The following is a 57,671-nucleotide window of genomic DNA, read 5'->3' as shown; positions in this document are numbered from 1 at the left end:
TACGATGAAGTCCCGAATGTTATTCACTTCGTGTTCGGTCTGTTGATTGAACTCATCAATGTCGCTTTGCTCGATCTGGTTGTAAGGCAGCATTTGCAGCAGTCTTACAATGCTGCGCTGGATTAAATGAATACTGGTGGACTCGAGGGGCTCAATAAACCCAGAGGATAATCCGATTGCCACACAGTTCTTATGCCAGTGTTTGCGACGTTGCCCGGTTTTAAATTTAATCAGGCGGGGTTCTGTCAAACAGTCGCCTGTGACACTTGCCAGTAAGCGCGCTTTGGCCTCATCGTCGGATACGTATTTACTGCAGTAAACCACGCCGTTACCAACCCGGTTTTGCAGGGGTATTTTCCACTGCCAGCCCCATTCATGAGCAATAGAACGAGTATAAGGAATTGGCTCTTCTACGGATGTGGTCTGCACCGCCAATGCTGAGTCGCAGGGCAAAATATGCGTCCAGTCGTCATACCCTACATGCAAAGCCTGTTCAATCAGCAGTGCACGAAAGCCGGTGCAATCGATAAAAAGGTCACCTTCAATTATCTGACCCGATTGCAGTTGTAAGGCAGTAATATTGCCGCTGTCCTGACACTTGTGCACTTTGTCGATTTTGCCTTCAACCCGCTTAACACCGTGCATTTCTGCAATTTTGCGCAAAAAGCCTGCGTAGCGAGTCGCATCCAGATGATAGGCATAATTGATGCTGTGATTATTCAATAACGCGAATTTGTTCTGCTGCGCGGCAATCAATTCTGGGCAATAATCGCCGTATTCTGCAGCAATGCCTAATTGCTGGCCTTTCATCCAGAAGTGTTGAAATCCGGCTGCCCAGCAATCCTTGCCTGTTGTGCCAAATGAGTGAATATAGTCCTCGTCAACATTGCGCCAATTTTCAAAAGAGATCCCTAATTTAAATGTGGCATTGGTCGCGGCCATAAATTCCTGCTCATTAATATTCAGCAGTTTATGCAAGGTCAATAGCGGTGGAATGGTTGCTTCGCCAACGCCTACGGTACCAATTTCGTCCGACTCGACCAGGGTAATATCTAAGGTTTTGCCCAGTAATTTTCCGAATGACGCGGCGGCCATCCAGCCTGCGGTACCCCCGCCGGCAATTATGATTCGTTTTATGGTGTGCATGGTCATAGTGGCATCACTCTAGCGATTAAATTTATTTAACAGATCGGCACGTAAGCGTCGTGCGGTTGTTTCATCTATCTCACCCACTGCGCCTCTGTTGTGCTCAGGGATATGGGCAAAGGTATCGTCCGCGCGGTTAAACACAAAATGCTCAAACATCGCCTGCCATGCTAGCCGTTGATGTGCTGGCAACTGCCCAACGGAAAGCAAACAATGGCGTAAGGCATCAAATGGATTGCCTAAGAAATGTGGCGTACTGCGCCACCAAAAATTCACTAAGCCGTTTACCGGCGCAAGGCTTTCCACCTGATGCCACCACATGCTGGGAATATACAGCGCATCGCCGGGTTCAAGTTCAACGGTGATGGCGTGTTCCAGGGCGGTTTTATATCGTGGAAAACGCGTGAAATCTGGATTTCTGGCATCGACCAGGCTGATCGGTTGACCTGCAGGGGTGAACTCCAGCGGCCCAATATAAAGATTGCTGACCTGCTCTGGTGGAAACAGGGTAAACCGTCGACGGCCGGCAATCACAATTGCCAGATTATCCGGGAAGTCGAAGTGCGCAGCCACATGGCTTTGGTTACCAACCCACAAACTTACCAGCGGATGCAATGATGCCAAAGGCAGCGGATTAGCCTGACTAAATGCCGGAAACCAACGGCTGAGCATGGTAGAGCCCATATACAGCGTGTCATTGGCTTCCTTTGGATTCAGAAGTTGCGCAGTGAATTCGGCAAACGAGGCATGCTCGGGACTAAAATTGAACCCCGTCATATCATCGTTATAAAAGATCCGGCCATCCGCGCTGGCATCAGCGCGGTACAAGGTAATCGGTAGACCGGCGTCGTAACTACACAGGGTCGCAATAAAATCGGCATCTGACTCACGAGCCTGTTGAATCACAGGCCAGTCATTGGCCAAATTACGCCATACAACAGGACGATCACCTGCCACGTCAGCCGGCGTTAAAGACGCCAGCGTTGTACCTGTAATCTCTCTGATGGCGGACTTTTGTGTCATGCCTGAGCCTGACGATTTTTCATTGCAAGCAGATTAGAAAATTGCGCCTGCGACGCCAACATCATATAAATTGGCTCTAAATGGCCGGCCGCACTCAACTCGCCCAGTGCCGCCCCATCGAGGCCATTTAGTTTATCTTCGTTAATGGTATAAAACCCGAGCAACTGATGTTTTTGGCCGTTATTCAGCGAGACATCTAATGAGAAAGACTCAATTAATTCATGCTTGAGTAAGGCTTCGATAAAGGCTTTGTTCATGCTGATGCCATGATGCAAGGTGTCGAGCAAGTTAATCACTTTTTCCAGCAACGGAGCATGACCACCTAATTCCAGAAATAATGGCTCACCCTCATCCTTGCTGATCCGTGGGTGATCCACGTTGATGTGCACAGTTTGTTGACCATTATTCTGACCAATTAAAAATGGGCCTCGCTGTTGATACAAAGGCACGTAGCCCGCTGCCCATTGATCTCCATGTAAAAACAGATTTTCTCTGTCGCTGAATCCAAATAGCGCAACGGGGTAAAACTCTCCCGTTTGTGGGTTTTTATGAAACACCAACGGATAAACGCTTTGTGCATGACGAAATTCAGGTAACACAACCAGTGACAGCATGACCGCATCACCGTAGGCTGCGCCTGGATGCGTGATCACTTTCAGATCTTTATGGTCGACATTATTCAAAGCTTGGATTGTGGCGTTGTTCATAAGCATCCTAAATTTTTTGAAGTCCATAAGCGGCGATTTTTTCAATCAGCTCGCGATGAGAAGGTAGTTGTCGGGCCAGGTTAGCGGATTGCTGTCGCACCTGACTAAATTCCTGCATGGCTCGCTCGGCGTAACGCGCAATCGAGGCTTTAGGTGGCAGATGGGATTGGCCTCCCATGCCGTAATAAATATATTGGTAGCTTGCGGCCGGAAACATTTCTTCCGCCATTGGAAAGTCATAACGGCTAGGGCACTGGGTTTGCCACAATGCTAGTAATGCCTGTAAAGATTCTGGCTGACTACTCGCCGCGCGATTGTCTCGCCAGTAATCGCTGTCGTCCCGTGACGATAGTACATAGTGCAGTTTTAAAAATTCAATAATGCGTTGCCAGCGATACGTAAACGTCTGATTGTAACGTTGGCTGACGGTTTTCATACTGTGGCTATCAAACGGCAGTTGCTCAGCGATAAAGCTGGCCGCCAATTCGATTAATACCAGTGCTGACGCTTCTAATGGTTCGATAAATCCGGCTGACAATCCCACAGCGACACAGTTATGGTGCCAGAACACCTCGCGGTAACCAGGAACAATCGGAATTTCTCTCACCCGGCTGTCGGCAGGCAAGCCGCCCAAATAGCGGTCAAGGGTCTGCATGGCTTCGTCTGAACTCGAATGTGCAGAGGAATATACGTAGCCCACACCACGCCGGGTTTGCAGGCCAATATCCCAAATCCAGCCCGCGGTTTGTGCCGTTGATAAGGTCGCGCTGGCGATGGGCGTATCGTCAGCAGCGTAGGGCACCTGTACTGCCAATGCGTTATCATTGAAAAGTACATGATCTTGCTTGTGCAGTTTAATGCCGTAATGTTTTTCGATCAGTAACGCGGCAAAACCGCTGCAGTCGATAAATAATTCGCCGCAGACGGCACCATTTTTTTCGGTCATCACCTGTTGAATGACGTCGTCTTTATCACCAACAACATCCGTTACGTTATCAACAATATGACGCACGCCAAGTTGTGTTACGCAGTGTTGTTTGAGCAATGAGACAAACTTGCCGGCATCGAGGTGATAGCCGTAGTTCTGCACAAAGGCGTATTGTGGCGTACTGATGTTTTTGGGGCCACGTCCAGCTTCGATCATTGCCGGTTGCGTGCTCATTGCGAACGCAAAAGGTACTTGCTCAGCAAACGGCAGCCAATGGGGTGCCAGATCAAACTGATTGCTGGCCTGCGGCGCAGTAAACGGGTGGTGATAACGGTCTTGCGGCGAGTTATTGCGCCATTGACGGAATAATGAGCCTTGTTTAAACGTGGCGTTACAGTGTTGGATCAGAGCATTTTCGCTGAGGCCAATTCGTTCCAGCGTTGCACGCATGGATGGCCAGGTGCCTTCGCCAACGCCTATGGTAGGCACATCGGACGATTCAATCAGCGTAATGTTGATATCAGGGGTGTGTTTGAATTCTGACGCAAGCACACCAGCCGTCAACCAACCAGCAGATCCACCACCGACAATGACAATTTGGCTTTGCATACTACGCATAACTCAAACTCAGAAAAAGAAGTAGCCACATACGTGGCTACTTTGTACCACACTTGGCGAGATTAGAAAGTGTATCTCGCGCCAATGTTGAAGCGACGGCCTGTTTGCGTCAGGTTGTTGAGCTGCAATGAATTACGCTCATGACTGCGAACATACTCGTCGGTCAGGTTAATACCTTCGATAAAGAACGACAGATTCTCTGAATACTCATAGCTGGCGTTCATATCCCACTGTGCGTAATCTCCAACGGCGATCGGGTTTTGCAAGCCTAACGCGTTCACGGTTGACGCCAGGAAGGTATCACGCGTGTTGTACGCTAAACGAACCTGAATACCGTCTTTATCATAGAAACCGATCAGGTTAGCCGAGTCGCTTAATCCCAACACAGCGAATTGCTCGCCACGGCTGGTATTATCGTATGCCGCATCGCTGTCAACCACTGTCATGTTGGCAATTACGCCGAAGCCAGTGTCACCGAAGATGTGCTGAACGGCTAATTCCCATCCATCGATCACGTAGTCGTCGGAGTTAACCGGAACAGTAATGTCGAAAGTGGCAACCGCATCATCACCGGCTACGCCGAGGATAAAGCCATTGGCATCTACCGTCTCAGGATAGTTATCGATGATGTATTGACGGATTTCAGTGTTACCTACCGCACCATTTGCAACAGCCTCAGCATAACGTGAGCCTTGCGCTGGGTGAGGCAGACTGAACGTCTGTTCTTCAACTGTGGTGTAACCAATCCAGTTAGAAGTATCTTTACGGAAGTAACCAGCAGACAGGTAGCTACCTTCGGCGTAATACCACTCAAATGATACGTCAAAGTTATTTGACTCAAGTGGTTTCAGACCCGGGTTACCACGTGCACCGGTACCGCCATCAATACGAACCAGCGAGTTGATAGTTTGGCCACCCTGAATCGCAGAGTAAGACGGACGAGCAATTGTCTTGCTGTATGAAGCACGGAGTTTCATATCGTCAGTCAGATCAATGCTGAAATCGATGCTTGGCAGCAAGTTGCTATAGTCGCCTTTGAGCTCAGTAAACTCTTGATCACCTGTTGCAACCAGATTGAACTCATTGTCACCTGCCCAGGCAATATTGCTGTAGGTAGGTACTAAAGCACGAGAAACTACGTCTGTTTGCTCATAACGCAGACCTGCTGACAGGTTCCACATCATGTCGCCAGCTTCACCTTCCATGTTGACCTGTACATAGGCAGACGTGGAGTCTTCTGTAGTACGACGGTCTGTTGTCATGTTAGATGAGGCACAGAATGAAGTGCCACAATCACCTACTGAGCCTAATGCACCGTAAGTAGAGTCGGCAATGGCGCGTAACTGATCGAAATCCCATCTGAAGAATTCTTCGAGCATTCCCGGAGCATTCGCTCCAGCGACATCAAATTTGTCGCTGATGGTATCCAGTGTGAAGGCATCCAGCGGAATGTCGCCCGCGTCACCTAAACCACCCCAGTTGTCCTGTTGCACGTTAGAGAATGCAGAGCGGTTTTTCACTTCTACATTACCTACGCCGAAGTCGATACTGGTTACGATCCCTTCGTCAAATGCATAGTTACCTTTCAATTGGTACTGAGAGACGTCACTGCGCATCTGGCTGTTACGGAATGAGCTACCAGTAATACGCATATCAGCAGCCTGAATACCGTTGAAACCATCCGGATAGGTGATTTCCAGTACAGGCAGCGGCGTATCAAAGTAGGCAGTGGTTACCGCACGTACCCAGGTCGCAGTACCCATGGTGTTGTTGCTGCCATATGGGCTGTCCGGGCTGGAAGTGGCAGATGAATCATGCACGTCCAGTTCCAGTTTCAGGTTGTCGTTAACCTTATAAGCTGCATTAAAGCCTAATGATTTGTTTTCGTTAACGGTAGAGTAGTTACCTGCACCCATTGCCAAATCGCCAGGGGCGCCAAAGGCTTCAGAGTAAACTAATGGAGCGACAACCGGACCATCAGAGAATACACCAGTCGATGGACCGAAGTTGAACCAGGCAGACACGTCATTGTAACGGTCATTTACTTCGTTTTTGGCGTAGGTGTAATCCAGGGTAGTACGCAGCGCATCATTTGGTTGATATTGCAGCGTCAACTGACCATTGGTACGTACACGTTTAACTTCGTGGAATGCATAGCCCAGGCTTTGTGGTACAGAATATACATCCGTTGTAGCCGGGTAATTCTGATACGCATTTTCGCCATCCGGGATTAAACCACCCCAGTCAGCATTGCCGCCACCCCAGTCGTAACCATTGATGTTACCCGGGAAAGTACGCCATCCACCTACGTTAGCCTGTGCGTTGCCGCTTTGGCGCTCCTGGTAAGAGCCTGATAACGCCACACCGAATGTGTCGTCAGCAAAGGTGTTGCTGTATAAACCAGAGAATTCCGGGGTGATGCTATCGCCTTCGTCAGAAGACTGGTCAATAACACCCTTAACACCAAAGGTAGCTTTCATACCCGGATCGTTTAATGGCTTGGTCGTAACGATATTAACCGTTGCACCCATACCACCGGTAGATACGTCAGAGCGACCGGTTTTGAATACTTCAACGCCGGCAATGCCTTCTGAAGCGATGTTGGCAAAATCATATGAACGCGATGAAGACGCGTTGGTCGCTTCCAGTGAAGAAGCTGGCATATGGCGGCCGTTCAGTGTAACCAGGTTGTAGTCTGGGCCCAAACCGCGAACGGTAATCCGGCTACCTTCACCATTTGAACGGTCGATAGATACACCGGTGATACGTTGCAGTGACTCAGCCAGGTTAGTATCTGGGAACTTACCCATGTCTTCTGCAGTGATGGCATCCACGATCCCTTGAGATTCGCGTTTTATGTCCATCGCTTTGATCAAACTGCCTTTAATACCTTTTACGGAGATCACCTCAATGGCTGTATCTTTTTTCTCCGCATTCTCTTGCTCTTGCGCAAAAGCCTGAGCACTCAGCATGCTGGTAGCGCCGAGAATCAGCGACATACTTGTTGCAAGTGGTTTGCGTTTAAACATAAATGTTTTCATCAGTGTGTTCTCCCCGAACGGCCGCCTGAAATTGTTATGATTTATGTGGTGAAAGCGCTTACATTTGTTTGACAAAACAAACGCTCGAAATGAAAGCGCTTACACCAATCTATGAGATCTCATCAAGAACATCAACTATTAATTACAATTGTTACATTTATTTAACTTAAATTTGTCTGGATTAATTACCTGTAATCTACATGTTCACTTGTGCGATGAGGATTGGTGCAATCCACGTGTTGGTTAATTCAGAAGCGAAAAAATTTATTCTTACGACGAAAGAGTTGTTAACACTTTGTACCTTTTATGAACAATTTGTTGTTGTTTTGGTGGTGAAACGCTAGCTTTGTGTAAGCGCTTACATTATGATGAGGTTCAACTGTAAGCGCTTACAGAAAAATTGTGCATGCTGGCTATACTGGTTTGCGCAGACGATTTAACGTATCGGGGCTGAAAGAATGAAACACGCAGCAACTCAACTTTCCCGTATTTTTGCCACACTTTCGACGGCAACTTTACTGGGCTGTGGCGGGGGAGCCACAACAAATACTAACCTGGAGATTGTTAATCCCGCTGAGCCGGTATCAGACTGGCAATTAGTGTGGAGTGACGAGTTTGATGGGACTAGCATTGATGCCAAGAAATGGACACATGAAGTCAATTGCGCTGGTGGCGGTAATAACGAATCCCAGTGCTATACCGACAGCGCGGATAATTCATTTATCGCCAACGGTACGTTAAACATCGTTGCGTTACCTGCCGAGGAAGGCGCGGAAAAACCGTACACCTCTGCGCGTTTGCAAACACGCTATAAAGCCGATTTTCAATATGGCCGTATCGAAATGCGCGCCAAATTGCCCTCAGGACAGGGCAGTTGGCCGGCGTTTTGGATGATGCCTACCGACGAATTGTACGGTGGTTGGCCGAAGTCGGGTGAAATCGACATCATGGAAGCGGTAAACCTTAAAGCCTATGCAGCAGATTTAGATGCGCCTGAAACCCGCATATACGGCACGCTGCACTATGGCTCTGGTCCAGATGCACAGGGTCATAAAATTACCGGAAAGGCTTACACACCGGCTACCAACCCAGCTGATGATTTCCATACCTATGCAATCGAATGGCAGGAAGGGGAAATCCGTTGGTATATGGATGGCTACCTTTATGCGACTCAGCGTCAATCTGAAGTGCGTTACAACAGCAAAGGTGAAGCAAGCGGATTGGCACACCGTGGCTGGTTTGCAGAATATTTTGACCAGGCTTCAGGTGAATTAACCACACATTGGGACAGCGCGCCGTTTGATCAGGATTTCTACCTGATCCTGAATTTGGCAGTTGGCGGGGACTGGCCAATTAATGTCAACGAAACTGGTATTGACGCGGACGCATTTGCGCAAGGTCAGTCGTTTGAAATCGATTATGTTCGTGTATACGAATGTTCAGTCGATCCGATGACGGGTAAAGGCTGTGAAACGATTCGTCCGGGCTATGCAAGTTATGATGATGCATTGCTGGAAGGCGCTGCGCCTATCCCGTCTCCGCCTTCAGTCGGTGGCGCTACCAATCTGACCATCTTTGACGGTGCGGTGAATCCAAGCTGGCCTGCATGGGATTGTTGCGGTGGTTCTACGCCTGCACTGGTAACTGATGCCGAGCAGGGTGAAGTGGTTGAGTTTTCCATTGGCGGTGCACCTACCGTAATGGGCTTTATTAGCCGCTCTGCCTTTATCACCGACCCGGAAGCTCAGCCTGCGCCATTTGATGGCTCTGGTATGTTGGAAAAGGGCAGTATCAAATTTGATATGAAGGTGGTGAGTGCTCCGAATGATCCATCATCAGTGTGGAAGTTCAAAGTAGAAAGTTCTGAAGGCGCAACCGCAGTTGAATTGGATTTATCTGCTGGCTACGTCGGCCCATCCGCCAAGGGTGCAGTCATGCCGGAAACAGGCGTGTGGGAACATTATGAGTTCTCATTACAAATGTTAGCCGATGCAGGTTTAGATGTGTCAGCCATTGACGTCATCATGATTTTCCCTGCCTGGGGAACGGGTGATGGTGCGGTCTACCGTGTGGCCAATGTTGCAATCTCGCAGGAATCACCGTCGCTGGTTCTGTTTGAAGATGGCATGAACCCAGACTGGCCAATGTGGGATTGTTGTGGTGGTTCAACGCCGGTTGAAGCGCAGGATGACGAAGCACATGGCTTGACGGCAGAATTCAGCATCGGTGCAAACCCAACGGTTATGGGTTTCATTACCCGTCCGGACAACGGTGGTGGCAACAAGCCATTTGATGCAACCAGCATCATTGAAAACGGTGTAATCCAGTTTGAAATGCGCGCAGTAAGCTTGCCGAATAATGCCGCCGCGCCGTGGTTCTTTAAAGTGGAATCAGACAACGCAGCAAGCGCAGTTGAACTGCCGTTAACGGCCAGCGTTGAAGGGCATTCTCCAGTGGCTGGTGAATGGCAAACTTACACATTCAAACTGACAGACCTGATAGCTGCGGGCCTGGATGTGACTGCCATTGACGTCATCATGGTATTCCCGGGCTGGGGTCAAGGTGAAGGTGCGGTGTACCGTATTGATAACGCCAAAATCTATGAAACGGCACCCAGCTTTACGCTGTTCGACGAGGCTGCGCGTGACGGGTGGGTAATTTGGGACTGCTGTGGTGGCTCAACACCTGCAATCGTTGCCGCCGATGAAGCACATGGTAACGTCGCGGAATTTGCTATCGGTGCTGCGCCAACTGTAATGGGCATTATTACCCGTTCAGCGGTTGGCGGTGGTGATGCGCCGATTGATGCAACCGCTCTGCTTGACGGTGGTGTGGTGCGTTTCGACATGAAAGTAGTTAGCGCGCCAAACAATGCAAGTGCTCCGTGGCTGCTGAAGATTGAATCAGATGGCGGTGCAACCGCGGTTGAAGTAAATCTGAATACCAGTGCAGAAGGCGCCGATCCTGTTACAGGTGAATGGCAGACGTACACCTTCTCTCTGTCTGCTCTGGCGGCAGCTGGTCTGGATGTAACGGCGATCGACGTCATCATGGTGTTCCCTGCTTGGGGCACCGGCGAAGGCGCTGTGTATCAAATCGATAACATGGCAATCGCGCCGTTCTAATTCGGCTGTGTAAACAGGTGCGGGGGCCTGGCCCTCGCAAACGTAAACAGATTTGAGAGATAAGTAGGCAGTCATGAACACTAAAATTTTTACTAAAACCCGACTGGCCGCATCACTGGCGGTATTAATGGGTACTCTGCCGGCAAGTGCACAAGAAGCACCGGCAGAAACTGCACAGGGCCAAGAGGCCGAAGTAATTGAAGTACGCGGTATTCGCGGAAGTTTAATTCGCTCACAAGATTTAAAACGTGAATCCTCTGGTATCGTCGATGCGATTTCAGCGGAAGAATTGGGTAAATTCCCAGACACCAACCTGGCGGAATCATTGCAACGCATTACGGGTGTAACCATTAGCCGTGCAAACGGCGAAGGTAGCCAGATCACGGTGCGAGGTTTTGGTCCGGAATTCAATCTGGTCACACTAAATGGCCGTCAGATGCCAGGCACAGGTTTTACCCGTTCGTATAACCTGGAAAACCTGTCGTCTGAAGGTGTTTCTACGCTGGAGTTACAAAAAACTGCCCGCGCTGAGAACCCCAGCGGTGGGTTAGGTGCGACGGTGAACATTATCACTTCGCGCCCTCTGCAAAAGCCTGGTCAACAATACTCTTTCTCTGCGAAAGGTATTTTTGACACATCTAATGAAGCAGGGGAGGATGTGACGCCTGAGTTCGCCGGTGTATACAGCAACACCTTTAATGATGACAAGATGGGCGTGAGTGTATCGTTCTCACATCAGGAGCGTTCTTTCCGTCGCGAAGAAGCAAACATTCAGGGCTGGGTACTGCAGGAAAATGATGATCTGCCAGATTTAGACCCATCCATGGTGATCGATAACCGCAGTAAAATTACCAATGCGGCATTCTTCCCTAAAGACATGAACTACAGCATCAACGACGTTGAGCGCGAGCGTACCAATGCGCAGGTGACGTTCCAGTATCGTCCGGTTGACAATGTGACCGCTACGCTGGATTACACGACATCGGATTCAACGACCGGAACCAATACGTTTGGCTGGGGGATCTGGAATAACTTCGGTGCCAACATTAACTCTTACGAGTTAGATGAAAATGGTACCGCATTGTACGCCGATATCAGTGGTGATGACGGCAGTTTTACTGCAAGCCGCGGCACCACCGACGTCAAAGCACGCTCAGTCGGTTTGAATCTGGTTTGGGAAGTAAACGACGATTGGAAAGTGTCGTTGGATTATCATGACTCCAGCAATGAAATCGACAATGGCAAGGACAAAGGGTTAGGTAGTGCCGGTCAGGTTATTCTCGGTTCTAACCAGTTAGAGTCAAAAGTATACGATTTCCGCAGCGGTGATATTCCGAGCTTCTTTGTTAACTGGAATAACGGTACTAATGAATTAATGGCGAGTGAGATTGATTCGAACTTTAGCCAGTTTATTCGTTCTCCTGGCCGTGCTGAGATTCAACAGCTACAAATCGACTCTACCTGGTATAACAACAGCTTTGATATACCGTTAATTCGTGTTGATTTTGGTGTGGCGCGCACTGAACAAACCCTTAGTGGTTATAACGCGTGGAGTGGTCTGCGTGGTGGTCCTGGGTTCAGCCCGTCATTCACAGAAATTTTCCCAGACAGCATGTTTGTCCGTCATGATACCGATGGATTGCTGGATGCGTTTGATGGCGAAATCAATCCTGGCTATTACTACACGTTCAGCTTTGACGAAGCGGTTGCGCGTCAGCTGTACTATTTGACAGCCGATGTGATGGGCGGTAACGAATATTCTATCGACCCTTTCTACAGTGGTGCACCTTCGCAAAGTTTGGTGGAAGAAACGACCGATTCATTCTATGTGCAATCGGAGTGGGAATTCTCGCTTAAAGACCGCCTAGTGCAAGTTAACGCGGGTCTGCGCTATGAAGAAACCACTGTTCCAAGCTCTGCGGAAGTACGTGTACCGGTTCAAGTTAAGTGGGTAGCTGCGTCTGAGTGGATTACAGAATTCCAGCCGGATCTGGTATTGCAAGACTTTACCGGTAAGTATGACATCCTGCTGCCTATGTTCGACGTTAAAGTGGATTTGACCGATGACGTGGTTGCACGTTTCTCTTGGGGTAAATCCATTACTCGCGCACCAATTGGTTTGCTGCAGGGGGGCCGTTCATTCAGCGGCAGTCCTAAGCTAGGTTCACGCACCGTATCGGAAGGCAATACGTCACTGTTGCCTTATGAGTCAACCAACCTGGATTTGAGCTTCGAGTGGTATTACGACGAAGCGAGCTACGCAGCGATTGGTTTGTTCCGTAAGTCGGTGAAAAACTATATCGATACGCAAGCGGCAGAAGAAACCTTCGATGGCCTTTACGATATCTACAAAGGTCCGCGTTGGAACGAAGCTGCTGCGGCTATCGAAGCTGATGGCGGTCAGGCAACGGATACGGCGATTTATGATTACCTCATCGCAAATGGGTATGGTAACGCCAGCAATGAAATTCTGCCGACTTCTGGCGATCCATTGATTACCTGGCTGGTTAGTAAACCACGCAACCTGAATGACAGTAAGACAGTAGAAGGTGTGGAATTAGCAGTACAACATTCTTTCGGTGATACCGGGTTTGGTGTAGGTGTGAACGCCACACTGGTTAGCGGTGATGTGGAATATGATCCTTATGATTTAAACCCACAGAACCCGCTGGTTGGTATCAGTGATTCTGCCAACTTCCAGACGTTTTATGAGAAGGATGGTCTGTCAGTTAAGGTAACGTACGCATGGCGTTCCGATTACGTTGTAGGTATGGGTCAGTCACAAGGCTCTGCGGATAATCCAGCAACGCAATTTGATACCTTTGGCCAGTGGGACATGAGCGTCAACTATGACGTTGATGAAAACCTGACGGTATTCTTCGAAGGCGTGAACATCAATAACGAAACCGAGCGTGGCTATGGTCGTTTTGAAGAGCAATTCTTGTTTGCTCGTCAGTATGGTCCGCGTTACGTGCTGGGTGCGCGTTACACCTTTCACTAAGTAATTCGTTGAGTGAAAACAAAAGGCCGCATTAAGCGGCCTTTTTTATATGCAGGCACGATATCCAGTTTGGCGCAAAGACCGCTGGGAGCGTCAGGCGTTATTTGAGATCAATGCGTTTGTTGGCAAAACCGATAAAAATCCCTCGTATAGCAATCACTTACGGGATCTGTTAAAAATGCGGAAGGAGAAAAACGAGCGACGCACCAGCAGAAAAAGGAGCGAATCGCTCTCTATTAAATTGTTATGTGACTTGAGGAATAGCGGCATGGATAGCCTGTACACCATACTTTTCTTTTCAATATTTATCAGTACAAGTGCACTTCCTTGTTGGGCGATCCTTTCTTTTCCAAACTATTGGATAGGTAAATTTCCTCAAGTTCCTGCGAAAAGGCTAACAGTTTTGTGTGTGGCAATTTCTTTAGCTTTTGCCTATTCGATAAATTTCGAGTTAGATGCTGGCATAATTACTGGCATTATTTACCTAGTTTTTTCTACTTCAATTTTGGCTGTATTGATTCTTATCGCTTTAGTAATCAAACTTACTTTCGCAAAAGAAAGTAATCTTTGACAAAGTCACATAATAAGTTAAATCATCGGAAATCCATTCGCTACGCTCGTGTTTTCCGCTGTTTAAAGCGTAATGAGGATCAAAAGAGTGTTAGACGACATCAAAAATGCATTTAATTTTGCGTTTGACAAGCTCAGCCCCATTTTGGTTGGATGGACAATCGGCTTATATTTCTTAGGCACTTTTTCATCACCTGACAACGGGCAAATAGCAAATTTTGATCGCTTAATAAGTCTATGTTTAATATGTTTTAGTTTGGCCTTTTTATTTAAGTTTTTTCATTTGCGCAGATCCTCATAACAAGGCTATTTAACACGTGGGTCAAGCCGTACTGGACTCGCAACAAGTTGCTCGCTGTTTATGGCGGCGTTAGGTGTTAGAAGAAATGAGCATAGTTTTAATAGTTTTTTCAATCTTTATATCTGCGGGCTTAGCTGTTTATTATTACTATCGCTTAATTGTCAGCATTTATGGTTCTATCTTTTTTAGCGAAGGTTTCACCGACTTTATACAAGTTGTAGTTTTAAACACAGAAAACAGTTTGAGCACACAACAATTAAAACTTCGGAATACTGCTTCGGCTTGGCTTTTAGTACTTTCAGTTTTGTTGTTCTTGTCGAGTTTTGTAAGCAACTGATAGCATGCAAACAAGGATTGTTTAACGTGCCGCCTAATAAAAAAATTTAGCCACTCACTTCGTTCGCTGGGAGGAATACACGTGAGCTGCTTCGCATTTTAACCTACATGTTACTGCCCCTCGGTGGGGTGATAAGTCTTTGGAACCTTTAGCTCTTCGATGATCAAATTTCTAAAAAGCACTTATTTAATACTGTCTGGAATCTCATTCGTTCTGGTGTGTGGCGTCTTGGTTCTTTTTATTTTTGCCTACACGCCAGTAGGGATGTCATATAGTCCAAATCCGGTATTTACACTCAATCACGGCAACATCACAACCGAGCAAAACTTTGAGGTTGTTTACAGTCAACAATCACCGCCCGTTCTGAATGGGGATCATCTAGATTATTACTGTATCCAGCTGGAAAAATTTGAGTTCCAATCCCCAACAGAAAATGAGTGGATCTTTGGTAAAGAAAGTAACCCTTTATTCAGTGAAGCCAGAGAGCAGACTTCGCGTATGGCCGACATAGCCAATTGCTTTGATGGGGAAACGAACGCGGAATCAGACAATGTTGCGTCAAAAATATGGTCAATCAATGTGAGGAGAAATCATATAGAGGGGGCGGTTGTAATAATGTTCCATAAACCAACTCATCGCTTGTTATACGTAAGCTTTCAGACTTAGCCAATCGCTCTAATCGCTCTAATCGCTCGCAAGCAAGTAATAGGCTCAATCATTTTCTCCCACTCGTGCAGCAACTCACCGCTTAACATCCCAGATTGGTCATCGCGCCCAGCTGCGCATATGAAACCTGGCGAACACGTCGTCAGCGTTTTTGAGAGTGGGTGCCAGTGCGGGGAATAAGTTGCAATAGCGCGTTTACGAACTGCGGATAGCCACAAAAAAACGGAGGCTATACCTCCGTTTGCATAATGCATTTTTACGTCTTGTGTACGTTAGGGGGCTTTAACGCCTTTGACGTGTCTGGCATTGGGGTCGCGGGCTTCGCAGCCTGCGCCGGTATCAGGTTCGACACTGCATTGATACACCCGCACAAAGTCCACTTGCATGTTTTGTGGCAGGGCATCGGGATTGAGACCTTTTTCATTGACGGCTTCTGGCCAGCCTCCGCCGATAGCCAGATTGAGGATCAGATGGAAAGGTTGGTCAAATGGCGCGTTGTGGCCATTATCCTGCCAGCGGTTGTCTGTTTTGGTTTGACTAAACCAACCGTCTGCGGTTTGTGTGGCATAGTGATAATCGTCCACGTAGAAACGAATTTCTCCCGCTTGCCACTCTACAGCGTAGGTATAGAAATCGTCGGCGGGACTCTTGCCATCAGGCAACAAAAAGCCTGAACCTGTGTAGACGTTCTCGGGCCAGTGCCGTCCATAATGCAAGGTGCCGTGGACGCGCATTTCGCGCTCACCAGGCGGGGCACCCACTTCGTCCGATTGGGTATGCAGGTTGACCGCTTCCATGATGTCAATTTCACCGGATACCGGCCAGGAACCATAGACCCAATCAGTCGGAAGCATCCAGATAGCAGGCCAGACACCCTGTCCAGTTGGCAGTTTGGCACGGATCTCGAATCGCCCATAACGCCAGTCCCCTTTACCTTTGGTACGTAAACGGGCGCTGGTGTAGGGGAGGGTGCGCGTACCGGCTGTGAGGTAGTCATCCGCATCATCATTCGCGGCGGGGCCGCTGAAGTCTTCCCGCTGAGCATGGATAGTGAGCAGGCCATCTTTTACAAAACTGTTTACTGGGCGCGCGGTATAACACTGTTGCTCGTTATTGCCGCCACCAAAGCAGTTTTGCTCGAATGACCATTTGTTCAGGTCAATTTGCTCACCATCGAATTCGTCCTGCCAGACTAGCTGCCAGTTTGGACTTTTGGTGATAGGGGTAAGTTGTTCTGCCCTGACCGCGCGCTTGTCGCTGGCGTCGGCGAAATTTGAAGGTACCGTCTGGCAGGCAGCTAATAAGGTGCTGCCCGCCAGGGTAACCAGGGAGGTGCTTAATTTTGACATTGCATTGTGGCGTTGGCCGCTTCACCCGGAATCAGGCGAATATCAGCCAGGCCGATCTCCAGTGGTTGCTGACTACTTAAGTCAAACGGTACGACCAGGCGTTTTAGATCAATGCCATTTTGTGCAAAGCACTTGAGGTCGATGCTATAGCTCTGCCAGCTATTGGCCGGCAATGCGGCCAGCGTCGCGCTGATGTCTAATTTAGCATCACAGCTACCAGCGGCATCGCCTTCTCCTTCACAGTTCATACCCAGCAATACCGGGCCGCTGATCGGTGACTGCACATTGACGTTAAAGGTCAGGGCGCTTTGCGCGGTCAGCAGGGCGCTCAGATCTTCACGGAAGAAACTTTTGCTGGCAAAGCGGATACCGGCTTGTTCGCCACCGGCAAAGCTCAGCTTGCGCGCATCTTCCTGAATTTCCTTATCGATTGTACGGTACTTCAACGCGCCGATGCTGTGGGTGTTGGCATTGACACTCAGGCGCTCCGCGCCGGAATACAGCCAGATTTCCCAAGGCTTTTGCACTGTACCAGTCAGGATATCCACGGCTTTTTGCGCGGTTTCTCCCTCAAGATTATCTTCAGACAGCGCGTTGCTGAGCGTGCTTGGTGCCGTATAGGTCAAACCAAAACCAATCGGCAGCAATGGTGCGTAATCTTTATCGCCCATATTCACGATTTGAGTCGGTGTGGCTGGCCAGGAGAAGGGCAACGTACCTTTAAAATCGGCCTGACCAAACAGTACATCGGCTACCGCGGCGCCTTCGGAACCGGGTAGCCAGGCGGCAACAAACGCATCAGAGGCGTTCAGCTCCGGGTTCACCCACATCGGGCGGCCACTTAAAAACACTGAAACCACTTTAATGCCTTCGGCTTGCAGTTTTTTAAGCAATGCCAGATCGGTTTTTTCACCACGTTGATATTCCAGCGTTTCGCGATCGCCATGGCCTTCGGCATAGGGTTCTTCGCCGAATACCACAATGGCCACATCGGGTTTATCTGTATAGCTACCATCCACTGACAGCTCTACGCTGCCACCGCCTTGTTCAACCTGTGATTTGATGCCGGCAAAAATAGAACTGCCGCCAGGGAAGTCCTCATTGGTGTTGTTAGTGCCTTGCCAGGTTATCGTCCAGCCGCCTGATTGTTTGCCGATATTATCGGCCCCGTCACCGGCTACTAATACCTTGGCAGACGCCGATAGTGGCAGGGTCTGTGCGTTGTTTTTCAACAGCACTAATGACTCGCGCACTGCCTGCTGGGCAATTGCGCGGTGTTCTGGGTGACCAATCAACGATTGTTTACCGGCCAGCGGGCGCTGTGCCGGGCTGGGCTTGTCAAACAGGCCTGCACGCACTTTGACGCGCAGAATACGGCGCACCGCATCGTCGATACGGCTCATTGGGATGGTACCGTCCTGCACCTGAGCAAGGGTGTTGTGATACAGGGCTTTCCAGTCGCCTGGTACCATAAAGATATCCAGACCAGCATTGATAGACTCAGGACAGCTTTGGTTGCTGCAACCTTTTACCTGGCCGTGACCATTCCAGTCACCAACGACAAAGCCGTCGAAGCCCATGCGCTCTTTTAATACGTCGGTTAACAGGTATTTATGGCCGTGTAATTTGTCACCATGCCAACTGTTAAATGACGCCATTACAGATTGGGCACCGGCGCTTAATCCGCCGACATAGCCCTGGGCATGGATATCAAACAATTGTTGCTCAGTAGCGATATTATCGCCCTGATCGTCACCGCCAACGGTGCCACCATCACCAATAAAGTGTTTTACCGTACTGATTACGCGCTGGTCGCTGAGGAAATCGCCGTCAGCATGGCCCTGTAAGCCGCGCACGACTGCCGCGGCGTATTCACGTACAATCGCCGGATTTTCTGAATAGCTTTCATAGGTACGACCCCAGCGATCGTCCTGCACCACCGCTACGGTCGGGGCAAATACCCAGTCGATACCGGTGGCCATCACTTCTTTTGCCGTGGTGTGGGCGATCTTTTCCATTAACTCCGGGTTATTTGCCGCACCCAGACCAATGTTGTGGGGAAACAGCGTGGCACCAATCACATTGTTGTGACCATGTACCGCATCTGTTCCCCACATGGTTGGAATCGTTGAGCCATCGACCGAATCGTCTATAGACGCCTGATAGAGCTCTTCTGCCAGAGCGATCCAGTCTTGCGGAGTGGCGTGTTTATTATTGCCCGGGAACGCGCCCCCACCATTTAGATATGAACCGAAACCATAGGTGCGCATATCGTCGACGCTGATATCGCGGATTTCTGGCTGAATCATCTGTGCGATTTTTTGCTCCAGCGTCATGTTCGCCATAATGGCGTCGACTTTGGCTTCTACTGCTGGGTCGGCTTTGACTGCGATATCCAGTTTAGGCCAGATAGCGGCGACATCGGTTTTAACCGCAGCCGTTGTATCGGCTGGTTGAGGAGAACAGGCGGTCAACAGACTCAGTGCAACCGCGCTGGCAATCAGTGACTTTTGCATGCATTACCCCTCAATTTGTGCTGGTTTGCAGCCACGCACACCGAAGTGCGCAATGTACAGATAACAAACGGCCGGCAGGATAAAGGACAACGTCAGACCAAAGTTGTCCGCCAGCATGCCCTGGAACAGCGGGATAATCGCACCGCCGACGATAGCCAGACACAAAATGCCTGAGCCTTGTGCTGTGTGTTTACCCAACCCGCGCAGGGCCAGGCTGAAGATTGTCGGGAACATGACAGAGTTACACAGTCCTACAGCCAGAATCGCCCACATGGCCACCGCACCGTCAGACAGCACAGATACCGCAATCAGCACTACCGCCATAATCGCGTTAAAGGCCAATACTTTTCCGCCGTGGATTTTTTGCATAATCACCGCACCGATGAAACGACCTACCATGGCACCGCCCCAGTAGTAAGCGATAAACTTCGCCGCGGTCGCTTCGGTCATACCCATCACACTTGGCTCAGCCAGGTAATTAACCAGCGTACTGCCAATCGCCACCTCTGCACCTACATAGACGAAGATACCGATGGCCCCCAACACCAAATGACGATAGTGCCAGGCTTTGCCTGTGATAACGCCTTCAGACGCATCGGCTGCATCATGATTGTGCAATGCCGGTAATTTCAGTACCGCAAAAATAACGGCCAGACCCAACAGCGCAGCGGCCAGGATCAGGTATGGTAACTGGACGGCTGACGAGTCACTGGCTGGCGTATGCTCGCCACCGGCAAAAATCAGCATCGAGCCGAAAAAGGGTGCTACGGTCGTACCGAACGAGTTGAATGCCTGCGTCATGGTCAGGCGTGATGGCGCGGTATCCGGGTCGCCCAGTGCGCTCACGTAAGGGTTGGCGGAAACCTGTAAAATCGTAATGCCTGAGGCCAGTACAAACAGTGCCAGCAGGAATAACGCATAAATATGCGTGCTGGCAGCAGGGTAGAACATCAAACAGCCCACACACGCAATGCTCAGCCCCACCACGATGCCTTTCTGGTAGCCGATTTTACCGACCAAAAAGCCAGCAGGCACCGACACAATAAAATACGCACTAAAGAAACAGAACTGGATTAACATCGCCTGGGTGTAATTCAGCTCAAAGGCGCCTTTCAGGTAAGGGATCAGGATATCATTCAGGCAGGTAATGAAGCCCCACATGAAAAATAAGGTAGTTAATGAAATCAGTGCGAAGCGGTAATTGCTGCCGCTGTTATTGGTGCTGGAAAGCGTTTGTGTTGGTGTTGAAATCGCCACGCGTTCACTCCTGGTTGACCTTTTGAAGTTAAGCGCTTACATTAACAATATGTAAGCGCTTTCATTTGTTTGATGATTACATGTAAAAGTTGCAAATTCAATTAAAAACTACGCAACGAAATGATCACAATTGCTAGCCATCGGTCACACCACAAAATGAATGGAATTATGCAAAAAATAAGCTTGCCGCCAGCATCCCGCATGCTGCAACCAGACTTCATCTACGGTGTGGCCACATCTTCGTTTCAGATTGAAGGGGCCAAAGATTCCCGGCTGCCTTGTATCTGGGATACTTTCTGCCAGCAACCGGGTGCCATTGCAGATAACTCAAATGGTGATATCGCCTGTGAGCACGTGGCGCGCTGGCAGCAGGATGTTGAGTTAATTGCCTCATTGGGCGTAGATGCCTACCGCTTGTCCATAGCGTGGCCGCGGGTAATGCACCAGGATGGTTCGTTGAACGAAGATGGACTTAACTTTTATGTGCAATTGATTGATGCCCTGACAGTAAAAGGCATTAAGGTGTTCGTCACCTTCTATCACTGGGACTTACCGCAATATCTGGAAGATCAGGGCGGGTGGTTAAATCGTCAGACTGCGTTTGCGTTTCGCGATTATGTTGAAGCCGTGGCTAAAGTGCTGGGTGACAAAGTTTACAGCTATGCCACGTTGAATGAGCCGTTTTGCTCCGGTTACCTGGGCTACGAGATAGGCGTACATGCACCGGGATTGACCGGCCGCAAAAACGGGCGTCAGGCGATACATAACTTATTGTTGGCGCATGGTCTGGCAATGCAGGTGTTACGCGAGCACTGTCCATCGAGCCAAAATGGCGTTGTGCTGAATTTCTCAACCAGTTATCCACTGGATGACTCACCAGAAAATCAGCGTGCTGCGCGCATCGCCGATGAATACATGAACTGGTGGTATCTGCACCCGCTGCTAAATGGTTGCTACCCACCTGTGATGGATTTGCTGGCAGAGGATGAGCGCCCGGATATTGAAGACGGGGATATGCAGATCATCGCCGCGTCGCTGGACTATCTCGGCATCAACTTCTACACCCGGCATGTTTTCAAAGCCACCGACGATGGTTGGTTTGAGCAGGTGATGCCTGAGAATGTGCCTCTGACGGATATGGGCTGGGAGATTTATCCTCAGTCATTTACCGATTTGTTAGTGCAATTGCAGCGCGAATACCCCAATCTGCCGCCAATCTACATCACCGAAAACGGTGCGGCGATGCCGGATAAATTAGTAGATGGGATGGTCAACGACGAGGATCGCATCGGTTATTTTCATGGCCATCTAAATGCGATCCATGCGGCAATCGAACAGGGTGTTCGTGTCGATGGTTATTTTGCCTGGAGCCTGATGGATAATTTTGAGTGGGCGCTGGGTTATGAGAAACGTTTCGGCATTGTGTACGTCGATTATCAAACCCAACAACGCACCATCAAGAATAGCGGGTTAGCCCTACGCGATTTATTTAATAGTAGAGCGAACGCCCGATAATCGGTAAATTGGTGCCCACAAAGGACATAATAACTAAAACAATGGCCACCATATACGAAGTATCAAAAGCTGCCGGGGTGTCGCTGGCAACCGTGTCACGAGTGATGAACGGTAACAGTAAAGTCAGTGAGCGCACCCGTAATAAAGTCTTAAAAGCGATGGATGAGCTGGGCTATCGGCCCAATGCTATCGCGCAATCTCTGGCTTCTAACCGGACCAACAGCGTCGGTTTGTTGGTGTCTGAACTGCACGGTTCATTCTTCGGCGACCTGATGAGTACAGTAGAAAAAGAACTGCGCGCTGACGGCAAACACGTGATTATTACCGCGGGTCACAGCGACGAAGCGCGGGAAAAAGAAGCCATCGAGTTTTTGAAAAGTCGCCGCTGCGATGCACTTATTCTGCATGCAGAAGCGGTCTGTGATGATTATCTGCGTGAATTAAACGAGTCGGGCGTGAGTCTCGTATTGGTTAACCGTATGGTGCCCGGCATGGAGCAGCAGTGCTTCGTGCTGGATAACGAAGCGGGCGGTTATTTGGCGACTAAAGCTGCCATAGACGCAGGTCATCGGGATATCGGTTACATCAGCGGGCCGCAAAGTAAAGAAGATGCCAGACAGCGTCTTGCCGGGCATGTGCGGGCGCTACGTGAAGCTGGCTTAAACACTGAAAACGCACTCGTTTACCAGGGGGATTATCACGAAAGTGAAGGTGCTAACGGCTTTAAGCAGTTGTGGCAACAACATCCGGGATTTTCTGCATTGATTTGTGCCAACGATGAAATGGCCTCCGGTGCCATGACAGCTGCGCGGGAAGAGGGGATTAATGTTCCCGAACAGCTATCAGTTGTGGGCTTCGATGATGTCTTATTTGCCCGTTACTTACACCCACGCTTAACCACCGTAGATAACCCGGTGTCGGCGATGGGCTTAATGGCGGCGCGTTGGGTATTACATAACGTATACAAGAAAAAGCTCTCCGGAGTGATAAAAAATGTCTTTTTACCCGAGCTGATTAGCCGGGATTCGCTGGGAACGCACCTATGAAAACCTTATCACCTGCGCTTATTTACACCCTGATTGTCTCACTCGGGGGATTTATCTTTGGTTTTGATGCGTCGGTGATATCCGGAACAGTTGGCTTTGTAAGCCGTGAATTTGATCTGACTACCTGGCAACAGGGCATGGTCGTCAGTGCACCTACACTGGGCGGCATTCTGGCCATGTTGGTGGCAGGGGCGATCAGTGACGCCATCGGACGACGTAAAACCCTGATTATCATTGCGTTGTTATATGTGTTTTCAGCCCTTGCCTCAGCGTTAGCATCCAGCTTTGAAATGCTGGTATTAGCCCGTTTTATTGGTGGATTAGCATTCTGCTCGCTGATGATTGCGCCAATTTATATTGCTGAAATCAGTGCCCCTGAACAACGTGGCCGAATGGTGTCGATTAATCAGCTTAATATTGTGTTTGGCTTTTCCGTCTCTTATTTCAGCAATTACTTCTTATTGCAGTGCAGTCAATCGGGTGCAGAGTGGGTCAGTAATATCGCGTTAGATACACAGACTTGGCGCTGGATGCTGGGGCTGGAACTCATCCCGGCGATCGCCTGGTTTGTATTGCTGTTCCGCATCCCTCGCAGTCCGCGTTGGTTGATGATGACCAATCAAACAGAAGAAGCGCGCAAGGTATTGGCGACCGATTTGGCGGAGTCTGAAGTTGAAGAAAAGCTCTCAACCATTCGCCATTCACTGGACGGACAAACCCCGCCCTTGTCAGAGCGCATTCGTGCGCTGGGGGCCAAATCTATGCGCTGGCCGTTATTTATTGGCTTAATTCTGGCGGTAGCGCAGCAGGCCACCGGGATAAATGTGATCTTTTTCTACGCCCCAACGATTTTTGAACAAAGTGGTGTGGGCACTAACGCGGCCTTTGTTCAGGCCACCTGGATAGGTGTGGTCAACGTGATATTTACCCTGGTCGCCATGTACATTATTGACCGGGGAGGGCGTAAGCCACTGTTAGTGATTGGCCTAAGTGGCATTGTCCTGAGTATGGCGCTGTGTGCTTACGGGTTTAAACAGGCAACCTATCAGCTATCTGAAGCGGCTATCACTGAATTTGTGCAGGCCAACCCAGGTGTAGAACCAGAGCATTTTGCCGCGATGCAGACACAGGTGTATGGGTCAGATATTGAATTTAAGCAGGCATTGCAGATGCATTTAGGTGAGGCTGCCGCGAAAACTCACGAGGGTGAATTGTTGCGTCTGGCAGGAAAGATGAATGCAACCCTGATCCTGATTGGCATTACCGCCTTTGTAGCGTCCTTTGCCATGTCGCTTGGGCCGGTAATGTGGGTAATGTTCTCTGAAATATTCCCCAACCATGTGCGCGGTGTGGCTATTTCGCTGGTTAGCGTGATTAACGGCCTGGTCAGCTTTCTTACCCAACTGGTGTTCCCCTGGGAGCTGGCTAATCTGGGCGCGGCTTACACCTTTGCCGTATTTGGGTTGTTTGCCTTGGTCGGACTGATTTTTGTTTTACGTTATTTGCCGGAAACCAAAGGGCGTACATTAGAAGAGATGCAGCAGGCCTTTAAGTAATTCAATTTGGTTGTTTTTTGACCTTGTTGCGCGGCAAGAGTATAAAGGAAGTATAGAAAAATCCGATAGTTAGTTAAGTAACTGAAAGAGGCGCCCCATGAACAATGATCTATTGTTTCCCATCCTGCCGCGCGAGGGGCGCAGCAATCCTGTGGCTGATGAGCATAAAGTCGAGCAGGTCAGCAAAGAAGCGCGCATCCGCGAAGTAAAAGATGATGAGAAAAATCTCACCGCTGAACAGCGCGAGCAGCGGGAAAAGCAGCAGCAACAAAAACAGCAAACCACGCCTAAACAGCCGGAAACCAGCAAAGAAGATGAAATCGATGCGCGGCCTGGCCATTTGGATATCTACGTCTAGTCTTTTCAGTTTCCGTTTCGGGAGACGACATTTCTATGTTTGAGTTACAGCCAGATGATATTTCTCTAGTTAGCCGCGGTCAGTTATTAGCCGTGATTCAGGCTCAGGCCGAGATCCTGATTAAAGGGCTGAATGAGCAGCAGGTCATGGATAAAATGGCATTGCTGGCGGAGGAGTTGACTCATGCGGCCGGCGCTGTGGTCGAGCTAATTGACGGAGATGACATGGTCTACCAGGCTGCCACCGGGGTCGCCCGTCAGCAGTTGGGGATGCATATTCGCGCCATCAACAGCTTGTCGGGGCTGTGCGTGCGTGAGAACAAAGTCCTTAACTGTGAGGATGTCAGTCAGGATCCTCGCGTCAATAAAGAGGCCTGTGACAAAATAGGGATCCAATCGATGCTGGTATGCCCATTGAGATTTGATGGTGAGTTATTGGGCGTCCTTAAGGTCTTTTCGCCACACAAATACTCGTTTGATGATATTGATGAGCAGATATTGGATTTAGCCGCGCGCATTATTGCGGTGTCTATGCATGCGGCGCAATTAGGTGAAAATTAAGCTTTCTGGCTGGCCAGATATTTATCCAGCGCATTGGCAAATTGCTGTTTATCCCTATCGGTAAGTGGCGGTGGTCCGCCGGTGTGTACACCGCTACTGCGCATGGTATCCATAAAATCCCGCATATTAAGCCGTGAACGTATGGTATCGGTGCGGTACATCTCTCCTCTGGGATGCAAAGCATGCGCGCCTTTTTCCATTACCTCGGCAGCCAGCGGGATATCCTGAGTAATTACTAAATCCCCTGCTGCGACCCGCGACACTATTTCATCATCTGCTTTATCGAATCCTGACTCGACCACCAAACTCTGAATTAGTTTGGATGCCGGTGTACGGATATATTGGTTTGCAACCAGGAACATCGGGGTTTGGGTGCGCTGGGCCGCCCTAAACAATATTTCCCGAATCGATACCGGACAGGCATCGGCGTCAACCCAAATGGTCATGAATTTACCTCGATAGCCTGTTGCAGGCCTTGTTCTGTTTCAATAATCAGCGAGCGTGGCTGAAAACTTTCTGCGCTGGCTTCCTTCAGCGCCTGAGCGAATTTTTCCGGATGTTGCTCGTTCAGCAGGCTGCCTGGCTGCAGGTTAAGATAAATCTGGTCGTAGCGGCGCACTTCAGTTTCGCTGATACGTCGATAAATGTGTGAACGATTGAGTTCATTGGTGTGACTTAACCCTGCACTGGCGATAATTTCCATCGCCGCCTTGACGGTTTTGCGCTGAAAGTTCGCCACCCGCTGAGCCTTATCGCCAACCACCAGACCTTTGGCCAGTGACGCTTTTTGCGTGGCAATACCGGTAGGACATTCGTTGGTATTGCACACCAGTGACTGCACACAGCCCAGCGCTACCATCATGCCGCGCGCACTGTTACACAGATCTGCGCCAAGTGCCAGATTGCGCACCAGATGAAATCCGGTAAAAACCTTGCCACTGGCAATGATTCTGACGTCTTTACGTAAATCAAATCCTACTAAGGCATCACTTACGAACGCGAGTGCTTCATGCAGCGGCATGCCTACTGAATTGGAGTACTCCAGCGGGGCCGCGCCGGTGCCACCTTCACCGCCATCTACGGTAATAAAGTCCGGCACAATGCCGGTTTCCCGCATGGCTTTACACAACGCGATAAACTCACTGGTGCGACCGATACACAATTTAAAGCCCACTGGTTTGCCACCACTCAAACTGCGTAGCCGGGCAATAAAATGCATCATTTCAAGCGGCGTGGAGAACGCACTGTGGCCTGGTGGCGAGTTAACCTGCGTATGGGGCTCAACCAGACGAATACGGGCGATTTCAGCGGTATTTTTATCCGCCGGTAAAATCCCGCCATGACCGGGTTTGGCGCCTTGCGATAACTTGAGTTCAATCATTTTGATTTGCGGTTTTTGTGCAGTGGCAGCAAAGTGTTCGTGATCAAACTCGCCTTTGTCATTGCGGCAGCCAAAATAACCGGTACCGATTTGCCAGACTAAATCCCCGCCGTGTTCGAGATGATAAGGGCTAACGCTGCCTTCGCCGGTATTGTGATAAAAGTTGCCCAGTTTGGCGCCTTTATTCAACGCACGAATGGCATTGTTACTCAGTGCACCAAAACTCATGGCTGAAACATTAAAAATACTGGCTTCATAGGGCTGAGTGCACTGTTTATTACCAATCTTTACTCTTGCCGGCGACTCATGAGCCTCAAAATGTTTGGCGGCGATGGAGTGGCCGATCCACTCATAGCCCACCCGTCGCACATCCAGTTTGGTGCCATAAGGCGAAGAGTCGGTATTGTTTTTGGCACGCTGATAGATAAGCGAGCGATACATGCGATTGATCGGCGCGCCACTGGTATCCGATTCAAAAAAGTACTGACGCAGAAACGGACGCATGGCTTCCATCATCCAGCGGCCGCGCGCGAACAAAGGAAAATTGCGCCACAGAGTATGGCGGGTTTGCACCATATCGTGCACGCCCACTAAAAACAGCCAGCCCCAGATCACAAATAACCAGCTCATCGATGGCCAGCGCCATGCCAACAGCCCGAGCAGGGTGGCAAACAATGCAAAAACGATAAAAAACAGGTGTCGCATGGGGATTCCTTTTAGCAAACCTGTGTTCATCCTGCATAAAAGCGCGCGAGATGTCGAGGATGCTGCATCAGTGATGACGTGTCCGTCTGTATCGACTAAGTGACTGAATACGTATGTATTTGGCGGTGGAAAGTCGTGGCGGCGGAGTGCTTCGGGTAATATTTTGCCTTTAACATGTTGATAACATCCTGTACGTTTTTAGCGCGTCACAGTCAGGGAACAAGAATAATGCATAACAACAAACCGCAACTGGGTTTCTGGCAAATCTGGAATATGTGTTTTGGCTTTCTCGGTATTCAATTCGGCTTTGCGCTACAAAACGCCAATGTCAGCCGGATCTTCGAGACTCTGGGAGCTGATTACAACAATCTGGCCATCTTGTGGGTTGCTGCGCCGGTTACCGGCTTAATTGTTCAACCTATCATTGGATATCTGAGTGATAACACCTGGACCCGTTTGGGACGCCGTCGCCCTTATTTCCTGATGGGAGCGGTGTTAGCTTGTACTGCCCTGTTTATTATGCCCCATAGCCCAACGCTATGGATTGCGGCGGGTATGTTGTGGATTTTAGATGCCTCCATCAATATTTCCATGGAGCCTACCCGGGCCTTTGTCGGTGATATGTTACCGAAAAATCAGCGGGGCACCGGCTACGCCATGCAGAGCTTTTTTATCGGCGTCGCCTCTGTTATCGCCTCAGCGTTACCATGGATGATGGCCAACTGGTTCGACATCAGTAATACCGCGCCGGCTGGGATGATCCCGGATTCGGTGAAGTTCTCGTTTTATTTTGGTGGCATCGCGTTTTTAGGCGCCATTATCTGGACTGTGGTGACCACTCCGGAATACAGCCCTGAGCAACAAGCCGAATTTGAAAAAGCCGAACTGGCCCAAGCCGGTAGTGAAGAGGTGATGTATCACAGCGAAACGCGCAGTGCGAAGACTTATTTCCAATGGGGCGGCGTGAGCACTCTGATTGGCTTGGTTGCTGGTGGCTACATACATCAAAACATCGCTACGCTGGATAAAAATCTGTATATCCTCGCAGGTATCTTTTTACTGTTTGGTCTGCTGCAACTGGTCGCCGGTTGGTTAACCACACAAGCGAAAACCAATAACGGTTTTGTGACTGTGATGGGGGATTTATTCGCCATGCCGGCGGCGATGCGCCAGTTGGCGTTTGTACAGTTTTTCTCGTGGTTCCCGTTTTTTGCCATGTGGACCTATATGACTGCTGCGGTGACGTCATATCACTTTGGTACCGGCGATCCTACCTCCTCTTTATATGCCGAAGGCGCGGATTGGGTCGGTATCTTATTTTCCACTTATAACGGTGTGACCGTGATTGCGGCATTGATTATTCCACTACTGGTTAAACGCATTGGCCTGAAAACTACCCACATGGTTAACCTGGTACTAGGTGGCCTTGGCTTTATTTCCTTCGTGCTGATCCGTGACCCGGATTATCTGGTGCTGCCTATGATTGGTGTTGGGTTTGCCTGGGCATCTATCTTGTCGCTGCCCTATGCAATTCTGTCCAACGTATTGCCGACCCGCAAAATGGGCGTGTTTATGGGGATTTTTAACTATTTCATCGTGTTACCACAGATTCTGGCGGCCAGTGTGTTAGGTTTTCTGGTCAGTAAAATCTTCGATAATCAACCAGTCTTTGCACTGGTTGTGGGCGGTGCCAGTATGTTGCTCGCCGGGGCGCTGGCTCTGCGGGTTCAACAACCAAAGGATGTTGCATAATGATGAAACCAGTTTTTAAAACGCTGACGGCGGCTGCGGTGTTGGCGGCGTTACAAGGCTGTCAGCAAACGCCACCTGAGCAAACTCAGTCGAATCATACGCCGGTAGAAATCGTGGGCACTACCCATCCTTTTGCCGCTGAGTCTATTTACTTTGTGATGACTGACCGGTTTGTAGATGGTGATCCCAGCAATAACTATCCAAACCAAGGGGGCGAACACCCCACCTATCAGCTGCCGTTAAACGGCCCCGATGGCCAGATGGCGTATGTAGGTTACATGGGTGGCGATTTCAAAGGTATAGCCAATAATGCCGATTATATTCGCGATTTAGGATTCACTGCGGTGTGGTTGTCGCCGGTAGTGGATAACCCGGATGAGGCGTTCGCCGGTGGTGAGCCCATTGAATTTGCTGGCGCATTCAAAGATGGCGGTAAAACAGGTTATCACGGCTATTGGGCGTCTAACTTTTATAAAGAAGACGAGCATTGGGTTTCTGCCGATATGGATTTTAAAGCGCTGGATGCAGCTTTGGATGCCAAAGGGTTGAAAACCGTGTTGGATATCGTCGCAAACCATGGTTCACCGTCATTCAGCATGCCGGTTGATCAGCCTAAGTTTGGTGAAATTTATGATGCAGAGGGCAAGTTGGTGGCGGATCATCAGAACTTGCCACCATCGCAATTGGATGAGGCAAACCCGTTACATCAGTTTTTCCGTCATGAGCCGGATATTCTGCAATTATCCAATCTGGATGACCGTTCACCTAAAGTGCGCGATTACCTGATTAACTCTTATCTGCATTGGTTGGCTCAGGGCGCCGATGCCATTCGTATTGACACTATTAAGCATGTGCCCCACGCATTCTGGAAAGAAATGAGTGACAGGGTGCGTGCCGAGTATCCGAACTTATTTATGTTCGGGGAAAGTTACGATTACAAACCGGAGTTTATCGCCCAGCACACCTTGCCTGAAAATGGCGCCATTTCTGTGCTGGATTTCCCGGGGCAAAAGGCGATAAGTGAAGTATTTAGTCAGCAGGATAGCGACTTTGCCCGCTTACAGGATTACCTGTTTTTAAGCGACGCGCCGTATGCCAATGTCTATGAACTGACGACCTTTTATGATAACCATGATATGCCACGCATGAATGCCAGCGATGAGGGCTTTATCGATGCGCACAACTGGTTATTTACCAGTCGGGGTATTCCGGTGGTGTACATGGGCTCGGAAATGGGCTTTATGCGTGGCACAGCCGAGCATACCGGCAATCGTAATTATCTGGGTCAGTCCGGGTTAGCGATGGCCCGGCAAAGCCCGATTTTTGAGCCGTTAAAGCGCATCGCTAACGTGCGTAAACAGGTTGCGGCGTTACAGCGTGGTGTGCAGGTGAATCTGGATTTCAGTGGCAATACCGCGGCGTTTTACCGGGTGTTGCAATATCAGGGACAGCACCAGATTGCCTTAGTTTTGCTTAACAAAGGTGATAAAGCGGCGGAGTTTACGATCACCGACATGCTGCAACCGGGTGTGTGGACAAATCAGATGACGGATAAAGTCCAGTCAGTATCCCGTGCGTTGACCGATACCGTGCCCGCTCATGGCGTTTCGGTATGGGTGGTCAATACTCCGGTGACGCAACCGGCTCTGCTACAACAAATAGCGCGTCAGATGCAGTAATATCTCAGACACAATTTGAAACACAAACACCACCAGGAATCGCAGCCTTGTGGTGTTTTTTTTTATTTGAACTGATATTTTTGTCGATTCGCCGCAACTTGTTGATGTTGTCGGCCTCCAATTACATAGAACGATAAAAATCAGAAGTTACCTTATGAAACCAGGAAAAATCGCCCTACTTGTTGCAGCGGCTAGCTGTACCTTATCTGCCTCGGCAAATCAGCCGGAAAATTACGTACATGCCGACAGTCTGGATACTGTACGTACACATCACTTATTGCGGCTCAGCGCGAAAAAAGACAATGGCGTGCGTTTCGCAGTTCGTCCTGAATTGATGGTCGGTGACAGTCGCTATGTCAGAAGCCGTGCAGCGACCCATTTACAGCGCATTCTTTCGAATCAAGGCATGACTTATGGTGGTCAGTTTTCGTTAAAACACCTGCAAAATGCACCGGGAAAACCTGTTGTCGCCACTTATAAGCAAACACTGGATAACATTGATATAGCGGGTCAGCACATCACCTTGCTGATGAACCAGTCGCTGGAATTGCTCGCAACCAGTGGTGAGGCGCTGAACTTACCGAAGAGCTCACAGGGGTTTCAACTGAGCGATGTGCAGGTTGTCGGCAAGGCTTTGCAAGATCTTAAGCTGGACTCGCAGACCCTACAGCCTGACGGGAGTCAGGGGGCATATCGTTTAGTGACAGTTGAGGGATTGAGTCAACCCGTCCGGGTTAAGTCTGTATGGTATCCGCTGAAGAAAAAACTCGAGCCAGCGTATCAATTAGAGGTGCTGTACCACGATGTGCAAACCCGACAACTGGAGGGCGTAAAATATACCATCAGTGCGGTAGATGGCACGATTCTACTGCGTAAAAACCTGTCAAACCGGATTGCCCACAGCTACCGGACATTTGCAGATGTGGCTTATCCGCATATCCCGTTCGATAGTCCCGCCGGGAGTGATTTGAGTCCGCTACCAGGCAATGAGTTTTTCGATTTGTCCACTACGGAACAGGGCGTTTTTGTTGAGCCGGAGATTGCCCAATCGCTTATTAATCTGGAAGCTGGGCCGATCACTAACCCTTCGCAACATCCCTGGATAAGTGATGCAGCGAGTCAGTCATCCCATTGCTATTCATTGCCTGTGGGGCAACATGGGACGTGCGGCAATAATGTCGTAGCCTATGTGGATCTCGGCGCTGATGGATACGATGTTGCCGACGGTGATGTGTTAGTCAGTACCAGTCAAAATGGTGAGTTTGATTATGTTTTCTCGGCGGATACGTCCAGTACCAGCACGGAAAATCAGGCTGCCGCTGTGGTTAACCTTTTTTACACCATCAACTGGATGCATGACTGGTTTTATGAAGCCGGTTTTGACGAAGCGTCAGGCAATGCGCAAATTTCTAATTATGCCCGCGGCGGCTTAGAAGGTGACCCTATTCTTGCTGAGGCACAGGATCGTACCGATGTGGAAGACGGTATCATTCAGGAAAATAACGCCAATATGCTCACCCCATCTGATGGCGGTAAACCGCGCATGCAAATGTATTTGTGGGACGGGATTATTAGCTCCACATTTTCACTTAGCGGCGTGACAGGCCTTACTGATCCGGAGCATCTCAACAGTTCATTTGGTCTGGAAAGTTTTGATATCACGGGTTCATTAGTGCAGGCAGAAGATGCAGCCACTGGCACTCGCTATGACGCTTGTGAAACCCTGACAAATGCCGCTGCGCTATCGGGCAAGATCGCATTGGTTGAGCGTGGAAGTTGTTTGTTTACCGAAAAGGCCCAGAAAGTTAAAGCGGCTGGTGCCATTGGCATGGTGGCGTACAACAACGAAGATGCGGGCCCGATTGTCATGGGGGGGGATGATGCTGTCGACATTCCTGCCGTTATGGTTAGCCGTTCCGATGGACTTGCCATTCGCCAGGCCGCACAAAATGGCACGGTGTCGGCCCATCTGACCCGGGAAGAAAATAAACGTGACGGCACATTGGACAACAGTATCGTCATCCATGAATGGGCGCACTATCTGAGTAATCGTCTGGTAAATGATGGTGACGGTTTGTATAACCAACAAGGCGGTTCAATGGGCGAGGGTTGGAGTGATTTTGTTGCTCTGATGACGCTGGTGCGCGAAGGTGATGACATTGATGGGATTTATCCGACCGGCGCTTACGCCGTAGTTGGGCAGAATTTGGGTTATGGCCTTGAGAGAGATGATGCCAATCGCCTGGCCTATTCTTATGGTCTGCGTCGTTTACCATACAGTGCCGATTTTGCGGTCAATGCCCTGACATTTAAACACATTGAAGAGGGCATCGCCCTACCTGCGGGCAATAAGCCGCAATACGGCAGCAATGGCAATGGTAATTCAGAGGTGCACGCTTCGGGTGAAGTATGGGCCGTGACCTTATGGCAGGGTTTTGTTGCACTGGTAAACGAATATGGTTTAAACGCTGCCCAGCAACGGATGAAAGATTATCTGGTAGCGGGTTTAAAACTGACTCCGGCAATTCCAACGTTTACTGAAGCCCGTGACGCTATGCTAATGGCAGCTAAATCTGTTAGCGAATTGGATTATCAACTGCTGGCCGAGGCGTTTGCGTCGCGCGGGATGGGCGTCACAGCACAAAGCCCGGATCGCTTTGATGACCTGCATACAGGCGTAGTGGAAGACTTTGATGCTTTCGCGGTAGCGCTGCAACCGACACAGGTAGACATTGATTACAGCACCTCCGCCTGCGATGCCGATATGTCGCTGGATATTGGCGAGACGGCGACGCTGTCAGTGACGCTGAAAAACATCGGTAATCTGGATTACAGTGGCTTACAGCTGACATTGGAGCCAATAGATGGGCTGAGTTATCCGGATGGTGCCAGCGTTTCAATCCCTGTGATTGCATCCGGTAGTGCGACCACAGTTAGTGTGCCGGTTACGCTGGACGCGATGCAAAGCGCGGAACAAACAACCCAGACAATACGTTACAGCTTAAGTGGTGACCCGCAACTCAAATCTATTGACGGTCCTGAGTTGGTGGTCAGTATTAATGTGGATGTGGTGCAACAGGCAGCGCAACCAGACTGGCGTGATCGTGCTGCAACATTAATAGATTGGCAGACACAGAGCACTTATGCGGACGAGCTGTCCACCGCATTGTGGCATCTTACCGACACGACAATCGATGGCGTAACGTATGCGAGTTGGGTGGCGTCGGACATACCCGCACAAGGCTCTCAGTCCCTGACCAGTCCAGTGATGAATGTTGCGGCAAACGGAGCGTTTAGTTTTTCGTTCTGGCACAAGTACGACTTTGAGGCTACCACGGATGAAAATGGTGAGGTGACAGTCGCCTATGATGCAGGGATGTTGCAGGTTCGCACGGATAACGGTGCTTGGCAGACCGTTGCGCAAGCCGGAGGCAGTTTGGACCTTGGTTATCTGAGTCTGGCGGTCGAGGATGGCGCACCGGTTGTTGGCGGAAATCTCGCCTATTCCGGCAGTCAGGAATGGGTAAAAGAGACATTACGTTTCCCTGCTGGCGTTGTGAATGGAAAGGAAATCCAAATTCGTTTTGTTATCGGAACTGACTCGTACGTTGGTGATAAAGGTTGGACTATCGCTGAGCCGCAAGTGACAGGGCTTGCGGAGGGGACCTTCAGCACATCTGTGTTGGATAATGAATCTTGTGGATTTGTGGCACCACAAATCACCATCAGTGGCCCGCAGCGGGTCGATGAGAAAACCGCATCGGGCGAGCCTTCAGTGATCACCCTCAATGCCAATGTTGTCGATACTGATAGCAGTGATTTTACATACCACTGGAGTTTTAGTGGTGCATTAGATGTGCAAGGAACCAGTGATCAGGCGTCAGTAAACATATTGGCACCGGATGTCGCAGGAGAGTACGTCTTTACCGCGATGGTAGAGGTATCTGATGGGCAATTTGTGGTTACAGAATCCTATGAAGTAACTGTGGTTGGCGGTAATGAAGCGCCGACGATTACGTCTACCAGTACCTCTAAAACGGTGACATCAGGCAGTACGACTACGCTGTTAGCGGATATTTATGATCCCAATGGTGATGCGATGACCGTGCAATGGACGCAAATTTCAGGTCCAACAGCGGTGCTGACTAAACAAAGCGAGACTAATTTGAAGGTTACTGCGCCGACTGTAACGCAGCGGTCTACGGTAACCATTCAAGCCGTGGTTAGTGATGGTCAACTGCAAAGTAGTCCTCTGACGTTCACCGTTAATGTGAACCCAAGAGTCACAACGACACCGTCATCATCTGGTGGCGGTGGTGGCATCGGAGCAGGGTTAGTTTTGTTAGTGGCGGCAGGTATTATTGGCCGTCGACGAAAGACTCATTAACGAACGAATAAAAAAGGCTCCTTATTGGAGCCTTTTTTATTTGGGAAAACAATCAGCAGAGCTAATTACAAGCTGCTTAGCAAGCGCATTACCTCATCGCTGGCTTGTTCCATACGGGTAAAATGTTGCACCGCTGCGTGGAAGTCACCATTTGCGGCGGCCCGTAAACCATCAATACCCTGTTGATGAACTTGTTTATGCGGCTCATCAAGCTTTTTGAACGCATTATTACTGCCAAATTTTGTTTTACCTTCACCGTGACACCACCGGCCGAGACGGCAATCGCTATGACTGGTAAATTCTTCCGGGCGCATATTATTTTTACCCAGCGCAGTTTCGTACACTTTAGCTTTCCACACCACATGGTCGAGCTTAACTAAATCCACGAAACCCTGATTAACCGAGCCGCTGATCAGTGCCTGCATGTTACCAAATGCAGAAGATACGGCCTTGTACGTTTGTCCCAGTTCTTCAATGCCCTGAGAAAGTTCAGCATTGGCTTCCTGCAGAGAATTCACCGATGCCACACTGGTATCGGTACCTACTTTAATTTTTTGCACAAGCCCGCCGACTTCCTCGGCTGACTCATTGGTATTGGTGGCCAGCGCACGTACCTCATCGGCAACGACCGAGAAGCCTCGGCCGGCTTCACCTGCGCGTGCCGCTTCGATGGCTGCGTTTAGTGCCAGCAGGTTGGTTTGGTCGGAAATTTTCGAGATGGTATTAACGAATGTGTAAATGCTGTCCGCGATGTCTTTAAGTGAAGAAATACTCACCGACATACCTTGCATATCTGCGGTAACGCCCTGAATGCCTGAAGTGATACGGCTTAATGATGAGGCGCTCTTACTGAACGTTTGGTTCACGGTATCGATATCAGCCGCTTCTCTCTGTAAATGCTCATATCCTTGTTGTGTAGCGCTGCGGATCGCTTCAATTTGGTTAAGGCTGGTAAGCAGAGAGTCGACCAACATCCTGCGCATATCCGGCGCTTTTAGTTGGCTAAGTTTCTGTTCCAACTCACTGATATGCTCAAGTGCTGCATTTTTTTCACCGGATTCGGTGGCAAGCTGCTTCTTGGTGGCTTCTAGTTGCTTTTCTAATTGTTCAAATCGGGATTTGCTTACAAACATGGGACATACCAGGTAGTGTGGATTTCAATCTGCCTGCATACGCGAATAAAACGTGGCAAGCACCTTTACACGGATTAATCATGTATAACACAAAGTGCGTAAAAGGTTTATCGACAAAAAAAGTAAAAAATAAATGAAATCGACCGAAATATTTAACAGAATCAAGTGCCTTTTGAGCGAATCTGTTTTCACTACACTATGCTTTAGCCTGTGAAAATGAGGTTGGCCCGCCGGAGGCGGGCACTAAAGGAAAACGGATGTTGAGTTTGTTGTTCAGGAATACTGCATGTTTTCAGTCTTAATCTGTGATGATTCTCTGGTTGCCCGCAAACAGGTAGCGAAATGTCTGCCCGATGACTGGGATGTGAGTATTCATTTCGCTAAACATGGTGAAGATGCCTTGGAGCAAATTCGCGCCGGCAAAGGCCAGTTGTTGTTACTTGATCTGAATATGCCGGTGTTGGATGGGTATGAAACCTTAAAACATATTCAGGAAGAGGCGCTGCCTACGCGTACCATTGTCATCTCCGGAGATATTCAGCCCAAAGCGCATAACCGTGTACTAGAGCTGGGCGCGCTGGATTTTATTCAAAAGCCGGTTAATGCAGAAACTCTGCAGTCATTGCTGTCCAAATTTGATATCTACACCAAAACAGATGAGCCGAAAAAGCAGTTAGATGGTTTAGATCCGCAAATCCGGGATTGTTATCAGGAAATCAGTAACATCGCGATGGGGCAGGCAGGTGATCACTTAGCCCGGATGCTTAATGTATTTGTGGAGTTGCCGATCCCCAATGTCAATCTGATTGAAGTGTCTGAATTACACATGATGCTGACGGATATCGAGGAGAAAGAATCGGTGTCCGGTATTTGTCAGGGCTTTGTAGGTCCGGGTGTTAGTGGCGAGGCGCTGTTTATCCTCAGTGATAGCGGGGTGGGCGAACTGGCACAGATTCTTGGCATTGAAGGCGACATCGATGACAAGACACAGCTCGAAGTGATGATGGATGCCGCCAATATTCTGATTGGTACCTGCTTAAATGGGTTGGCTGAACAGTTAGACATGCATTTCAGTCAGGGACATCCGGTCATTCTTGGTCAGCATTACAATATTCGCGATCTGATCAATACCAATAAGGCCCGCTGGCGACGCACGCTGGCTATTGAGCTAAGTTACGGGTTGGAGGGCTTCAGTGTTCACTGTGATTTATTACTATTCATCACGGAAGAGTCTATGAAGATTATGAACGCCAAACTGGCGCACTTTATGGAGGATCTGGCATGAACGAAGAAATGCAGGAATTCCACTGGATGATGACTCTGTTGCAAAACGTCGATGTCGGGCTGGTGGTGCTAAATCGGGATTATCAGGTCAAAGTCTGGAATGGTTTTATGGAAAGTCATTCGGGTTTACTGCCATCTCATGTGCGCGATAAATCCATTTTTGAATTATTTCCCGAAATCAATGAAGACTGGTTCCGGCGCAAATGCTGGCCCGTATTTGATCTTAAAAGCCGCGCCTTTATTGTGTGGGAACAAACCACCTATCTTATTCGGTTTCCTAATTACCGTCCGATCACCGGCAGCGAAGAAGTCATGTACCAAAACATCGTATTGTCGCCGATTGTTAGCCCCACAGGGGAAGTCGATGCCATCTGTATGATGATTTACGATGTGACCGATGTCGCGGCAGGCAAAAAAGCACTGGAGTCTGCGCAGGTTGCACTCAATGAGACATTGGAACTGCAAGAATAATCTTCAGGCTTGGTTGTTGCTGACGATATAGATACAGGGTTTCAAACGGATAATCTGACGATATGCGCGTAGTTTGGGTATTTTTGTTATCTTCATTTATGCTGGTTAGTGGTTGTGGCGGAAGCCTGCAAGCCGACAGTAATGATACCAATCAACCCCAGTCACCGCTGGCAAACGTTATCGCTCCAGATGATTTCTCAGTTAACGAGAGAACCAGTGTTGCGTTGACGGCTCGTGGTCGCGGTCAAACAACGACGCTCACCTATCGCTGGCAAGTGACGCCAACCCTGACAATTAATCATGCCGATACCAGTGTGGCGGATGCCAGTTTTCAGGCGCCTTTAGTGGTAAGCCCCAGTGCCTACCGTTTTACCGTGACGGTTACCGATGGCAATGGCAACACAGCGTCAGATGATGTGCTGGTAACTATTGTGCCAGTCAACGAGCCGCCGATCGCAGCGATTGAGGCAAATCAAATAGATGGCTTTGCTCAAAATACCTATCCGGCAGGAGAAACGATTATTCTGGATGCCAGCAGCAGTGTCGATGCTGACCCTCCAACCGGATTAGATCCCATTGCCAGTTACGACTGGCAGCAAACCAGTGGCCCGGATGTCACTCAGGGGGTGAGCCTGAGCAGTGATGTGCTGGAATTTACCGCGCCGGTACAGGACCCAGCTTCGACCCTGACGTTTTTGTTAACCGTGACCGATCAGGAAGGCGCGCAGGACACCACGGAGATCAGCCTGAACGTGTATGCCGCCAGTGACACCTTGCCTACGGTGTCAGCCGGCCAAACGCAGCAGGTACAAAGCGGCGATGTTATTTTTCTGACTGGCAGCGCTACATCAGTGAATCCTAACGCTTTTCCATTGAGTTACCAGTGGCTAAATGACTCGCAGCTGCGGCCGCAAATAATCAATGATATTGCCAGCCAGACCTATGCGATTGCGCCGACAGTCAGCAGCACCGATTCTGCCACGTTTACCCTCGAGGTGACCGATATATTGGGTAATCAGGTTGACGACAGTGTGGATGTGGTCGTTACGCCCGCGCCCATTGCGCGATTGAATGACACCGGCGTGACGATTCGCACCGATAATGACGGTTCGTTTACCGTGCCGGTCAGCACCTTTCCTGGTCAGGATGCGGATAATGGCCGGGACTCTGCGGCACAGAACGGTTTGCTGGCTAAGGCCGGGCGTGGGGATCGGGGCTTTGATTACACCCGCATTGACATGCTCGGTGATGAAACAGACGTCACCGGAGGCGTGACCCGCTGTGTGCGGGATAACCTGACGGGCTTGATTTGGGAAGTGAAACAAGCCGGCGATGCAGTGCAGGATAATGCTGCAAGCTACACCTGGTTTCAGACTGCAAATACCGGGGGATACGAGGGCGTCGCCAATGGCAGTGCCGCCAGTTGCGGCATCAGTACCTGTGATACCAGTAGTTACATTACGGCGGTTAATGCCATGGGCCTGTGTGGCGCTTACGATTGGCGCTTACCCACAGTGGCAGAACTGCTGAGTATCGTGCATTACGGACGAACGCTGCCGCCACTGATTGACCAAAACTATTTCCCTAACGCGATAAACAGCACCACAGTTCCTCAGTGGTACTGGACCAGCGTCTCCAGTGCCGAAGGGAGTTTAGGTACCGCGCAAAACGCCTGGGCGGTGGATTTTAATAGCGGCAACGATAATTTTTTACCCAAGGCCAGTGCGGCTTATATTCGTTTAGTTCGGGGAGGGCGCCAATAATGCGTGGCGTAATCATGCTGTGTGTAGCGCTGTTCAGTCCGCTCGGTCTGGCCATTACCTGTTTTGATGAAATAGATGAAACCACCCCGACTAATCGATTTATTCAGTACGACAATGGTACGGTGCGGGATAACGTCACTCAGTTGGTGTGGATGCGTTGTGCAGTTGGACAGAGTTGGGATGCGACCAATGAACAGTGTAGTGGCGATCCGACCAAATACACCTGGCAGGGCGCGCTGCAATATGCCCATGGTTTGATTTATGCGGATGCCAGAGGGTGGCGGTTACCGAATATCAAGGAATTGGCCTCCCTGGTGGAGCGTCAGTGCGCCCGCCCCTCGATTAATATTGAGGTGTTCGATAATACCGCGGCGGACGATTACTGGAGCAGTACGCCGTCATTAATCGAGCTGGACGCGGCGTGGGTGGTAGCGTTTGATAGTGGCAGTAATGCGCTCAAGGACAAGCAGTTGGCTACTTACATTCGTTTAGTACGTATTGCGAATTAACCTGTTTTTCTCCCCCCTGATCTGGCGGTGCTTGTCAGTGCCGCTTTGTTTAGTGTAAAACCCCTGTAAATTCATCCGAAGACTGTGTGACGTGCGAAATACTCGTTGGTTTTTACTGCTAGGTGTCCTGATAAGCGGCGGTGCGCGCGCCGATTTTTCCTGCTCGGCGGATTTTGAGATGGGCGTGTTGGTGGCGGACAATCATATCCGAGTGATGCAGGATGGTCGAACCCGTTATCAGATTAATCCTAATGGCCAGTTAATTGTGGATGGCCGATTGGTGGAATTACCGGCCCGGGAAGCACAAATGCTGCAACAGTTTGAAGGCGGATTACGTTACACCATTCCCAAGATGGTGACGCTGGCCAGCGAAGGCATTGAGCTGGCGATTGAGACGGTGCAGCATGTGTATCAGAACCTGGTGGGCGAAAGCTCAAGTAACTACGAGCGCATGCAAGCAGCACTCGAGCGAGTGCGCGAGAAAGTCATGACTAAATATGTACGCGCAGGGGATAATTTTTTTATCGGGCCACGCAGTGTGGAAAATGTCGATGAACTGATGGAAGCCGAGATCGAGCTTGAACTGGAACATGCGTTTAACACCACCATTGGCGGCCTGCTGTCGGCCATCGGCGGCTTGAGTCGGGGTGATGGGGATAACGAAGGCTTCAGTAGTTTCGATACCATGGGGGCTGAAATTGAGCGTCAGGTGGGGCCGCAGGCACAAATCCTGCGAAAAAAAGCCCGTTGGTTTTGTGGCAAGCTACAGCGTCTGGACTCAGTAGAAGAGGCGCTGCGGGTAGCAATTCCTGCGCTGGCGCCGTTTAATATGATCACTACCGGGGATGATTCAATCCCCAGCTCAGACAAGGGTTTCTAGCAGATTATTCAGATAGCGCCGACCCAGTTCACTGACCTGCCAGCTGTCTGTATCCTCAAGTAACAAGCCTGAATCCACCGCTTTGGCGATTTTATCCGCTAAGCCAAACTGACTCAGTTTCAATCCGGTAAAGGCCGCGTAATCCTGTTTTGGGCAGGGTTCAGTCAGGCGCAGGCGGTTCATCATAAATTCAAAGGGCAAATCATCTGCGCCAATATGCCATTGCTCGTCAATGTAGGGGCGGGCCAGATCCATATAGCCTTTGGGATGTTTGACCTTGACGGTACGAAAAATTTGGCCTTTTTCAGGCAAGGTTATCTTGCCGTGCGCGCCGCAACCAATGCCCAGATAATCGCCGAATCGCCAGTAGTTGAGATTATGCTGACATTGCATGCCAGCTTGGCTGTAAGCCGAAATTTCATATTGCTGATAGCCTGCGGCAGTCAGTTTATCGTGCCCCTGCTGCTGAATATCCCACAACACCTCATCTTCTGGCAGGCGCGGGGGTTTACTGGCGAATTGGGTATTGGGTTCTATGGTCAGCTGATACCAGCTCAGATGAGGTGGGTGCTGGGCGATGGCCAGATCCAAATCAGACATGGCATCAGTCAGCGATTGTTCCGGTAAACCGTGCATCAAATCCAGATTAAAGCTGCGTAAACCCGCCGCGCGGGCAAAGCCGGCTGCGTTTAATGCTTGAGTACTGTCGTGAATACGACCAAGGCGCTTCAGTTTATCTCCCTGAAAACTTTGCACGCCAATGGATATACGATTGACGCCAGCGGCCACAAACCCCGGGAAACGGTCGGTTTCCAGCGTGCCTGGGTTGGCTTCCAGGGTAATTTCTGCATCGGGAGCAAGGTTCACTCGTTGGGCTACGCCATGCAGCAGGGTAGCAATACCCTCTGCACTGAACAGGCTCGGCGTGCCACCACCAATAAAAATACTGTGTACGTGACGATTACCCACCAACGACACGTCATTGGCCAAATCATCCAGCAAATGGGCAATGTAGGCTTTCTCCGGTAAATCGGCCTTTTGTCCGTGAGAATTGAAGTCGCAATAGGGGCATTTCTGTACACACCAGGGGATGTGAATATACAGGGACAGCGGCGGCGCGATCATACTGACTCGGCTTGTAGCAGGCTAACGAGTTGCTGAAGCGCTTGTCCCCTATGGCTTAGCTGGTTCTTTACCGGCTTTTCCAGTTGCGCAGCCGTTTTGTTGTGGCCCGGCACCCAAAACACCGGATCATAACCAAAGCCGCCGTCGCCCTGACGAGCGCTCAGGATCTCCCCGTGCCACTGGCCCTGACAGATAATCGGCAGTGGATCGTCTGCATGGCGCAGGTAAACCAACACACAGACAAATTTCGCGCTGCGTTTGCCAGACTCAATCCCCTGTAATGCCTGCAGTAACTTATCAATATTGTTGCTGTCGTTGCTGGGCAAACCGGCATAGCGGGCCGAGTAAATGCCCGGCGCACCACCTAATGCGTCCACTACCAGTCCAGAGTCGTCAGCTATACAGGGCAATCCGGTAATGCGAGCAGCATGTCGGGCTTTAATAATGGCGTTTTCTACAAAGGTGCTGCCGGTTTCTTCCACATCGTCTACCTGCCACTGGCTTTGTGGGCTGACGTTCAAGCCAAGTGGCGCGAGCAAATCGCTTAACTCGTTGACTTTACCCTGATTGCCGGTAGCCAATACGATATGTTGTGTCATGCAGGATCCTGTAAAATTCAATCGTTATTCAGTGGCCTGACTGAGCAGGCGTGTGCGCGGCGGATAATAGCAAATATCCAGCTTGCCTTCGCCTTTGTAATAAAAAAATGGATTGTCGCGAGTGCGTGCCGATTGCAGCCGCTTTTGCACTGACTCACCATTACTGCGTTCTACCTCAATGAGCAGTATGTCGGTGTCTGCCAGTTTATCGCCCAACTTAGCGCTAATGATCTTACCGCGTTTGCCAGGGTCATCGATGACGCCACCGTTAGCAAGTTCACCGCGTGGCAACGCCTGTAACAATGGCATACCCCAGATAACCCGGCCAAATACGCTCATATTGCGATCCAAATGCCTCGGGGCCTGACCAATTACCACATAAAAATCGCTGGCACCTGAGTTAAGCTCAGTACTCCGTGCCATGGCTACAGTGCCCGGGCAATGTGTCAGCCAATGTTCATTGCTTTGTTGGTCGCGCGCCGCAGGGAAGCCCTGCCAATAACCGGTTTCATCTGCGAAAAAAGCGGGCTTTTGCTCTACCTGCAACAAGTTGGTGTCTGACACAACGGCCACCTCTGCTTTGAGTGGCTGATTAAAATCAGACGTGCGGGTTTCACTCACATCGCCGGCCTGTGCCACAAACCCGTCTATGACCCGATAGAAATCCAGACCATCATAAAACCCGCTGTCGACCAGGTTTTTGAATTGTTTAACATGGTTAGGTGCGGCAAATGGCGCTAATTCAATGATTACCGGCCCTTGTTCTAATTGCAGATACACCAGATTATCAGCAGGTGGTGTGTACCAGTCATTGTCATTAGCCAGCACGTGACCACTGAGCAGGCTAAGTAACAGGAAAACTTTTTTCATGGGGATCCTTTTTTATTGTTGCCTAAGTTTGAGTAGGGTAGATTAGCATCGTTGTTCACCAGAATAGGAAGCGCAAGGTGTTGAAGTCAAAAGGTTTTACCCTGATCGAGTTGATCGTGGTTATCGTAATTTTGGGTATTCTGGCGGTGGTCGCCGCGCCTAAGTTTGTAGACATCAGTAGTGATGCGCGCACCGCCAGTTTTAAGGCAGTCGGTGCCGCCTTCAGGGATGGGGTGAATCAGGTGCATTACAAATGGCTAATCAGCGGTAATAATCAGGCGCAACTAAATTTTATTGCCATTAGCGATCCCGTTGCAGGTGGCGATTTAAGCGTTAATGCAGCAGGCTATCCCGCCGACACCCGAGGTGTCAGTCTTACATTAAATAGTGAAGCCGATTGCATCGATGTATGGCGCGCGGTGTTAGACAGCGGGGATTTTAAGGTTGAAGGTGATCAATCAGCGCAGGTCGAAGCAACCTATAACGGCGCCAATAATTGCACCTACACGCTGGTCGCGAATAATTTGCTGACGGTGGATTATGACTCAAATTCTGGCCAGGTGAGCATTAACTTCTAAGCTCACCCGGCGCAGGAATTACTTTTTCGGAGCCGTTTTCTTAACGGCTTTTTTTGCGCCTTTTTTCTTGGCTTTTTTCTTCTTAACCGAGGCTTTAGCTTCTTTGTGCTTAGGGCGCAGGCTGTCAATGACGCGACGCTTAAGCTTTTGCTCAGTGTATCGCTCGATTTTACCCAGAATATCCACATCATGGGCTTCAACCAGTGAAATCGCCGTACCTTTGTTACCAGCCCGGCCAGTACGACCAATGCGGTGTACATACACGTCGGCGGTGCGCGGCATATCGTAGTTAATTACATGGCTGATATTGGCTACATCAATACCCCGCGCCGCAACGTCCGTGGCAAGCAGAATATTGATGCGTCCTTGCTTGAACGCTTCGATGGCGGCCAGACGCTTGTCCTGCGGCATCTCGCCCTGCAGGAAACAATAGCGGATCTGGTCTGAGTCCAGCTTTGAACGCAGTTCCATCAGACGGTCACGGGTCTTCACGAACACAATCCCTACCTCGACCTGCTCAGTCAGAATGTGTTTGAGTAACTGGTATTTGTGTTCAGCGTCGTCAGCCAGATGGATCCACTGATGGATTTTGCCTTGTTCTTTGCGGCTAGGATTGGCTTCCAGTAGCACGGGCTCATTCAGCAGTTCCTCGGCAAAACGCTTGATGCCGCGGCCTTCCAGCGTGGCAGAGAACAGCATGCTTTGTTTACGCCAGCGCGCTTCTGCGGAAATCTGGTTCACAATAGGTGAGAAACCCATATCCAGCATGCGATCCGCTTCATCCAGAATCAGCATTTCGATATTACGGCAATCGAATAATTCTTTTTCGATATGCTCAAACAAACGGCCTGGGGTGGCGACCAGAATGTCCGGTTGGCTCTCAATGGTATCTCTGTCTGTGCCGTAGTTGATGCCGCCAGTGATTACGCCACAGACCAGATCGGTATGGCGGGTGATGGCTTGGGCTTGTTCATATACCTGCACCGCCAGTTCGCGGGTGGGGGTTAAGATCAATACTCGCGCTGAGCCAGGCTCCATACGAGGAAAATCCAGCAGGAACTGACACGCGGGCAGCAAAAATGCCGCGGTCTTACCGGTACCCGTGGGGGCAGAGGCCAGAATATCTTTACCTTCCATCGCGGCTGGAATGGTGAGCTGCTGGATACTGGTGGGAGTTTTGTAGCCCATTTCGGCCACGGCCTGACACAGGCTTTCGTCTAGTTCGAGTTGATCAAACATCATAATATTAACTAATTGAAATTGGCCGCAATTATAGAGGAAGCCGCGACGCTTCGCAGTAAAAAGCGTCTAATGATGGGTTTGTTGCCAGCTGTGCTTAAAGTCGTTCAACGCGGCGATACGGGCAATATCCAGTTGCTCGCGAATCTGTTTGCCCTGATAACCAGCGTCAATAATGCTTTTTACCTCAACTGCGCTGGCTATATTAAACGCCTGCCGGACGTAATCAGCCTGCAAATACGGGGTAGACTCAAATCCGCTACGGCCACGGGCATCGGCACGGCAGGCAGTGAGGAAATCGTCGAAGCGTTGTGGTTTACGCCAGGCATCGGCACTGTCGAATAAATTCAGCAGGGTGGCGGGGCGTAATTCGAATGCACGATGCACATGGCTGTGATATTCGCTGACCAGCAGCGCCAGATCACGGCATTCGTTTGGTGCGCGGATGCGCTCGCACAAATCGCGAATGGCCTGCAACCCGAGGGTTTCGTGACCACGGTGGGACGGCCAGCGCTGCGCGGGAGTCAGGCCTTTACCCACATCATGCACCAGTGCAGCGAAACGTACGCTGAGCTTGTCGCTCAGCTGACAGGCCTGCTCTAACACCATCAGAGTGTGCACTCCTGTGTCGATTTCCGGATGCCACATGGCAGGATTGGGCACGCCCCATAATCTATCCAGCTCCATAAACCAGTATTCCAACGCGTCACAGCGGTGGAGTACATCAAAGTAGATATGTGGGTCGTGTTCGCCCAGAGCACGGGCGGTCTCCTGCCATACCCGCTCCGGGCTGAGCGTATTGAGTTCACCATGTTGAGCGATATCACTCATTAAGTTGATCGTTTCGCCGGCGATGCGAAAACCCAGATGATGAAAACGGGCAGCGAAGCGTGCGACGCGCAGAACCCGTAATGGATCCTCGCTAAAGGCGGGAGAAACATGACGCAGAATTTTGTCCTGCAGATCACGCAAACCGCCGTAAGGGTCGATAATTTTGCCGGTTTCATCCTCTGCCATGGCATTGATTGTCAGATCCCTGCGCAGTAAATCTAATTCGAGGGTGACGTCTTTGGAGGTGTCGCAACTAAAACCGGTATATCCGGTGCCAGTTTTACGCTCGGTGCGAGCAAGGGCATATTCTTCGTTACTTTGGGGATGTAAAAAAACCGGGAAGTCTTTTCCTACCTGAATAAAGCCCTGTTCCAGCATTTGCTCAGAAGAGGCACCCACAACTACCCAGTCTTTATCCTTAACGGGCAAATGAAGTAACTTATCGCGAACTGCGCCGCCGACCAGATAAATTTGCATGCCATACCCTATTCACAACGATAGGGTCATTGTGACTTAATTTTCTTTGGGGATAAATGTTTGTGGTTCTGCCTGCTTAACATGCACTGGCTTCTTGAGAATTTTCCAGGGAGCCAGTAACCATACGAAAAATAGCAGGGCACACACAGTAATCGCGCTGGTCAGTTCAGCCAAACAGGTCATGATGACCCAAAACGTATTGGTAGGGAGCAGAAAAAAGCCCGCTAAACAGACGGCGAGGACGATCAATACAAGTCTTAACATTCCTTGTTCCTTCTTGAGTTAATCTGGTTAAAAAATGCCCAAATGGTAATTTTGGGTGGCGAATTATAAGGCTATTAGATTTTGATGTCGAATTTATGTAATGCCTGCGACATTTTCATGACAGTAAATGCGCTTTGACTTCCGCATCCACACCGGATAGTTTGGCGTTATTCACCAGTAACGTAGCCGTGTTTGTGTATTTAAGTTATTTCGGGCTGACCGATAACCCTTTTTCCATCGCACCTAATCCGGATTTTTTGTATATGAGTCCACGCCACAAAGAGGCGTTGGCGCATTTGAATTTTGGCTTAAGAGAAACCGGTGGCTTTGTCATGCTGACCGGTGAGGTGGGGACGGGCAAAACCACCGTATCTCGCAAATTGCTGCAGCAATTACCCGCTAATACCCAGGTGGCGATGATTCTCAATCCAACGTTGAGCGCAATGGAATTACTCGCCACGGTATGTGATGAACTTAAAATTCGTTACGTGGTGAAAAAGGCCAGTCTGAAATACTTTACTGACCTAATCCTTAAAAAGCTGGCGAGCAACCACAGTAATTCTATCAATACTGTGCTGATCATTGATGAAGCGCAGCACCTTCAGCCTGAAGTGCTGGAGCAGTTGCGTCTGTTAACCAATCTGGAAACCGACCGTGAAAAACTGCTGAAAGTGGTATTGATTGGTCAGCCAGAATTACAGCTATTGCTAAAGCGTAATGAATTACGTCAGTTAGCCCAGCGTATCACTGCGCGGTATCACCTGATGCCGTTGGATAAGGCTGAGGTACGCGACTATATCGGCCACCGATTGGGCGTGGTACACGGTCATGCCGGGATTTTCAGTCCCCAGGCCATCATCCTTGCCTATGAAATTTCCGCTGGGATCCCGAGAGTGATGAATCTGTTGTGCGACCGCGCACTAACACTGGCGTTTCCCCGCCAGGAACGGCAGGTCAGCCAGCGGGTATTTAACGCCGCCGCGAATCAGGTATTGGGGCCCGATGTGGTTGAGCAGCGTCTTGCCAAACATCGCAGCGCAATGGGCAAAGTAGCGTTTTTCGGTGCGTTGTTGGCCGGATTTATGGCAGGGCAGTGGTATGCATAAAGTCAGCATTGATGCGTTGCAGCCTGGTATGGTGATAATTGCGATCAGCCAACAACAGGGGCCGGTAGCGATTAAGAAATCAGGTCTAGTCACCAGTGTGGATATGGTTAATGGTCTGCGTGAAATGGGCGTAACAGAGGTAGAAATCGACCCGGAACAAACCGTTGAGATCGATGGCGCGCCAGTGTTGTCACCTAACCATAAGCTGGTGAGTCGGCAGCACCATGTACAGCACACCCAGTCCGAGCAATTTAACCGCAGCTTATTTTTGCCTTCCATTGCCGACATCCCCTCTCAGTGGCAGGAAGCATGGAACGAAACCAAATTCTACGCCCTGCGCATTGGCAGTGGGTTGCTGGTCGGTGCGGCACTGGCGGTCGTGTCACAGTTTATCTTGCGGGGTGACTGGCCAAACCGTGCGTTGCCGATAACGCAGGAGGCGGAACAAGCGGAATCGCAGTTATCGGCACTCAGCGACTCAGCGCAGGGCACAGACGAGAAAACCGCAGTGCCAGCACAGACAACGGGTGAACAAACTGGCGGGCCGGTTGCGTCTGCCAGCGAAACCAATGAAGAATCCCCTATTGTGTCGTCTCCGCCGGCAGAGACAGCTACACAGTCCGAAGTTCAGAGCTCCGCAGCTGAGCAACAAGCTCAAGGCAATGACATGGCGGATGAGGTGGATCCAGAGCTGCTGGCACGCTTCAACGAAGCTGTCAAAGCGGTCAGTGATGAACCGGCGGATAATACCGTGCCGACTGCTCCTGCTGCCAACACGGTACCCAGAGTGGATCAGTTACCTGCCTGGATCTTAACCGCGTTGCCCCGCATGCAGTTTTCTACCCACATGTACGCATCCGACCCTGAGGGCCGCTGGGTGCGGGTTAATGGCGTAGAATTACACGAGGGTGAATGGCTGACCGACAAGCTACAACTGCTGGAGATCACGCCGCAAAAGGTGATTATGAGTTATCAGGGCAATCGCTTTAGCCTCAATGCCCTGACGGACTGGTAACTAACCGCGGATAAATTTCATGAGTCCGGCCGTACCATCTTTGTTTTCCATGGCATCGATAATGTGTACATCCGGCTCACGCATCAGGTTTATTACATGGGGAGGAACATCCCGCTTTTTCTCCGTATCGAAAATCACCATCACCATAGGGCGATCCGGATGGTCGGGTATTTGCCGGAATACTACCCCTATCAGATTATTGGACAGCTTGACCATGCTGCCAGTGGGGTAACTGCCCATATGAGAGACAAACAGTGAGACCAGAGACTGATCCAGTGTCTCTTTTTCTTCCTCGCGCATAATCCTGAACGCCTCTGAGTTATTAAATCCATTTCTGAAGGGACGACTGGTGGTTAGGGCGTCGAATGTGTCTACCACTGCGACCAGTCTCGCCCCCAGTGACACCTGTTCACCGCGTAAACCGCCCGGATAACCACTGCCATCTAAGCGTTCATGATGCTGGCGGATTAAATTGATCCCCAGTTCGGTGACACAATCCGATTGTTCGGCAAGCTCGACCGCCCACTCCACGTGCTGTCGCATTTGGCGGGCTTCTTTGTCGTTAAGTTCCCCAAATTTATGGGTTAGTAACAAAGGCAGGCGAGCCATACCAATGTCCATAATCATCGCGCCTAAGCCGTATTGGTAAATATCATCCCGTGATAGCTTCAATTTTTTAGCCAGCACAGTGGTCAGAATGACGCAATTCACCGAGTGATCGAGAATATATTGCTCGGCTTGTTTGAGCTGGGCAATGACACACATGGCATCGGGTGAGTCGAATACCGCATCAACAATCTGACCGGATAATTCGCCGACCAGATTAACGTCGATGGTTTTTTGCGCGGCGATACGCTCTAAAAAGATAGAATGACGCTCTTTGACCTGCTCATATACTTCCATAGCGGCTTGCATTTGCGACTGGAAGTCAGCGATATCTTCCTCGTTAGGTTGAAATAACACGTCGTCCGGAGTTTGGTGCACACTACGGGACAGATCGATTTCAACCGCTAACACACCATTGCTGCGCATCTGTTCGATATCATCGCCACTACGGATCATGCCGGGCGAAGCCAGTTTAATCGGCTTTACGTGATCCGTAATGCGGGTAACAAACATTCCTTTTACCAGATGATCAATCTGCACATCTTGCAGCATGTTTACTCAAACCCCTAAGTAACCTCAGTTTATTCGCCTGTAACTATTGGAAATTGCAGCCTGTTGGTCAAGTACAGGCTGCAAAAAAGAGTAAATATTATCCGGTGTTAGCGCCAAACTGGCAGGGCGTGTTCATAACCTTCAATCGCGGCGATTTCTTCCAGCGTTTGGCCAATCGCATCCAGCCCTTTAAGCAACGTGTTTTTGTGGGCAGGGTCTATTTCAAAGTTAAAGTGGAGCGGGCCGCAGGTGACACGTTGCGCCACCAGATCAATTTGCAATTGGGTCTGCGGGGACGCTGCCAGATAGGAAAATAACTGGTCAATTTCATTCACACTCAACGCCACAGGCAGCAATTGGTTGTTGATACAATTGCCGTAAAAAATGTCGGCAAAGCTGCTGGCCAGCACCGCTTTAAAGCCATAGTCAGTTAACGCCCAGGGCGCGTGTTCCCGCGACGAGCCACAACCAAAATTCTGCCGGGTTAACAAAACAGAGGCACCCTGGTACTCGGGACGATTGAGTACAAAGTCAGGATTAAGCTGTTGCTCGTTGGCATCCAGATAGCGCCAGTCATGGAAAAGATGTTTACCATAACCACTGCGGCTGACTGACGTCAGAAACTGCTTGGGAATAATCTGATCGGTATCCACATTGGCCATATCTAAAGGTACAGCGATTCCGCTGTGCTGAGTAAATCCACTCATGAGTGACTCCCGTTTAACGTTCTGACGTCAACAAAATGTCCGTGCAGCGCAGCCGCAGCAGCCATTGCCGGGCTGACTAAATGGGTGCGGGCTCCGCGCCCCTGACGGCCTTCGAAGTTCCGGTTACTGGTGGATGCACAGCGATCGCCCGGGCCGAGGATATCATCATTCATGCCTAGACACATGGAACAGCCCGGTAAGCGCCATTCGAATCCGGCTTGCAGGAAAATTTGATCTAACCCTTCCGCTTCGGCCTGCTGTTTCACTTCGTTGGAACCCGGCACTACAATCGCAGTTACGCTGCTGGCGACGCGGCCACGTTTGGCGATGTCTGCTGCGGCGCGCAAATCTTCGATGCGGCTGTTGGTGCAGGAGCCAATAAACACGTGGCTGACCGCTACATCGGTGAGATGCTGCCCCGGGGTTAAGCCCATATAAGTGAGCGCTTTTTGACAGGAGGTTTGTTCTACCTCGTCGCTGAAATCCTGTGGTGCGGGCACAGGTGTTGTTACTGAACTCACCTGACCTGGATTGGTGCCCCAGGTGACCTGAGGGGCAATATCTGCCGCGTCTAAGCGGACGATGGAATCGAAATGAGCGTCGGCATCGCTGGGTAAACTCTGCCACCATTCAAGTGCCTGTTGCCAGCTATGGCCTTGAGGGGCAAATTCACGTCCTTGCAGGTACGCGAATGTGACGGCATCAGGAGCAATCATGCCTGCCTTGGCACCGGCTTCGATGCTCATATTGCAGATGGTCATGCGCGCTTCCATGGACAAGCCTTCAATGGCACTGCCGGCGTATTCAATGACGTGGCCAGTGGCGCCGGCGTGACCGATTTTGCCGATAATTGCGAGGATAATGTCTTTGGCGGTAACGCCCAGACCCAGCTCGCCGTTGACCTCGATTTTCATGCTCTTCGGTTTGACCTGTTTCAAGGTTTGAGTGGCCAGCACGTGCTCAACCTGAGAGGTACCGATACCGAACGCCAATGCGCCAAATGCACCATGGGTGGCCGTGTGAGAATCACCACACACCACTGTCATTCCGGGCAGAATCAAGCCGCGCTCCGGGCCAATAACATGCACGATGCCTTGTTTCTGATGGCCAACCGGATAAAGCGAGATACCATGTGCTTCGCAGTTTTGCATCAGGGTGCGCAGTTGCAGGGCATTGGTGGGGCCACAGGCATCCAGCGCCAGTGAGCGAGTAGAAATACTATGGTCCATGGTCGCAAACGTGCGATCCGGGCGACGTACCTTGCGACCTTTGTCGTTCAAGCCGGCAAAGGCCTGTGGTGACGTTACTTCATGAATCAAATGCCGATCGATATACAACAGACAATCATCGCCGTTTTGGCTGACGATATGGGCATCCCAGACTTTATCAAATAAGCTTTTTCCCATGGGTTACAGCTCCAAAATATGATGACATACCGCGTCACCGACGTCGGCAGTGGATTTCGCCAGATGGCGCTCGGCGGGGGCGAGTAATTCTGCGGTCAGTACGCCACTGGCCAGGGTTGCCAGCACGGCCTGTTCAATCGCATCCGCCGCCTCCTGTTGGTTAAGGCTGTAGCGTAGCAACATCGCCGCAGATAAAATTTGTGCCAGTGGATTGGCGAGGCCTTTACCTGCGATATCCGGTGCACTGCCGCCGGCCGGTTCATATAACCCGAACCCGTCGGCATTGATGCTGGCAGATGGTAATAACCCCATCGAACCGGTGATCATGGCGCATTCGTCACTGATAATGTCGCCAAACAGGTTGGAACACAGCAATACATCGAATTGGTTCGGGTAGCGAATGAGTTGCATAGTTGCGTTGTCTATATAGATATGTTCCAGCGTCACATCCGGATAATCTTTGCTAACCTCTTCAGTCACTTCACGCCATAAACGGCTGCACACCAGGACATTGGCTTTGTCTACGGAGGTGACTTTTTTGCCACGCAAACGCGCCGCTTCGAATGCAGCAACCGCAATTCGGCGAATTTCACGACGGCTATAACGCATGGTATCGAAGGCGTATTGTTCTTCGCCTTCGCCGCTTAATCCCTTGGGCTGACCGAAATAAATCCCACTGGTTAGTTCACGCACCACTAATACATCAAATCCGCTGGCGGCAATGTCTGCACGAAGTGGTGATAAGGCTTCCAGGCCGGGATAGATTTTGGCAGGACGCAAATTGCCGAATAAATCGAAATGACTACGCAGGGTTAACAGTGCAGCGCGTTCCGGACGTTGTTCCAGTGGCAGCGCATCCCATTTGGGGCCGCCAATTGAGCCAAATAAAATGGCCTGTGCGGCTTCACAGCCTGCCAAAGTGGCAGCGGGCAGGGCATGGCCATGCTTATCGATAGCGCAGCCGCCTACATCAAATGCGTTTAAGGTAAACGACAGATTAAATTTTTGTTCGATACAACGCAGTACTTTGACGGCTTCGGCCATGACCTCAGGGCCGATTCCATCGCCGGCCAAGACTGCGATATTAAAACTACTCATCCTTATACTCCGCTAATTTTCAGGCCAGATTGCTGACGCTGGATATCAATTTGGTCGGCCATATGGGTGTTATTCAGCACGAAGATCAATGCCTTGACCCCGGACTCAACAATATCGGTGGCAAGGCCAATACCGTGAAAACGGCGACCATGGTATTCGGCAACCACGCTTACCTGTGCCAGCGCATCGGCGCCTTCGCCTTTTGAGTCCAGTTTAAAGTCAACGATGTCAATGTCGCTCACGCCGGTCGCCTGAATAATCGCATTAAATGCCGCGTCCACCGGACCATTGCCTACCGCCGTAGCTGTCACTTCCTGATCCTCGCCGATACGTAATTTAACCGTGGCGCTGGGCACGATATTGCGTCCTGCGTTAGCTTGTAAATAGGTTAATTCATAGCGGGCTTGCTGGTGTTTTTGCTGGTCGAAAAACACCAGTGCTTCCAGATCGTAGTCATACACCTGGCCTTTCTTATCTGCCAGTGCCAGAAAATTGCTGTACAGCGTGTCTAAATCGTAATCCGACTCCTGATAACCCAGTTCCTGCATGCGGTGTTTAATCACATGGCGACCGGAGCGGGAGGTCAGATTCAGGGTGTTTTTATTAATGCCGACGCTTTCCGGCGTCATGATTTCGTAGGTATTTTGCGCTTTTAAAACCCCATCCTGATGGATCCCTGAGGAATGGCTGAATGCATTGCTGCCAACAATGGCTTTATTGGCCTGTACAGGCATATTGCACAATTGGCTGACCAGTTTGGAGGTGCGATAGATTTCCTGTGAGTTAATCCCGGTACGCAGACCCACCAGCGCTTCACGGGTTTTCAGGATCATCGCCACTTCTTCCAGTGAACAGTTGCCAGCGCGCTCACCAATACCATTGATAGTGCATTCAATTTGCCGTGCACCATGCTCGACCGCCGCCAGCGAGTTGGCCACCGCCAGGCCCAAATCGTTATGACAATGCACAGAAATTACCGCTTTATCGATATTGGGTACCCGGTTAAACAGGTTGTGGATAATGCCACCAAATTCACTGGGAATGGTATAACCGACCGTATCCGGAATATTTACCGTAGTTGCCCCAGCGTTGATTGCGGCTTCGACCATACGGCACAGATAGTCGATATGGGTACGGCCGGCGTCTTCACAGGAAAACTCCACGTCATCGGTATAGCGACGAGCCCGGCCGATGGCGCGCACGGCCATGTCGACCACTTCATCCTGAGATTTACGTAATTTGCTGTCCACGTGGATAGCGGAGGTCGCAATAAACGTATGGATTCGAAAGCGTTCGGCGACTTTTAATGCTTCACCGCAGGCATCGATATCTGCATCGACTGCGCGGGATAAACCCGCGACGACTGAATTCTTTACCTGGCGAGCGATGGCCTGCACCGATTGAAAATCGCCGGGTGAGGATACCGGGAAACCGGCCTCAATAATGTCGACGCCGAGTCGTTCCAAAGCCAGGGCAATTTGTACTTTCTCTTTCATGGTGAGGCTCGCTGGCAGCGCCTGCTCGCCATCACGCAAGGTGGTATCAAATATCAATACCCTGTCATTCATTGCCCTTACTCCTGTGTTCGCCATTATTGATAAATTAGGATAAATATTTCGCCAAGCCAGATATGAAAAAACCCGTGCGGTGCACGGGTTTTTGTCGAAAACTGTCGCTATTGCTTACAGTCTACCCGTGCAGTCTTGCTGCCATTAGGAGTAGAAGAAGAGCAATGCGTTGAATTTTCATGGTATCGAATCTGGTGTTTTTTGCTGGAGATAGTTTTACCCGTTTAAGGGGGCTAAAACAACCCTTTAAGGTGGTTTTATCCTAAAAAAGTGAGTTTTTAATGAAGTGCGGGTTTTTAACCGGGGTAGGTCGTCCAATCTTTTGAACGTTTGAATCTAAATCAGAACAGGAAGTGTCGCTTAAATGCTTGAATATGCTTGTGTTTATCCAATAGAGTTTAGCGCTAACTGCATGAGATGGTTGCTGAAGCCTTTTATTGGTAGCAACAGTTGATGCTGATGTCATCGTAAACACAAGGACTCTGGATGATTGTTGAAATTCTGCTGCATACGCCAATCTGGGTGTATGGCTTGTTTATAGGCTTAACCCTGCTGGGCTGGCAGCAAAGCCGCTCGCGTCTGGTTAAACAACCTGTGCTGTTTATCTTGCCTGCAGGTATGTTGCTGTTATCGTTTTTCGGCGTCACGTCCAGTTTCGGCTATTCCTTCGCAGTTATGCTGTATTGGGTGTTTGGTGCCAGTGTGTGCACTTTGTCGGGTCTTAAGCTTTTTCCTTCCTCCTCTGCCAAATATCAACAGGCGACGGGCTCCTTCCATGTGCCAGGCAGCTGGTGGCCGTCGGTGTTTATTATGGCGATATTTTTTACCAAGTATGCTGTCGGGGTCGTTTCCAGCATTCATCCGGAGGTATTTAACAACCTGAATCTGGTGCTTGGGCTCGCCGGGTTATACGGGGTGTTGACTGGCACGTTTTTTACCCGTGCCATCCGGGTGCTGAAGGTGAAATATCGCAGTGAGGAGTCCATGGCGATAGACCACTAGTATCTTACTTTGAGTAAATGTTCCGGTCCTGATACGGCATCATGTCGGTTTTCGCCCCCTCCCGATAGGGGCGGCCCCTTTTGGGTCTGTCTAAAAGCGTTGTCATCAAGGTGGGTAGTGAATAATAACGGGAGGTCAAAAGCTGGATTTGGCTTTACCAGGTCTACGAATAGGAAAATTTATCGACTATGCGTCGTGAGTGCCACTTTCGGATTCTTCCAGTTAATCCGGGTCGACAATAACAGCTCTCGCAAGGTTAACGCACGTGGTTGGCCTTTACCCTTGTGTGTCCAGGTATGCCCACAACAGGCGGCGGTGTAGCTGGCTTTATCCGGCAACAGCCATCGTTTTTCTACCTGACCCGTTTGCTGCCATTCGCCGGTCAGATTAAACCAGCCGTGTTTATTCAAATGAATACGCGGTTGTTCGCTATCGATACGGTCGATAGAGTCCAGCTCGAGACTTTCCTGACCGTGTTCAATCACGGCAACTACCAGTGGCATGCCGATCTGGCACTGGCGCACCCATTGACGACATTTTTCGCCATCCTGTTTGGCGGAAAACGCCTTGGGCGCTTGTTTGGCCTGCCAACTGGCGTTGTGAAAGTCCACCTCAAGCGGTGTGTTGTGGCTGGTTAAGAAGCGTGCGGCGGATTTTATATGGTGACTCAGGCCGGACAAGCGGCGTTTGAGTAAGCTGGCCTGACTCAATGACGAATTGGCCAGTTGGCTGAGTTCCCGCTCATACAACGCATTGCACAATTCAGCAAAGTGAAGTGCCTGATGGTCTGCGCTGAAAATGTCGGTCTGTGTATGCTGCATGGTTACTCAACAATAAAAAGGGCGCTGCTGCGCCCTTTACTGTAACCGATTATTGGCCTTTGATCTCGCTACGACCGTTATAAATTGCTTTTTCACCCAGCTCCTGCTCGATGCGCAGTAATTGGTTGTATTTGGCAACGCGGTCAGAGCGGCACAGTGAACCAGTTTTGATCTGGCCTGCAGCGGTACCCACTGCCAAATCAGCAATGGTGGCATCTTCCGTTTCACCACTACGGTGTGAAA

At 50.1% G+C, this 57,671-nt stretch carries 44 protein-coding genes (2 of these 44 only partly in view); 20 read left to right on the top strand and 24 right to left on the bottom strand.

The window, feature by feature from the left end; all coding sequences use genetic code 11:
- From TK45_RS03575 to TK45_RS03555, 5 genes are all read right to left on the bottom strand, one after another.
- Positions 1 to 1,152: the 5' portion of a tryptophan halogenase family protein gene (locus tag TK45_RS03575; RefSeq protein WP_131257255.1), read on the bottom strand. It extends 339 nt beyond the left edge of the window; 1,152 of the gene's 1,491 nt are visible here — the first part of the coding sequence; it begins with the start codon at positions 1,150 to 1,152; its stop codon lies beyond the left edge, outside the window.
- Positions 1,153 to 1,164: 12 nt separating this feature from the next.
- Positions 1,165 to 2,169, bottom strand: a complete 1,005-nt coding sequence (locus TK45_RS03570; protein WP_131257254.1) for a cupin-like domain-containing protein — start codon at positions 2,167 to 2,169, stop codon at positions 1,165 to 1,167.
- A complete protein-coding gene (locus TK45_RS03565; protein ID WP_131257253.1) occupies positions 2,166 to 2,876 on the bottom strand; it encodes a SapC family protein in 711 nt (236 codons plus the stop codon). Before TK45_RS03565 ends, TK45_RS03570 begins: the two co-directional genes overlap by 4 nt.
- Before the next feature lie 7 nt (positions 2,877 to 2,883).
- Complete coding sequence (locus TK45_RS03560; protein ID WP_131257252.1) at positions 2,884 to 4,422, bottom strand: tryptophan halogenase family protein; 1,539 nt, start codon at positions 4,420 to 4,422, stop codon at positions 2,884 to 2,886.
- Positions 4,423 to 4,484: 62 nt separating this feature from the next.
- Positions 4,485 to 7,463: a TonB-dependent receptor gene (locus TK45_RS03555; RefSeq protein ID WP_131257251.1), complete on the bottom strand. Its 2,979-nt coding sequence runs from the start codon at positions 7,461 to 7,463 to the stop codon at positions 4,485 to 4,487.
- Positions 7,464 to 7,921: 458 nt separating this feature from the next.
- Between TK45_RS03555 and TK45_RS03550 the strand changes: the two genes are divergently transcribed.
- The 3 genes from TK45_RS03550 (at position 7,922) to TK45_RS03540 (ending at position 14,160) form a co-directional block, all read left to right on the top strand.
- A complete protein-coding gene (locus TK45_RS03550) occupies positions 7,922 to 10,588 on the top strand; it encodes a glycoside hydrolase family 16 protein (protein ID WP_131257250.1) in 2,667 nt (888 codons plus the stop codon).
- Between the two features lie 73 nt (positions 10,589 to 10,661).
- Positions 10,662 to 13,589, top strand: a complete 2,928-nt coding sequence (locus tag TK45_RS03545) for a TonB-dependent receptor (RefSeq protein ID WP_131257249.1) — start codon at positions 10,662 to 10,664, stop codon at positions 13,587 to 13,589.
- Between the two features lie 49 nt (positions 13,590 to 13,638).
- The gene (locus TK45_RS03540) at positions 13,639 to 14,160 is read left to right on the top strand and encodes a hypothetical protein (RefSeq protein ID WP_131257248.1); all 522 of its coding nucleotides are present in this window, start codon (positions 13,639 to 13,641) and stop codon (positions 14,158 to 14,160) included.
- A 1,575-nt stretch (positions 14,161 to 15,735) separates the two neighbouring features.
- Here TK45_RS03540 and TK45_RS03535 read toward each other — a convergent pair.
- From TK45_RS03535 to TK45_RS03525, 3 genes are read right to left on the bottom strand one after another with little or no spacing between them, the layout of a single operon-like run.
- Positions 15,736 to 16,812: a glycoside hydrolase family 16 protein gene (locus TK45_RS03535; protein WP_131257247.1), complete on the bottom strand. Its 1,077-nt coding sequence runs from the start codon at positions 16,810 to 16,812 to the stop codon at positions 15,736 to 15,738.
- Positions 16,800 to 19,328: an exo 1,3/1,4-beta-D-glucan glucohydrolase gene (locus TK45_RS03530; protein WP_131257246.1), complete on the bottom strand. Its 2,529-nt coding sequence runs from the start codon at positions 19,326 to 19,328 to the stop codon at positions 16,800 to 16,802. Before TK45_RS03530 ends, TK45_RS03535 begins: the two co-directional genes overlap by 13 nt.
- A 3-nt stretch (positions 19,329 to 19,331) precedes the next feature.
- Positions 19,332 to 20,579 (bottom strand): sugar MFS transporter, encoded by a 1,248-nt coding sequence (locus tag TK45_RS03525; RefSeq protein WP_254426540.1) that lies wholly within the window; start codon positions 20,577 to 20,579, stop codon positions 19,332 to 19,334.
- A 174-nt stretch (positions 20,580 to 20,753) separates the two neighbouring features.
- Between TK45_RS03525 and TK45_RS03520 the strand changes: the two genes are divergently transcribed.
- From TK45_RS03520 to TK45_RS03500, 5 genes are all read left to right on the top strand, one after another.
- The gene (locus TK45_RS03520; RefSeq protein WP_131257245.1) at positions 20,754 to 22,100 is read left to right on the top strand and encodes a GH1 family beta-glucosidase; all 1,347 of its coding nucleotides are present in this window, start codon (positions 20,754 to 20,756) and stop codon (positions 22,098 to 22,100) included.
- A 41-nt stretch (positions 22,101 to 22,141) separates the two neighbouring features.
- Positions 22,142 to 23,146, top strand: a complete 1,005-nt coding sequence (locus TK45_RS03515) for a LacI family DNA-binding transcriptional regulator (RefSeq protein ID WP_131257244.1) — start codon at positions 22,142 to 22,144, stop codon at positions 23,144 to 23,146.
- Complete coding sequence (locus TK45_RS03510) at positions 23,143 to 24,702, top strand: sugar porter family MFS transporter (protein WP_131257243.1); 1,560 nt, start codon at positions 23,143 to 23,145, stop codon at positions 24,700 to 24,702. Before TK45_RS03515 ends, TK45_RS03510 begins: the two co-directional genes overlap by 4 nt.
- A 97-nt stretch (positions 24,703 to 24,799) precedes the next feature.
- Positions 24,800 to 25,060, top strand: a complete 261-nt coding sequence (locus TK45_RS03505) for a hypothetical protein (protein ID WP_131257242.1) — start codon at positions 24,800 to 24,802, stop codon at positions 25,058 to 25,060.
- Positions 25,061 to 25,095: 35 nt separating this feature from the next.
- On the top strand, positions 25,096 to 25,620 hold the full coding sequence (locus TK45_RS03500) for a GAF domain-containing protein (protein WP_131257241.1): 525 nt from the start codon (positions 25,096 to 25,098) through the stop codon (positions 25,618 to 25,620).
- Here the strand turns inward: TK45_RS03500 and TK45_RS03495 are convergent.
- Together TK45_RS03495 and TK45_RS03490 are read right to left on the bottom strand one after the other, a co-directional pair.
- Positions 25,617 to 26,066 (bottom strand): YaiI/YqxD family protein, encoded by a 450-nt coding sequence (locus TK45_RS03495; protein ID WP_131257240.1) that lies wholly within the window; start codon positions 26,064 to 26,066, stop codon positions 25,617 to 25,619. The genes TK45_RS03500 and TK45_RS03495 overlap by 4 nt on opposite strands.
- Complete coding sequence (locus tag TK45_RS03490) at positions 26,063 to 27,706, bottom strand: FMN-binding glutamate synthase family protein (RefSeq protein ID WP_131257239.1); 1,644 nt, start codon at positions 27,704 to 27,706, stop codon at positions 26,063 to 26,065. Before TK45_RS03490 ends, TK45_RS03495 begins: the two co-directional genes overlap by 4 nt.
- A gap of 228 nt (positions 27,707 to 27,934) precedes the next feature.
- On the opposite strand from TK45_RS03490, the gene TK45_RS03485 reads away from it, so the two are divergent.
- From TK45_RS03485 to TK45_RS03475, 3 genes are all read left to right on the top strand, one after another.
- The gene (locus TK45_RS03485; protein ID WP_131257238.1) at positions 27,935 to 29,458 is read left to right on the top strand and encodes an MFS transporter; all 1,524 of its coding nucleotides are present in this window, start codon (positions 27,935 to 27,937) and stop codon (positions 29,456 to 29,458) included.
- 2 nt (positions 29,459 to 29,460) lie between these two features.
- Positions 29,461 to 31,137: an alpha-amylase family glycosyl hydrolase gene (locus TK45_RS03480; protein ID WP_131257409.1), complete on the top strand. Its 1,677-nt coding sequence runs from the start codon at positions 29,461 to 29,463 to the stop codon at positions 31,135 to 31,137.
- A 154-nt stretch (positions 31,138 to 31,291) separates the two neighbouring features.
- A complete protein-coding gene (locus TK45_RS03475) occupies positions 31,292 to 35,524 on the top strand; it encodes a M36 family metallopeptidase (RefSeq protein WP_131257237.1) in 4,233 nt (1,410 codons plus the stop codon).
- 65 nt (positions 35,525 to 35,589) lie between these two features.
- Here the strand turns inward: TK45_RS03475 and TK45_RS03470 are convergent, their stop codons facing one another.
- Positions 35,590 to 36,657 (bottom strand): methyl-accepting chemotaxis protein, encoded by a 1,068-nt coding sequence (locus TK45_RS03470; protein ID WP_131257236.1) that lies wholly within the window; start codon positions 36,655 to 36,657, stop codon positions 35,590 to 35,592.
- A 286-nt stretch (positions 36,658 to 36,943) separates the two neighbouring features.
- Between TK45_RS03470 and TK45_RS03465 the strand changes: the two genes are divergently transcribed.
- The 5 genes from TK45_RS03465 (at position 36,944) to TK45_RS03445 (ending at position 41,564) form a co-directional block, all read left to right on the top strand.
- Positions 36,944 to 37,942, top strand: coding sequence for a response regulator (locus tag TK45_RS03465; protein ID WP_131257235.1), 999 nt, complete (start codon positions 36,944 to 36,946; stop codon positions 37,940 to 37,942).
- Entirely contained in the window at positions 37,939 to 38,412 is a 474-nt protein-coding gene (locus TK45_RS03460; protein WP_131257234.1) for a PAS domain-containing protein, read from the top strand. Before TK45_RS03465 ends, TK45_RS03460 begins: the two co-directional genes overlap by 4 nt.
- 62 nt (positions 38,413 to 38,474) lie before the next feature.
- The gene (locus TK45_RS03455) at positions 38,475 to 40,175 is read left to right on the top strand and encodes a DUF1566 domain-containing protein (RefSeq protein WP_131257233.1); all 1,701 of its coding nucleotides are present in this window, start codon (positions 38,475 to 38,477) and stop codon (positions 40,173 to 40,175) included.
- Entirely contained in the window at positions 40,175 to 40,684 is a 510-nt protein-coding gene (locus tag TK45_RS03450) for a DUF1566 domain-containing protein (RefSeq protein WP_254426534.1), read from the top strand. Before TK45_RS03455 ends, TK45_RS03450 begins: the two co-directional genes overlap by 1 nt.
- A 91-nt stretch (positions 40,685 to 40,775) precedes the next feature.
- Positions 40,776 to 41,564, top strand: a complete 789-nt coding sequence (locus tag TK45_RS03445) for a DUF2884 family protein (RefSeq protein ID WP_131257232.1) — start codon at positions 40,776 to 40,778, stop codon at positions 41,562 to 41,564.
- Here the strand turns inward: TK45_RS03445 and hemW are convergent.
- Genes hemW through TK45_RS03430 form a run of 3 tightly spaced genes read right to left on the bottom strand, consistent with a single transcriptional unit; the run spans position 41,547 to position 44,158 of the window.
- Entirely contained in the window at positions 41,547 to 42,689 is a 1,143-nt protein-coding gene (hemW, locus tag TK45_RS03440) for a radical SAM family heme chaperone HemW (RefSeq protein ID WP_131257231.1), read from the bottom strand. The genes TK45_RS03445 and hemW overlap by 18 nt on opposite strands.
- Complete coding sequence (locus TK45_RS03435; RefSeq protein ID WP_131257230.1) at positions 42,686 to 43,288, bottom strand: XTP/dITP diphosphatase; 603 nt, start codon at positions 43,286 to 43,288, stop codon at positions 42,686 to 42,688. The genes hemW and TK45_RS03435 overlap by 4 nt, the downstream gene beginning before the upstream one ends.
- A gap of 24 nt (positions 43,289 to 43,312) precedes the next feature.
- On the bottom strand, positions 43,313 to 44,158 hold the full coding sequence (locus tag TK45_RS03430; RefSeq protein ID WP_131257229.1) for a peptidylprolyl isomerase: 846 nt from the start codon (positions 44,156 to 44,158) through the stop codon (positions 43,313 to 43,315).
- 77 nt (positions 44,159 to 44,235) lie between these two features.
- On the opposite strand from TK45_RS03430, the gene TK45_RS16415 reads away from it, so the two are divergent.
- Complete coding sequence (locus TK45_RS16415; protein WP_165490683.1) at positions 44,236 to 44,736, top strand: type II secretion system protein; 501 nt, start codon at positions 44,236 to 44,238, stop codon at positions 44,734 to 44,736.
- Positions 44,737 to 44,754: 18 nt separating this feature from the next.
- On the opposite strand, the gene srmB is transcribed toward TK45_RS16415, so the two are convergent.
- From srmB to TK45_RS03410, 3 genes are all read right to left on the bottom strand, one after another.
- Entirely contained in the window at positions 44,755 to 45,975 is a 1,221-nt protein-coding gene (srmB, locus tag TK45_RS03420) for an ATP-dependent RNA helicase SrmB (RefSeq protein ID WP_131257407.1), read from the bottom strand.
- Positions 45,976 to 46,044: 69 nt separating this feature from the next.
- The gene (locus TK45_RS03415) at positions 46,045 to 47,283 is read right to left on the bottom strand and encodes a multifunctional CCA addition/repair protein (protein WP_131257227.1); all 1,239 of its coding nucleotides are present in this window, start codon (positions 47,281 to 47,283) and stop codon (positions 46,045 to 46,047) included.
- A 36-nt stretch (positions 47,284 to 47,319) separates the two neighbouring features.
- Complete coding sequence (locus TK45_RS03410) at positions 47,320 to 47,547, bottom strand: hypothetical protein (protein ID WP_131257226.1); 228 nt, start codon at positions 47,545 to 47,547, stop codon at positions 47,320 to 47,322.
- A 194-nt stretch (positions 47,548 to 47,741) separates the two neighbouring features.
- On the opposite strand from TK45_RS03410, the gene TK45_RS03405 reads away from it, so the two are divergent.
- A complete protein-coding gene (locus TK45_RS03405) occupies positions 47,742 to 48,653 on the top strand; it encodes an ExeA family protein (protein ID WP_131257406.1) in 912 nt (303 codons plus the stop codon).
- Positions 48,646 to 49,668 (top strand): general secretion pathway protein GspB, encoded by a 1,023-nt coding sequence (locus tag TK45_RS03400; protein WP_131257225.1) that lies wholly within the window; start codon positions 48,646 to 48,648, stop codon positions 49,666 to 49,668. Before TK45_RS03405 ends, TK45_RS03400 begins: the two co-directional genes overlap by 8 nt.
- On the opposite strand, the gene TK45_RS03395 is transcribed toward TK45_RS03400, so the two are convergent.
- From TK45_RS03395 to leuA, 5 genes are all read right to left on the bottom strand, one after another.
- On the bottom strand, positions 49,669 to 50,826 hold the full coding sequence (locus tag TK45_RS03395) for an HD-GYP domain-containing protein (protein WP_131257224.1): 1,158 nt from the start codon (positions 50,824 to 50,826) through the stop codon (positions 49,669 to 49,671).
- Positions 50,827 to 50,933: 107 nt separating this feature from the next.
- Positions 50,934 to 51,533: a 3-isopropylmalate dehydratase small subunit gene (gene leuD / locus TK45_RS03390; protein WP_131257223.1), complete on the bottom strand. Its 600-nt coding sequence runs from the start codon at positions 51,531 to 51,533 to the stop codon at positions 50,934 to 50,936.
- A complete protein-coding gene (leuC, locus tag TK45_RS03385) occupies positions 51,530 to 52,939 on the bottom strand; it encodes a 3-isopropylmalate dehydratase large subunit (RefSeq protein WP_131257222.1) in 1,410 nt (469 codons plus the stop codon). The genes leuD and leuC overlap by 4 nt, the downstream gene beginning before the upstream one ends.
- 3 nt (positions 52,940 to 52,942) lie before the next feature.
- Positions 52,943 to 54,037: a 3-isopropylmalate dehydrogenase gene (gene leuB / locus TK45_RS03380; protein WP_131257221.1), complete on the bottom strand. Its 1,095-nt coding sequence runs from the start codon at positions 54,035 to 54,037 to the stop codon at positions 52,943 to 52,945.
- A 2-nt stretch (positions 54,038 to 54,039) separates the two neighbouring features.
- Entirely contained in the window at positions 54,040 to 55,605 is a 1,566-nt protein-coding gene (leuA, locus tag TK45_RS03375; protein ID WP_131257220.1) for a 2-isopropylmalate synthase, read from the bottom strand.
- Positions 55,606 to 56,091: 486 nt separating this feature from the next.
- Between leuA and TK45_RS03370 the strand changes: the two genes are divergently transcribed.
- Positions 56,092 to 56,607 (top strand): DUF6622 family protein, encoded by a 516-nt coding sequence (locus tag TK45_RS03370; RefSeq protein ID WP_131257219.1) that lies wholly within the window; start codon positions 56,092 to 56,094, stop codon positions 56,605 to 56,607.
- A gap of 179 nt (positions 56,608 to 56,786) precedes the next feature.
- On the opposite strand, the gene TK45_RS03365 is transcribed toward TK45_RS03370, so the two are convergent.
- Entirely contained in the window at positions 56,787 to 57,428 is a 642-nt protein-coding gene (locus tag TK45_RS03365) for a hypothetical protein (protein ID WP_131257218.1), read from the bottom strand.
- A 49-nt stretch (positions 57,429 to 57,477) separates the two neighbouring features.
- On the bottom strand, positions 57,478 to 57,671 hold the end of the coding sequence (gene eno / locus TK45_RS03360; protein ID WP_131257217.1) for a phosphopyruvate hydratase. The gene runs 1,099 nt beyond the window's last position; the window shows 194 of its 1,293 coding nt (coding positions 1,100-1,293); the start codon falls outside the window, past its right edge; the stop codon is at positions 57,478 to 57,480.

Source organism: Bowmanella sp. JS7-9, from assembly GCF_004329715.1.
GTDB lineage: Bacteria > Pseudomonadota > Gammaproteobacteria > Enterobacterales > Alteromonadaceae > Pseudobowmanella > Pseudobowmanella zhangzhouensis.
The sequence above is the reverse complement of the archived record's forward strand: the minus strand, read 5'-3'. Positions and strand labels throughout refer to the sequence as shown.

Excerpts from the sequence above, each read along its gene's own strand:
- TK45_RS03365 (WP_131257218.1), bottom strand. The coding sequence starts at position 57,428 with ATGCAGCATACACAGACCGACATTTTCAGCGCAGACCATCAGGCACTT.
- TK45_RS03370 (WP_131257219.1), top strand. The coding sequence starts at position 56,092 with ATGATTGTTGAAATTCTGCTGCATACGCCAATCTGGGTGTATGGCTTG.
- TK45_RS03560 (WP_131257252.1), bottom strand. The coding sequence starts at position 4,422 with ATGCGTAGTATGCAAAGCCAAATTGTCATTGTCGGTGGTGGATCTGCT.
- TK45_RS03460 (WP_131257234.1), top strand. The coding sequence starts at position 37,939 with ATGAACGAAGAAATGCAGGAATTCCACTGGATGATGACTCTGTTGCAA.
- TK45_RS03475 (WP_131257237.1), top strand. The coding sequence starts at position 31,292 with ATGAAACCAGGAAAAATCGCCCTACTTGTTGCAGCGGCTAGCTGTACC.
- TK45_RS03415 (WP_131257227.1), bottom strand. The coding sequence starts at position 47,283 with ATGCAAATTTATCTGGTCGGCGGCGCAGTTCGCGATAAGTTACTTCAT.
- TK45_RS03535 (WP_131257247.1), bottom strand. The coding sequence starts at position 16,812 with ATGTCAAAATTAAGCACCTCCCTGGTTACCCTGGCGGGCAGCACCTTA.
- TK45_RS03470 (WP_131257236.1), bottom strand. The coding sequence starts at position 36,657 with ATGTTTGTAAGCAAATCCCGATTTGAACAATTAGAAAAGCAACTAGAA.
- TK45_RS03530 (WP_131257246.1), bottom strand. The coding sequence starts at position 19,328 with ATGCAAAAGTCACTGATTGCCAGCGCGGTTGCACTGAGTCTGTTGACC.
- TK45_RS03545 (WP_131257249.1), top strand. The coding sequence starts at position 10,662 with ATGAACACTAAAATTTTTACTAAAACCCGACTGGCCGCATCACTGGCG.
- TK45_RS03430 (WP_131257229.1), bottom strand. The coding sequence starts at position 44,158 with ATGAAAAAAGTTTTCCTGTTACTTAGCCTGCTCAGTGGTCACGTGCTG.
- TK45_RS03395 (WP_131257224.1), bottom strand. The coding sequence starts at position 50,826 with ATGCTGCAAGATGTGCAGATTGATCATCTGGTAAAAGGAATGTTTGTT.
- TK45_RS03495 (WP_131257240.1), bottom strand. The coding sequence starts at position 26,066 with ATGACCATTTGGGTTGACGCCGATGCCTGTCCGGTATCGATTCGGGAA.
- TK45_RS03570 (WP_131257254.1), bottom strand. The coding sequence starts at position 2,169 with ATGACACAAAAGTCCGCCATCAGAGAGATTACAGGTACAACGCTGGCG.
- TK45_RS03455 (WP_131257233.1), top strand. The coding sequence starts at position 38,475 with ATGCGCGTAGTTTGGGTATTTTTGTTATCTTCATTTATGCTGGTTAGT.
- TK45_RS03505 (WP_131257242.1), top strand. The coding sequence starts at position 24,800 with ATGAACAATGATCTATTGTTTCCCATCCTGCCGCGCGAGGGGCGCAGC.
- TK45_RS03500 (WP_131257241.1), top strand. The coding sequence starts at position 25,096 with ATGTTTGAGTTACAGCCAGATGATATTTCTCTAGTTAGCCGCGGTCAG.
- TK45_RS03465 (WP_131257235.1), top strand. The coding sequence starts at position 36,944 with ATGTTTTCAGTCTTAATCTGTGATGATTCTCTGGTTGCCCGCAAACAG.
- TK45_RS03540 (WP_131257248.1), top strand. The coding sequence starts at position 13,639 with ATGCAGGCACGATATCCAGTTTGGCGCAAAGACCGCTGGGAGCGTCAG.
- TK45_RS03435 (WP_131257230.1), bottom strand. The coding sequence starts at position 43,288 with ATGACACAACATATCGTATTGGCTACCGGCAATCAGGGTAAAGTCAAC.
- hemW (WP_131257231.1), bottom strand. The coding sequence starts at position 42,689 with ATGATCGCGCCGCCGCTGTCCCTGTATATTCACATCCCCTGGTGTGTA.
- TK45_RS03515 (WP_131257244.1), top strand. The coding sequence starts at position 22,142 with ATGGCCACCATATACGAAGTATCAAAAGCTGCCGGGGTGTCGCTGGCA.
- TK45_RS03400 (WP_131257225.1), top strand. The coding sequence starts at position 48,646 with ATGCATAAAGTCAGCATTGATGCGTTGCAGCCTGGTATGGTGATAATT.
- TK45_RS03510 (WP_131257243.1), top strand. The coding sequence starts at position 23,143 with ATGAAAACCTTATCACCTGCGCTTATTTACACCCTGATTGTCTCACTC.
- TK45_RS03550 (WP_131257250.1), top strand. The coding sequence starts at position 7,922 with ATGAAACACGCAGCAACTCAACTTTCCCGTATTTTTGCCACACTTTCG.
- leuA (WP_131257220.1), bottom strand. The coding sequence starts at position 55,605 with ATGAATGACAGGGTATTGATATTTGATACCACCTTGCGTGATGGCGAG.
- TK45_RS03520 (WP_131257245.1), top strand. The coding sequence starts at position 20,754 with ATGCAAAAAATAAGCTTGCCGCCAGCATCCCGCATGCTGCAACCAGAC.
- TK45_RS03555 (WP_131257251.1), bottom strand. The coding sequence starts at position 7,463 with ATGAAAACATTTATGTTTAAACGCAAACCACTTGCAACAAGTATGTCG.
- TK45_RS03485 (WP_131257238.1), top strand. The coding sequence starts at position 27,935 with ATGCATAACAACAAACCGCAACTGGGTTTCTGGCAAATCTGGAATATG.
- TK45_RS03490 (WP_131257239.1), bottom strand. The coding sequence starts at position 27,706 with ATGCGACACCTGTTTTTTATCGTTTTTGCATTGTTTGCCACCCTGCTC.
- leuD (WP_131257223.1), bottom strand. The coding sequence starts at position 51,533 with ATGAGTGGATTTACTCAGCACAGCGGAATCGCTGTACCTTTAGATATG.
- leuB (WP_131257221.1), bottom strand. The coding sequence starts at position 54,037 with ATGAGTAGTTTTAATATCGCAGTCTTGGCCGGCGATGGAATCGGCCCT.
- TK45_RS03410 (WP_131257226.1), bottom strand. The coding sequence starts at position 47,547 with ATGTTAAGACTTGTATTGATCGTCCTCGCCGTCTGTTTAGCGGGCTTT.
- srmB (WP_131257407.1), bottom strand. The coding sequence starts at position 45,975 with ATGTTTGATCAACTCGAACTAGACGAAAGCCTGTGTCAGGCCGTGGCC.
- TK45_RS03480 (WP_131257409.1), top strand. The coding sequence starts at position 29,461 with ATGAAACCAGTTTTTAAAACGCTGACGGCGGCTGCGGTGTTGGCGGCG.
- TK45_RS03565 (WP_131257253.1), bottom strand. The coding sequence starts at position 2,876 with ATGAACAACGCCACAATCCAAGCTTTGAATAATGTCGACCATAAAGAT.
- leuC (WP_131257222.1), bottom strand. The coding sequence starts at position 52,939 with ATGGGAAAAAGCTTATTTGATAAAGTCTGGGATGCCCATATCGTCAGC.
- TK45_RS03450 (WP_254426534.1), top strand. The coding sequence starts at position 40,175 with ATGCGTGGCGTAATCATGCTGTGTGTAGCGCTGTTCAGTCCGCTCGGT.